The sequence below is a fragment of the Streptomyces sp. cmx-18-6 genome, assembly GCF_046548915.1.
In the GTDB taxonomy this organism is placed as follows: Bacteria; Actinomycetota; Actinomycetes; order Streptomycetales; family Streptomycetaceae; genus Streptomyces.
The window spans coordinates 112,928-168,023 of the sequence record NZ_JAEBEP010000003.1 but is presented as its reverse complement, the minus strand read 5'-3'; the positions used below and the strand labels follow the sequence as shown (position 1 = coordinate 168,023).

General features: G+C 72.5%; 53 protein-coding genes (2 of these 53 cut by a window edge). 29 read left to right on the top strand and 24 right to left on the bottom strand.

The features are described 5' to 3' along the window. Both ACLJPL_RS08910 and ACLJPL_RS08905 read right to left on the bottom strand, forming a co-directional pair. Positions 1-951 carry the 5' portion of a LacI family DNA-binding transcriptional regulator gene (locus ACLJPL_RS08910; RefSeq protein ID WP_411080190.1) on the bottom strand. 201 nt of this gene lie to the left of the window's left edge, so only the first 951 of its 1,152 coding nucleotides appear in the window; it begins with the start codon at positions 949-951; its stop codon lies off the left edge, out of view. A 129-nt stretch (positions 952-1,080) separates the two neighbouring features. Continuing rightward, the gene (locus tag ACLJPL_RS08905) at positions 1,081-1,833 is read right to left on the bottom strand and encodes an SDR family oxidoreductase (protein WP_411080189.1); all 753 of its coding nucleotides are present in this window, start codon (positions 1,831-1,833) and stop codon (positions 1,081-1,083) included. Between the two features lie 82 nt (positions 1,834-1,915). On the opposite strand from ACLJPL_RS08905, the gene ACLJPL_RS08900 reads away from it, so the two are divergent. Both ACLJPL_RS08900 and ACLJPL_RS08895 read left to right on the top strand, forming a co-directional pair. After that, positions 1,916-2,524, top strand: a complete 609-nt coding sequence (locus ACLJPL_RS08900) for a TetR/AcrR family transcriptional regulator (RefSeq protein ID WP_411080188.1) — start codon at positions 1,916-1,918, stop codon at positions 2,522-2,524. A 231-nt stretch (positions 2,525-2,755) separates the two neighbouring features. After that, positions 2,756-4,072: a transglycosylase family protein gene (locus ACLJPL_RS08895; RefSeq protein ID WP_411080187.1), complete on the top strand. Its 1,317-nt coding sequence runs from the start codon at positions 2,756-2,758 to the stop codon at positions 4,070-4,072. On the opposite strand, the gene ACLJPL_RS08890 is transcribed toward ACLJPL_RS08895, so the two are convergent. Continuing rightward, on the bottom strand, positions 4,042-5,151 hold the full coding sequence (locus ACLJPL_RS08890; RefSeq protein ID WP_411080186.1) for a DMT family transporter: 1,110 nt from the start codon (positions 5,149-5,151) through the stop codon (positions 4,042-4,044). The two genes, ACLJPL_RS08895 and ACLJPL_RS08890, sit on opposite strands and share 31 nt — an antisense overlap. A gap of 241 nt (positions 5,152-5,392) precedes the next feature. On the opposite strand from ACLJPL_RS08890, the gene ACLJPL_RS08885 reads away from it, so the two are divergent. After that, positions 5,393-6,097 carry a (2Fe-2S)-binding protein gene (locus ACLJPL_RS08885; protein WP_411080185.1) on the top strand — a complete coding sequence of 235 codons (705 nt, stop codon included), beginning with the start codon at positions 5,393-5,395 and terminating at the stop codon, positions 6,095-6,097. Positions 6,098-6,140: 43 nt separating this feature from the next. Here ACLJPL_RS08885 and ACLJPL_RS08880 read toward each other — a convergent pair whose 3' ends face one another. Continuing rightward, complete coding sequence (locus ACLJPL_RS08880; RefSeq protein WP_411080184.1) at positions 6,141-6,503, bottom strand: STAS domain-containing protein; 363 nt, start codon at positions 6,501-6,503, stop codon at positions 6,141-6,143. A 220-nt stretch (positions 6,504-6,723) separates the two neighbouring features. Beyond that, positions 6,724-7,239 (bottom strand): MarR family winged helix-turn-helix transcriptional regulator, encoded by a 516-nt coding sequence (locus ACLJPL_RS08875; protein WP_411080183.1) that lies wholly within the window; start codon positions 7,237-7,239, stop codon positions 6,724-6,726. An 86-nt stretch (positions 7,240-7,325) separates the two neighbouring features. Between ACLJPL_RS08875 and ACLJPL_RS08870 the strand changes: the two genes are divergently transcribed. Further along, positions 7,326-8,504: a PP2C family protein-serine/threonine phosphatase gene (locus ACLJPL_RS08870; RefSeq protein ID WP_411080182.1), complete on the top strand. Its 1,179-nt coding sequence runs from the start codon at positions 7,326-7,328 to the stop codon at positions 8,502-8,504. A gap of 60 nt (positions 8,505-8,564) precedes the next feature. On the opposite strand, the gene ACLJPL_RS08865 is transcribed toward ACLJPL_RS08870, so the two are convergent. From ACLJPL_RS08865 to ACLJPL_RS08845, 5 genes are all read right to left on the bottom strand, one after another. Beyond that, a complete protein-coding gene (locus ACLJPL_RS08865; RefSeq protein ID WP_411080181.1) occupies positions 8,565-9,020 on the bottom strand; it encodes an ATP-binding protein in 456 nt (151 codons plus the stop codon). A 96-nt stretch (positions 9,021-9,116) separates the two neighbouring features. Continuing rightward, positions 9,117-9,560, bottom strand: coding sequence for a response regulator (locus tag ACLJPL_RS08860; protein ID WP_411080180.1), 444 nt, complete (start codon positions 9,558-9,560; stop codon positions 9,117-9,119). Next, positions 9,557-11,188, bottom strand: coding sequence for a sensor histidine kinase (locus ACLJPL_RS08855; RefSeq protein WP_411080179.1), 1,632 nt, complete (start codon positions 11,186-11,188; stop codon positions 9,557-9,559). The genes ACLJPL_RS08860 and ACLJPL_RS08855 overlap by 4 nt, the downstream gene beginning before the upstream one ends. A gap of 31 nt (positions 11,189-11,219) precedes the next feature. After that, positions 11,220-12,452, bottom strand: coding sequence for a PP2C family protein-serine/threonine phosphatase (locus ACLJPL_RS08850; protein WP_411080528.1), 1,233 nt, complete (start codon positions 12,450-12,452; stop codon positions 11,220-11,222). Positions 12,453-12,676: 224 nt separating this feature from the next. Beyond that, positions 12,677-13,573 carry an RNA polymerase sigma factor SigF gene (locus ACLJPL_RS08845; RefSeq protein ID WP_411080178.1) on the bottom strand — a complete coding sequence of 299 codons (897 nt, stop codon included), beginning with the start codon at positions 13,571-13,573 and terminating at the stop codon, positions 12,677-12,679. Between the two features lie 310 nt (positions 13,574-13,883). Between ACLJPL_RS08845 and ACLJPL_RS08840 the strand changes: the two genes are divergently transcribed. Then, a complete protein-coding gene (locus ACLJPL_RS08840) occupies positions 13,884-15,368 on the top strand; it encodes an SDR family NAD(P)-dependent oxidoreductase (RefSeq protein ID WP_411080177.1) in 1,485 nt (494 codons plus the stop codon). 405 nt (positions 15,369-15,773) lie between these two features. After that, positions 15,774-15,950 carry a hypothetical protein gene (locus ACLJPL_RS08835; RefSeq protein WP_411080546.1) on the top strand — a complete coding sequence of 59 codons (177 nt, stop codon included), beginning with the start codon at positions 15,774-15,776 and terminating at the stop codon, positions 15,948-15,950. A gap of 99 nt (positions 15,951-16,049) precedes the next feature. Here ACLJPL_RS08835 and ACLJPL_RS08830 read toward each other — a convergent pair whose 3' ends face one another. Together ACLJPL_RS08830 and ACLJPL_RS08825 are read right to left on the bottom strand one after the other, a co-directional pair. Next, positions 16,050-17,501: a lipase maturation factor family protein gene (locus ACLJPL_RS08830; protein ID WP_411080176.1), complete on the bottom strand. Its 1,452-nt coding sequence runs from the start codon at positions 17,499-17,501 to the stop codon at positions 16,050-16,052. A 42-nt stretch (positions 17,502-17,543) separates the two neighbouring features. Next, on the bottom strand, positions 17,544-18,056 hold the full coding sequence (locus tag ACLJPL_RS08825) for a DUF1990 family protein (RefSeq protein WP_411080175.1): 513 nt from the start codon (positions 18,054-18,056) through the stop codon (positions 17,544-17,546). A gap of 381 nt (positions 18,057-18,437) precedes the next feature. Here ACLJPL_RS08825 and ACLJPL_RS08820 point away from each other — a divergent pair, with 381 nt between their 5' ends. The 4 genes from ACLJPL_RS08820 (at position 18,438) to ACLJPL_RS08805 (ending at position 24,304) form a co-directional block, all read left to right on the top strand. Next, positions 18,438-19,625 carry a DUF6777 domain-containing protein gene (locus ACLJPL_RS08820; protein WP_411080174.1) on the top strand — a complete coding sequence of 396 codons (1,188 nt, stop codon included), beginning with the start codon at positions 18,438-18,440 and terminating at the stop codon, positions 19,623-19,625. Positions 19,626-19,743: 118 nt separating this feature from the next. After that, on the top strand, positions 19,744-21,810 hold the full coding sequence (locus ACLJPL_RS08815) for a SpoIIE family protein phosphatase (protein WP_411080173.1): 2,067 nt from the start codon (positions 19,744-19,746) through the stop codon (positions 21,808-21,810). Between the two features lie 232 nt (positions 21,811-22,042). Then, positions 22,043-23,407, top strand: coding sequence for a wax ester/triacylglycerol synthase family O-acyltransferase (locus tag ACLJPL_RS08810; protein WP_411080172.1), 1,365 nt, complete (start codon positions 22,043-22,045; stop codon positions 23,405-23,407). Positions 23,408-23,443: 36 nt separating this feature from the next. After that, positions 23,444-24,304, top strand: coding sequence for an Fpg/Nei family DNA glycosylase (locus tag ACLJPL_RS08805; RefSeq protein ID WP_411080171.1), 861 nt, complete (start codon positions 23,444-23,446; stop codon positions 24,302-24,304). A gap of 13 nt (positions 24,305-24,317) precedes the next feature. On the opposite strand, the gene ACLJPL_RS08800 is transcribed toward ACLJPL_RS08805, so the two are convergent. Continuing rightward, positions 24,318-24,953, bottom strand: a complete 636-nt coding sequence (locus ACLJPL_RS08800; protein ID WP_411080170.1) for a zf-HC2 domain-containing protein — start codon at positions 24,951-24,953, stop codon at positions 24,318-24,320. A gap of 266 nt (positions 24,954-25,219) precedes the next feature. Here ACLJPL_RS08800 and ACLJPL_RS08795 point away from each other — a divergent pair, with 266 nt between their 5' ends. From ACLJPL_RS08795 to ACLJPL_RS08775, 5 genes are all read left to right on the top strand, one after another. Then, positions 25,220-25,972, top strand: coding sequence for a LytR/AlgR family response regulator transcription factor (locus ACLJPL_RS08795; protein WP_411080169.1), 753 nt, complete (start codon positions 25,220-25,222; stop codon positions 25,970-25,972). Positions 25,973-26,058: 86 nt separating this feature from the next. Continuing rightward, on the top strand, positions 26,059-26,421 hold the full coding sequence (locus tag ACLJPL_RS08790; protein ID WP_411080168.1) for a hypothetical protein: 363 nt from the start codon (positions 26,059-26,061) through the stop codon (positions 26,419-26,421). Further along, complete coding sequence (locus tag ACLJPL_RS08785; protein ID WP_411080167.1) at positions 26,418-27,920, top strand: cation acetate symporter; 1,503 nt, start codon at positions 26,418-26,420, stop codon at positions 27,918-27,920. Before ACLJPL_RS08790 ends, ACLJPL_RS08785 begins: the two co-directional genes overlap by 4 nt. Next, entirely contained in the window at positions 27,917-29,134 is a 1,218-nt protein-coding gene (locus tag ACLJPL_RS08780; protein ID WP_411080166.1) for a sensor histidine kinase, read from the top strand. The genes ACLJPL_RS08785 and ACLJPL_RS08780 overlap by 4 nt, the downstream gene beginning before the upstream one ends. Before the next feature lie 109 nt (positions 29,135-29,243). Continuing rightward, positions 29,244-29,705: a hypothetical protein gene (locus ACLJPL_RS08775; protein ID WP_411080165.1), complete on the top strand. Its 462-nt coding sequence runs from the start codon at positions 29,244-29,246 to the stop codon at positions 29,703-29,705. Between the two features lie 65 nt (positions 29,706-29,770). On the opposite strand, the gene ACLJPL_RS08770 is transcribed toward ACLJPL_RS08775, so the two are convergent. Next, positions 29,771-30,292, bottom strand: a complete 522-nt coding sequence (locus ACLJPL_RS08770) for a hypothetical protein (protein WP_411080164.1) — start codon at positions 30,290-30,292, stop codon at positions 29,771-29,773. Positions 30,293-30,401: 109 nt separating this feature from the next. Between ACLJPL_RS08770 and ACLJPL_RS08765 the strand changes: the two genes are divergently transcribed. Beyond that, positions 30,402-30,599, top strand: coding sequence for a zf-HC2 domain-containing protein (locus ACLJPL_RS08765; protein ID WP_411080163.1), 198 nt, complete (start codon positions 30,402-30,404; stop codon positions 30,597-30,599). Here the strand turns inward: ACLJPL_RS08765 and ACLJPL_RS08760 are convergent. Continuing rightward, positions 30,533-31,105, bottom strand: a complete 573-nt coding sequence (locus tag ACLJPL_RS08760; protein WP_411080162.1) for a sigma-70 family RNA polymerase sigma factor — start codon at positions 31,103-31,105, stop codon at positions 30,533-30,535. The genes ACLJPL_RS08765 and ACLJPL_RS08760 overlap by 67 nt on opposite strands. A gap of 270 nt (positions 31,106-31,375) precedes the next feature. Between ACLJPL_RS08760 and ACLJPL_RS08755 the strand changes: the two genes are divergently transcribed. Next, positions 31,376-32,578, top strand: coding sequence for a CapA family protein (locus ACLJPL_RS08755; RefSeq protein WP_411080161.1), 1,203 nt, complete (start codon positions 31,376-31,378; stop codon positions 32,576-32,578). Between the two features lie 36 nt (positions 32,579-32,614). Here the strand turns inward: ACLJPL_RS08755 and ACLJPL_RS08750 are convergent, their stop codons facing one another. Continuing rightward, complete coding sequence (locus ACLJPL_RS08750; protein ID WP_411080160.1) at positions 32,615-33,076, bottom strand: universal stress protein; 462 nt, start codon at positions 33,074-33,076, stop codon at positions 32,615-32,617. A 180-nt stretch (positions 33,077-33,256) separates the two neighbouring features. Between ACLJPL_RS08750 and ACLJPL_RS08745 the strand changes: the two genes are divergently transcribed. After that, the gene (locus tag ACLJPL_RS08745) at positions 33,257-34,108 is read left to right on the top strand and encodes a polysaccharide deacetylase family protein (RefSeq protein WP_411080159.1); all 852 of its coding nucleotides are present in this window, start codon (positions 33,257-33,259) and stop codon (positions 34,106-34,108) included. 152 nt (positions 34,109-34,260) lie between these two features. Then, entirely contained in the window at positions 34,261-35,619 is a 1,359-nt protein-coding gene (locus ACLJPL_RS08740; RefSeq protein ID WP_411080158.1) for a hypothetical protein, read from the top strand. Positions 35,620-35,637: 18 nt separating this feature from the next. Here ACLJPL_RS08740 and ACLJPL_RS08735 read toward each other — a convergent pair whose 3' ends face one another. Then, on the bottom strand, positions 35,638-36,300 hold the full coding sequence (locus ACLJPL_RS08735) for a class F sortase (protein ID WP_411080157.1): 663 nt from the start codon (positions 36,298-36,300) through the stop codon (positions 35,638-35,640). A gap of 325 nt (positions 36,301-36,625) precedes the next feature. Between ACLJPL_RS08735 and ACLJPL_RS08730 the strand changes: the two genes are divergently transcribed. Further along, complete coding sequence (locus tag ACLJPL_RS08730) at positions 36,626-37,108, top strand: hypothetical protein (RefSeq protein WP_411080156.1); 483 nt, start codon at positions 36,626-36,628, stop codon at positions 37,106-37,108. A gap of 89 nt (positions 37,109-37,197) precedes the next feature. On the opposite strand, the gene ACLJPL_RS08725 is transcribed toward ACLJPL_RS08730, so the two are convergent. The 3 genes from ACLJPL_RS08725 to ACLJPL_RS08715 all read right to left on the bottom strand — a co-directional run bounded on the left by ACLJPL_RS08725 (position 37,198) and on the right by ACLJPL_RS08715 (position 38,912). Then, entirely contained in the window at positions 37,198-37,776 is a 579-nt protein-coding gene (locus ACLJPL_RS08725) for a hypothetical protein (RefSeq protein ID WP_411080155.1), read from the bottom strand. A 208-nt stretch (positions 37,777-37,984) separates the two neighbouring features. Further along, positions 37,985-38,752, bottom strand: coding sequence for a DUF4239 domain-containing protein (locus ACLJPL_RS08720; protein ID WP_411080154.1), 768 nt, complete (start codon positions 38,750-38,752; stop codon positions 37,985-37,987). Positions 38,753-38,777: 25 nt separating this feature from the next. Continuing rightward, entirely contained in the window at positions 38,778-38,912 is a 135-nt protein-coding gene (locus tag ACLJPL_RS08715) for a hypothetical protein (protein ID WP_411080153.1), read from the bottom strand. A 715-nt stretch (positions 38,913-39,627) separates the two neighbouring features. On the opposite strand from ACLJPL_RS08715, the gene ACLJPL_RS08710 reads away from it, so the two are divergent. The 3 genes from ACLJPL_RS08710 (at position 39,628) to ACLJPL_RS08700 (ending at position 43,813) form a co-directional block, all read left to right on the top strand. Beyond that, on the top strand, positions 39,628-40,587 hold the full coding sequence (locus ACLJPL_RS08710) for an SCO0930 family lipoprotein (protein WP_411080152.1): 960 nt from the start codon (positions 39,628-39,630) through the stop codon (positions 40,585-40,587). A gap of 236 nt (positions 40,588-40,823) precedes the next feature. Then, positions 40,824-41,642: an SAM-dependent methyltransferase gene (locus tag ACLJPL_RS08705; RefSeq protein ID WP_411080151.1), complete on the top strand. Its 819-nt coding sequence runs from the start codon at positions 40,824-40,826 to the stop codon at positions 41,640-41,642. Next, on the top strand, positions 41,639-43,813 hold the full coding sequence (locus tag ACLJPL_RS08700) for a putative bifunctional diguanylate cyclase/phosphodiesterase (protein ID WP_411080150.1): 2,175 nt from the start codon (positions 41,639-41,641) through the stop codon (positions 43,811-43,813). Before ACLJPL_RS08705 ends, ACLJPL_RS08700 begins: the two co-directional genes overlap by 4 nt. Positions 43,814-43,831: 18 nt before the next feature. Here ACLJPL_RS08700 and ACLJPL_RS08695 read toward each other — a convergent pair whose 3' ends face one another. Continuing rightward, positions 43,832-44,728: a LysR family transcriptional regulator gene (locus ACLJPL_RS08695; RefSeq protein WP_411080149.1), complete on the bottom strand. Its 897-nt coding sequence runs from the start codon at positions 44,726-44,728 to the stop codon at positions 43,832-43,834. Positions 44,729-44,823: 95 nt separating this feature from the next. Between ACLJPL_RS08695 and ACLJPL_RS08690 the strand changes: the two genes are divergently transcribed. From ACLJPL_RS08690 to ACLJPL_RS08680, 3 genes are read left to right on the top strand one after another with little or no spacing between them, the layout of a single operon-like run. Beyond that, complete coding sequence (locus ACLJPL_RS08690) at positions 44,824-45,528, top strand: succinate dehydrogenase cytochrome b subunit (RefSeq protein ID WP_411080148.1); 705 nt, start codon at positions 44,824-44,826, stop codon at positions 45,526-45,528. Between the two features lies 1 nt (position 45,529). After that, positions 45,530-47,485, top strand: coding sequence for a fumarate reductase/succinate dehydrogenase flavoprotein subunit (locus ACLJPL_RS08685; protein ID WP_411080147.1), 1,956 nt, complete (start codon positions 45,530-45,532; stop codon positions 47,483-47,485). After that, the gene (locus ACLJPL_RS08680) at positions 47,482-48,228 is read left to right on the top strand and encodes a succinate dehydrogenase/fumarate reductase iron-sulfur subunit (RefSeq protein WP_411080146.1); all 747 of its coding nucleotides are present in this window, start codon (positions 47,482-47,484) and stop codon (positions 48,226-48,228) included. The genes ACLJPL_RS08685 and ACLJPL_RS08680 overlap by 4 nt, the downstream gene beginning before the upstream one ends. Positions 48,229-48,306: 78 nt before the next feature. Here the strand turns inward: ACLJPL_RS08680 and uvrA are convergent, their stop codons facing one another. Both uvrA and ACLJPL_RS08670 read right to left on the bottom strand, forming a co-directional pair. Next, positions 48,307-50,727 carry an excinuclease ABC subunit UvrA gene (gene uvrA, locus ACLJPL_RS08675; RefSeq protein ID WP_411080145.1) on the bottom strand — a complete coding sequence of 807 codons (2,421 nt, stop codon included), beginning with the start codon at positions 50,725-50,727 and terminating at the stop codon, positions 48,307-48,309. Between the two features lie 170 nt (positions 50,728-50,897). Further along, complete coding sequence (locus ACLJPL_RS08670) at positions 50,898-51,899, bottom strand: MsnO8 family LLM class oxidoreductase (protein ID WP_411080527.1); 1,002 nt, start codon at positions 51,897-51,899, stop codon at positions 50,898-50,900. 194 nt (positions 51,900-52,093) lie between these two features. Between ACLJPL_RS08670 and ACLJPL_RS08665 the strand changes: the two genes are divergently transcribed. Further along, positions 52,094-52,582, top strand: a complete 489-nt coding sequence (locus tag ACLJPL_RS08665) for a hypothetical protein (RefSeq protein WP_411080144.1) — start codon at positions 52,094-52,096, stop codon at positions 52,580-52,582. On the opposite strand, the gene ACLJPL_RS08660 is transcribed toward ACLJPL_RS08665, so the two are convergent. Beyond that, positions 52,583-52,798: a dodecin gene (locus ACLJPL_RS08660; RefSeq protein WP_411080143.1), complete on the bottom strand. Its 216-nt coding sequence runs from the start codon at positions 52,796-52,798 to the stop codon at positions 52,583-52,585. It abuts the gene before it with no gap. 205 nt (positions 52,799-53,003) lie between these two features. Here ACLJPL_RS08660 and ACLJPL_RS08655 point away from each other — a divergent pair, with 205 nt between their 5' ends. Both ACLJPL_RS08655 and ACLJPL_RS08650 read left to right on the top strand, forming a co-directional pair. Further along, positions 53,004-54,257 (top strand): extracellular solute-binding protein, encoded by a 1,254-nt coding sequence (locus tag ACLJPL_RS08655; protein WP_411080142.1) that lies wholly within the window; start codon positions 53,004-53,006, stop codon positions 54,255-54,257. A 218-nt stretch (positions 54,258-54,475) separates the two neighbouring features. Beyond that, positions 54,476-55,096 carry the 5' portion of a GNAT family N-acetyltransferase gene (locus ACLJPL_RS08650; RefSeq protein WP_411080141.1) on the top strand. 252 nt of this gene lie beyond the right edge of the window, so 621 of the gene's 873 nt are visible here — the first part of the coding sequence; the start codon lies at positions 54,476-54,478; the stop codon falls past the right edge of the window.

Below are 55,096 nucleotides of genomic sequence, written 5' to 3'. Positions count from 1 at the left end.
CACCCGCAGGCCGTGCTCCCGCAGCACATGGCAGGCCCCCATCGCCATCAGGTCGTTGGCGGCGAAGACCCCGTCCAGATCCGGGTGTTCCGCCAGCAGCCGCCCCATCGCCGCCTCGCCGCTCTCCTGGGTGAACCGCCCCTCCGCGATGGGGGTGTACGGGTGCCCGTGGCGCGCCATCGTGTCCCGGAAGCCGGCCAGCCGCGCCTGGCCCGCCGGCACGTCCAGGGGGCCGCTGACCGTCGCGATCCGGCGGCAGCCCCGGGCCAGCAGGTGCTCCGCCGCGAGCCGGGCCCCGTCCTGGTGGGCGAGGTCGACATAGCTGATGGGGACCGGCCGGGCGGGGCGCGCGTACAGCACCGCCGCCAGCCCCGCGTCCGTGACCAGACCGGGCAGCGGGTCCTCGGCGTGCGTCGAGACGATCAGGGCCCCGTCCGCGCTGCCCTGCCGCAGATACGCCACCACCTCGTCGCGGGCCTTCGAGGTCTCGGCGAACATCAGCACCGGATGGATGCCGCGCGGCCTCAGATAGTCGACCACCCCCGTGAGCACCCGGCCGAAGAACGGGTCGGCGAACACCCGCGCGGTGAACGAACCCTCGCGTCCGGCCGCCCGCTCGCCCGAACCCTCGCGTCCGGCGGCCCGCTCGCCCGAACCCTCGCGTCCGGCCGCCCGCTCGCCCGGGGCGTCGCGCCCGGCCTCCGGTTCGGCCCCCGCGCCCGACACCACCACGGCGACGGCACCGGTGCGCCGGGTGACCAGGGAGCGGGCCGCGCGGTTGGGGGCGTACCCCGTCACGGAGACCGCCTGCCGTACGACCTCCTGGATCGCCGGATCGACGTTGCGGACGCCGTTGACGACCCGGGAGACGGTGGCGCGCGAGACGCCGGCCGCGCGCGCCACGTCCTCCAGGGTGGGTGCTCCGGCCGCCGACCGCTGATCGTCCGTCATGAGCGCCTTTATAGCACTGACGGAGAGCGCTCTCCATCAATCCGCCCCCGTCGCGCGGTCGGTCCCCCGCCGCACACGGTCGGGGTCCCGCCCGTCCGTCCGCGCCGTGCAGGGCTGTGCAGGGCCGGGTCAGGTCAGCGAACCGCCGGTCGCGTCGATCCAGTGGCCCGTGACCCACCGGCCGTCGTCCGAGGCCAGGAACGCCACCACATCGGCGATGTCGGCCGGGGTGCCGACCTTCCCCAGCGCGGACAGGGCGGCCGCGCCCGCCCATGCCTGCTCGCTCGTGCGCAGCCAGTCCGCGTTGACGTCGGTGTCGACGATGCCCGGCGCCACCGCGTTGACCGTGATGCCCCTGCCGCCCACCACCTTGGACAGATAGGTGGTGAACAGATCCAGCGCACCCTTGGACATGGCGTAGGCGATCAGGTCCGGCATGGCCGCGCTGCGGGTGAGGCCCGTGGAGATGTTGATGACGCGCCCGCCGTCCCGCAGCCGGTCCAGCCCCAGTCGGGCGATGAAGAAGGGGGCCTTCGCGTTGACGGCGAACAGCCGGTCGTACTCCGCCTCTTCGATCTCCGCGAAGCTCTGTGACGTACCGCCCCCGGCGTTGTTGACGAGGATGTCGAGGCCGTCCGCGTGCTGGTCGAACGCGGACCACAGGGCGGCCGCGTCCCCCGGAGTCCCCAGCTCCACGCCGAGCGGGAAGGCCGTGCCGCCCGCCGCCTCGATGGCCGCGACCGTCTCCTTGGCCGCCGCCTCATTGCTGCCGTAGTGCACGCCGACGACCGCCCCGTCGCGCCCCAGTCGTTCGGCTATTCCCCGCCCGATGCCCCTGCTGCCGCCGGTGACCAGTGCCGTCCTGCCCGTGAGCGAGCCCATGGCTCCGCCCTCCCTCTTTGGTTAGCGATCACTACAGAAAGGACCGTAGCATGTTCCCTAGCGGTCGCTATAGAATTGACGCATGGCGACGAAACAGCGCGGCAGGCCCCGGTCCTTCGACCGGGAGGCAGCTCTCCGGCAGGCCACACTGACCTTCTGGGAGCACGGGTACGAGGCGACCTCGATCGCGGACCTGACACGGGTGATGGGGATCGCCGCACCGAGCCTGTACGCCGCGTTCGGCGACAAGCGGTCCCTCTTCGAGGAGGTCACCGCCGCGTACGGAATCACCTACGGCGCCTTCGCCGGCCGGGCGATGGAGGAGGAGCCGACCGCGCGGCGCGGCGTCACCCGGGTGTTGCGCGAGGCGGCGGCGGAGTACACCGCCCCCGGCCGTCCGCGCGGCTGCCTGGTCCTCAGCGCCGCCGAGAACTGCTCATCGACCCGGGTCGTCGAGGCGCTGCGGGAACAACGCGCCGCGAACGTAAGGGAGTTCCGGCGGCGGATCCAGGCGGACATCGACGCGGGGGTGCTGCCCGAACGGGCCGACGCGGACGCCCTCGCGCGCTATACCGCGGTCGTCGTCCAGGGGATGTCCCAGCAGGCGCGGGACGGTGCGAGCCGCGCGGAGCTGGCAGCGGTCGCGCAACTGGCCATGCGGAGCTGGCCCGAAGAGTCCGGGGCGCGCTGAACACGACGCAACGCACCGGCAGTTCGGGCTCCGATGTCACATCCGGCACACCCGGTCGCCAGTGGTCGTCAGCCGGTCCCCATCCGGTTCCCATCAGGTCGCGGGGGAGCGGGATCCGGCCACGGACCGGACAGAGGCGGCCGAGTATCACCATTCCCTTGTGATCAGGCGTTGCCCCGCCCTACGTTGGCCGCTTGCGAGGTGTCCCGAAGTCAGTGGGGGAGTCACGTCATGGCCGCGAACGGACGGCACCGCAGATACCAGCCCAGCCGGATCAACCGTGCTTCGCTCACGGTGACCGCGGGCGGCGCGGGATTGGCATTACCGCTCATCACCGCGGCCTCGGCGGGAGCCGCCTCGGGCGAGGTCTGGGAGAAGGTCGCCGCCTGTGAGTCCAGTGGCGACTGGGCCATCAACACGGGCAACGGCTATTACGGCGGGTTGCAGTTCAGCGGTTCGACCTGGGCGGCCTTCGGGGGCTCCCAGTACGCGCCGCGCGCCGATCTCGCCACGCGCGACCAGCAGATCGCCATCGCCGAGAAGGTGCTCGACGGCCAGGGCCCGGGAGCGTGGCCGACCTGCTCCGTGCGCGCCGGTCTCACCCGGGGCGGGGACGCGCCGGACATCACCCCGCAGAGCGCGGGCAGCCGGCCCGTCCAGGCCACGCCGCGCAGCGCGCCGCCCCGGCAGCCGCAGGCCCGCCCCGCCGAGGCGACGCCCACCCACGTACCGGGCAAGCGCGACGCGTACACGGTCGCGAGCGGCGATTCGCTCTCCGGCATCGCGGACGCGCAGCGGGTGCGCGGCGGCTGGCAGCGGCTGTACGAGGCCAATCGCACGGTCGTGGGCGAGGACCCCGACCTGATCTTCCCCGGCCAGCGGCTGGCCCTCACGCCGCGCGGCGGGGACGGGACGACCTCCCGGAAGCCCGCGCCGCAGCAGAAGAAGCAGACGCCGCCCCGCCCGCCCGCCCAGCAGGGCAAGGCCGGGGCCGGGGAAGCGAAGAAGACCGAGCCGCGCAAGATCCAGCAGCGGGCGGCCGCACCGAAGGCCGAGCCGAAGAAGGCCGAACAGAAGAGAGTCGAGCCGAGGAAGGCCGCCCCCAAGCAGCAGAAGCCGCCGGCCGTCGAGCGCGCGGTGAAGCACTCCGGCCTCAGCGCCCCCGTCGCCGCCTCCACCGGCACGGCGTACCGCCAGGCCGGCTCCTGGTCCAGCGGCTATCACACGGGCGTCGACTTCCCCGTGCCGACCGGGACCTCGGTGAAGGCCGTGGCCTCCGGCCGGGTCGTCTCCGCGGGCTGGGCCGGGGCGTACGGCTACGAGGTCGTCATCCGCCACGACGACGGCAGGTTCAGCCAGTACGCGCACCTCTCCGCGCTCCATGTGCGCGAGGGGCAGTCGGTCTCCGGCGGCCAGCGCATCGCCCGCTCCGGATCCACCGGCAACAGCACCGGCCCGCACCTCCACTTCGAGGTCCGCACCGGCCCCGGCTACGGATCGGACATCGACCCGCTGGCCTACCTCAGGGCGGGCGGCGTCAGGCTCTGAACCGGCCGCTCCGACCGCGGGGCGGCGCTCGACCCACCGCCCCGCCCCGGCCCCACCGCCAGGTGGGAACCGCCGAACCCCGCGCGCGGCACCGCACCGCCCGGTGACAGGGGCGCGGGCACGGCGGTCGACCCCGCCGGTCCCCTCGCGGCATCCGCGCCCTCGGATCTCCCCGCGACGGCCGCCCCCTCGCGCTCCCGCAGCACGGCCGCCCCCACCGGCTTCGGCCGCCGGGCCCGGGCCCGGGCGTGCTCCGCGCTCAGCCGCTCCCTGGTCAGCAGGACCAGACCGCCCGCCGCCAGCGCACCGGACGACAGCGCGAGCACCGTGCCCGCCGCGCCATGGCGGAAGTGCTCGCCGAACAGGGTGATCCCGATCGCGGCGGCCACCACGGGGTTGACCACCGTCACCGTCGCCAGCGGAGCGGCGAGCCCAGCGCCCCGGTAGGCGGCCTGGGACAGCAGCAGGCCCGCCGCGGCGAGCCCGGCGATCACCAGCAGCGTCGGCAGCCCGGAGCGCACCGCACCGGACGTCCACTCCATGGCCACGGTCTTCGTGAACACCGAGGCCATGCCGAACGCCACCCCGGCGGCCGTGGCCTGCACCGCGCTCCGCAGCACCGGCCGGTGCAGCCCCCGGGCCAGCAGGGCGAGCGCCGCGACCGCCCCGAAGGTCACCAGGGCCAGCGCCATCTGCTCGGGGCCACGCAGGGTGTGCGGCTCGGCATTCCCCGTGAGCGCCAGCAGCCCGACCAGCCCGGCCGTCGCCATCAGCGCCCCGCGCCAGGCCGTCGCCCCGGCCCGACGCCCCACGAAGAGGGCGGCCATCGGCAGGGCGAAGACGATCGTCAGCGCGCCGAGCGGCTGCACCAGGCTGAGCGGACCGTAGGCGAGAGCCACCACGTGCAGCACCGCGCCGACCCCGTTGAGCAGCACGGCGACCCACCAGACCGTGTTGCGCACCAGGGCGCGCGGGGAGTTGTCGCCGCGCGCCGCCACCCGCTCCTGGACGATCGCCCCGGCCGCGTAGGCGACCGCGGAGACCAGTGACAGCAGCACAGACAGCGCGAGGGAGCTCATGTTCACCACGATGTCCCGTCCGGGGCCCCGCGTCGTCGTCCTTGAGAGGTCAATTCCGCGTACTGCCCCAGTAGTACGGACGTCGGACCAAGGTCCTCCCCTCGACGGTAGTCCCGCTGCCCCCGGCCGTCAGAAGTTGCGCGCCGGCGGATACGGTGAGCTGCGGAGCCGGTACCCGCGGTCGCCGTACACCGGCCGCGCACCGGCGCGGAGCCGGTGACCGTACCGAGGAGGACAGGGCATGGACCTGGCGCAGGCGGCGTCGGTGGGCGGGTTCTTCGCGCTGCGGACCGCGCCCGTCCCCGGGGGAGCCCACCGGCCGCTGGCACGGCTGTACGTCGGTGGCACGGCGCCTCTGACGGCGCGGGTCGACAGGGTCGCGGCGCGGCTGGGCGCTCCCGAGCGCCGGGTCGCCGCCTCCATCGCCCATCTCGGCCTCGCCGCCCGGCTCTGGTCCATCGCGCTGGGCCCGGCCGCCCTGTCCGGGCGGTTCCCCGGCCTTCCGCCGGACGCCCTGCACTGGGACCCGGCCCACACCTCACCCGACGACCTGTGGATCGCGGACCCCGGGGAGCTGCCCGGGACGGCCGAGCGGATCCGCGAGCAGGTCCAGTACGGGCATCTCGTGCCGCTGGCCGAGGCGGTCCGGCGCGACGGGAGCATCTCCCCGCAGCTGCTGTGGGGCAACGCCGGGTCCGCGCTCGCCGGGGCCGTGCGTGAGCTGGTCGCCTGGTCGCGCGGGAACGACCGCCCGGATGTGGCGCGGCGGGCCCGCGCCCTGGCCGCCGAGCTGTTCGACCACCCCGACCTGCGCTCCACCGGCTCCCCGCACGGCCCGGCGTTCCGGCGGCGCAGCTGCTGCCTGTACTGGCGCTGTCCGGGCGGCGGCCTGTGCGGCGACTGCGTCTTCGACCGCGCGCCGGGCTCCGCCGGGGCGGCGCGGTAGCCGGGACGCCCGCCCGGGTCCGCCGGCTACCGCGCCGGGCCGGTCAGGAGGGCACGGCGGCGTCGATGGCCTCGTCGATGCCCGGCAGGACGGGCAGGGCGCTGTCGAGCCCGATCATCCCGATCAGCCGCTGCATGAAGGGCGAGGGGGAGGCGAGCCGGAGCCGGCTGCCCAGACTGCTCTGTCCCTGAAGCAGCACGTTGACCGTCGTGGAGTCGGCGAAGCCCACGCCGGAGAGGTCCACGACGACCGGACCCGCCCCGTCCGCGACCGCCGAGTCGAGTGCCCGGCCGAGGGGCGGAACGCTGTCTATATCGAGGTCACCCGACACGGTGAGGACCAGAGCACCCCGTTCCCGACGGGTGATGATTCTGACGGCTCTGTCTTCGTTGGGCGATGGAAGCACGGAAGGCACCTCGGGCGGTTCGGTAGGAGGACGGGAGCCGGTCTGCCGGACGGGCCGGCCTCGTTCCGTCCCAGCTCACGGCACGGTAGGGAACAACGATAGAAGGAACAGTTGCCATTTGACAACATTCTCCATTAGGTAACAATCTGATCCGCAACGGTTGGGTGACCAGCCGTCAGGGTGACGCATCGAGGGAAGCGGAAGCAGGGGCTGGATGAGGCTAGGCGCTGTCGGCGACATCATCGCGGAGCAGGGAGGCCGCCGTACCCGTTTCCGGCGAGAGACGCTCGGAGGCGGCCACGTGAAAGGCCGCGAGGCCCTCCGCCAGCGCGGCCACGGCGGCCGGTTCCATCCGCTCCAGCACGGCGCTCACCTCGCGAGCACGGATGGCCCGGTACTCTTCGAGGAGGGTCCGGCCACGCAGACTCAGCCGCAGCTCCACCTCGCGCCGACTCGTCGGGCTCGGCGACCGCTGGACGAGCCCCATCGCCTCCATCCGGTCGCACAGCCGGCTGACCGATGGCGGGCGCGAGCCCAGCGCCTCGCCCAACGAGCGCAGATTGGTGCCTTCCTGCTTCTCGATGACGAGCAGCGCCCGGAGCTGGGAAGGCGACACCGTTCCCGAAGCGGCTGCTTCCTGGCCGCGGCCCCAGAGCACTTCCAGCAGCTCCGAGGCCGCGGAGGCGTCGGAGGACACCTCTGCGCGTGTGCGCGGACGACGGGTGGGGCGGGGCATCCATCCACTCTGTCACCCGTCAGCCCCGCTTGTCAGCCCGCCCCCGGCCCCTACCACGTCGCAGGACGAAGAATGTGCGAGAGACCGTGAACAGAAGACCGGAGATCGAGACGGCCGTCAGGGCCGCCGCTCCGCACGCGCTGCTGCAAACGTTGCGCACCATGCTGGCCCGGGCCTACGGGGCGTCGGCGGTGGAGCTGCATCTCGCCGACTACGCGCTGCGGGTCCTCACACCGCTGGACCGGACGGACGGCGAGGAGGAGCCGCTGTCCCTGCACAACAGCGCCGAGGGCCGGGCCTTCGGCAGCCAGGAGCCCCGCGAGCAGCAGGTACGGCACGACGACGCGGTCGACCACTACCTCCCGGTGACCGTACGCGGTGAGCGCCTCGGCATCCTCACCGTCCGGCTGCCCGCCGCACAGTCCACCCCGGACATGGTGGCCGAGCTGATCCACGTGGCCGATCTCCTGGGCCACGAGATCCTGGTCGCCGAGCGGGACACCGACCTCTACCAGCGGGCCCGGCGCACCACCCGCCTCACCCTGGCCGCCGAGATGCAGTGGCAGCTGCTGCCCGCCCGCGCCTGCACCGCCGCCGAATTCGCCATCGGCGCCCAGCTGGAGCCGGCGTACTCCATCCACGGCGACAACTTCGACTGGGCGGCGGACGCCGACGAGCTGACCCTCGCCGTGACCAACGGCATGGGCGAGGGCATACAGGCGTCCCTGCTCACCAATCTCGCGGTGAACGCCCTGCGCAACGCCCGCCGGGCCGGCATCGGCATCGCGGACCAGGCGGCCCTCGCCGACCAGGCGCTGTACGACCAGCACCGCGGCGCCGCCCATGTCTCCACCCTGCTGCTGCGCTTCGAGCTGGCGACCGGCCGGGTCGGCGTCGTCGACGCCGGATCGCCCCAGCTGTGGATCCAGCGCGGCCGCACGGTCCGGCGCATGGACCTGGAGGCGCAGCTCCCGCTGGGCATGTTCGAGGAGTCGCACTACACGGTCCAGGAGTTCCACGTGGAGCCCGGCGACCGGCTGCTGCTGCTCAGCGACGGGGTGTACGAGGCGGTGTCACCGGCGGGGGAGGCGTACGAGGAACGGGCCCTGGCCCGGTCCATCCAGTCGACGCGGCTGCTTCCGGCGGCCACCGTCCCGCGCGCGATCCTCGGCGAACTGGCCGAGCACCGCGTCACGGAGACGCTCGACGACGCGCTGGTGGTGTGCCTGGACTGGTTCGGCCGCCAGGAGGTCGACGGCGGCTGAGACAGAAGGACGATGCCCCGGGGACGCGGCACGCGTCCCCGGGGCATCGTCGTGTCCGGGTCAGATGGAGAGCTGGAACTCCGCGCGGATCCGCTTGCCGACCGGCACCCGCTCCGCGGTGAGCCGGTCGCACAGGGCCACGACGATCTCCATGCCGTGCCCGCCCAGCCGTGCCGGATCGGGGGCGTACAGCACCGGCATCGCCGTACTGCTGTCGTACACCGTGACGCTGATGAGCTCCGCGTTGCCCTCCAGCTCCAGGAGGTAGGGGCCGTGGCTGTAGCGGTCGGCGTTGGTGACCAGCTCGCTCACGGCCAGCATCAGATCGCTGCGCGTGTGCTCGCCGATCGGGGCGAGGCACTCCACCGCGAGCCGGGTGAGGAAACGGTCCGCCAGGGCCCGGGCGAGGGCGATGCAGCCCGGCTCGCCGTCGAAGACCTCGGCGCTGAGCAGGGTCTCGGGGGACCGCAGGCTCCGGCCGGGGTCTTCCGGCGGTGAGGTGACCTCGTTGTTCATGTGCTCCAGCCAGGCGCCGCAGTGAGGTCGGAGACCCTTTTCCGCCATTCGTCTACCCGCGTCGAAGGATCCCACTCCAGGCGATCCTGACCGATACTACGCACGGCCGGGCAGCCGCACCACGGTCACGAAGAATTCATCGATCTGACGTACCGCCGCGATGAACTGGTCCAGATCCACCGGCTTGGTCACATACGCGTTGGCGTGCAGCTTGTAGCTGCGCAGGATGTCCTCCTCGGCCGAGGAGGTGGTGAGGACGACCACGGGGATCAGCGACAGCTCCGGGTCGCCCTTGATCTGCTCCAGGACCTGCCGCCCGTCGTACTTGGGCAGGTTCAGGTCCAGCAGCACCAGGTCGGGGCGGGGGGCGTCGCCGTACTCGCCGCGCCGGTAGAGGAAGTCCAGCGCCTCCTGCCCGTCGCGCACGACGTGCAGGGTGTTGCGGATCTTGTTGTCCTCGAACGCCTCACGGGTCATCAGCTCGTCGCCGGGGTCGTCCTCGACCAGGAGGACCTCGATGGGCTGTGCGGCGCTGTTCACGAAGGGTCTCCCGGCTGGCTGGTGAGCTGGGCGGGAGCGAGGGGCTCCGCCGTGGTGTGCGAGGGCGCCTCGGGCGCGGCAGGCAGAGTGAAGTGTATGCGGGCGCCTTCGCCCGGCTCGGCGTTCAGCCAGATCCGGCCGCCGTGGAACTCGATGATCTTCCGGCAGAGCGCGAGGCCGATGCCCGTTCCCTCGTACTCGTCGCGCGCGTGGAGCCGCTGGAAGATCACGAACACCTTGTCCGCGAACTCCGGCGCGATGCCGATCCCGTTGTCCGAGACCGTCACGTGCCAGTCGTCGCCCTCCCGTACGCACTCGACGGTGACCCGGCACTCCACGTCCTCGCGGCGGAACTTGATCGCGTTGCCGATCAGGTTCTGCCAGACCATGGTGAGCGCCGTGCCGTCGCCGAGCAGTCCGGGCAGTTCGTCCGGCCGCTCGACCGTGGCCCCGGACTCCTCGATCGCCAGGGTGAGGTTGCCGAGCGCGCGGTCCAGCAGCCGGCCCAGATCGACCGGCTTCAGGCCGTCGTGGACCCGGCCGACCCGCGAGAAGGTCAGCAGGTCGTTGATGAGCACCTGCATGCGCTTGGCGCCGTCCACCGCGAAGGCGATGTACTGCTTGCCCCGGTCGTCCACCTCTTCGCCGTACCGCTTCTCCAGCAGCTGGCAGAACGAGGCGACCTTGCGCAGCGGCTCCTGGAGGTCGTGCGAGGCGACGTACGCGAACTGCTCCAGCTCGGAGTTGGAGCGGCGCAGCTCCTCCGCCTGCTCCGAGAGCAGGGTCTCGCGGCTCTGCGCCTCGGCCAGTTCGTCGGCCAGCCGCCGCCGCATGTCCTCGACCGCCCCGGCCACGGCCTGGACGTCGGAGGGCCCCCTGATCTCGATCCGCTGACCGAAGGCCCCGGACCGTACGCGTTCGGAGGCGGTGCGCAGCCGGTTCAGCGGCACGCCCACCATCCGGTGGAGGAGCACGCTGAGCGCCACCACGGTCAGGACGAAGACGGCCACCAGCGCGAACAGCGCCTGGTCACGGGTGGTGCGCGCCTCGTTCATCTGGGACCGGACGCGGTCCCGGGCCTCGGAGAGGTGGTCCTGCTGCGCGCCGTAGGCCCGCCGCAGCGCGTCGAAGTCCGTCTTGCTGCTCTGCAACTGCGCCAAGGCGCCGGCCTCGTTGGGCCCCTGCTCGCGGACCAGCTTGATCAGCGGCTCGGCCTTGCCCTCCCGCCACTGCCGGGCGGCGGTCTCGATGGCGTCGAGATCGTCGGAGAACTGCTTCTGCCCGCCGACCAGCTCGCGGGCCCGGGCCAGCCGGTCCTGCTCGGCCGTCCTGCCCGCCTCATAGGGTTCGAGGAACGACTCGTCGCCCGTCAGGGCGAAACCCCGGACGCCGGTCTCCTGGTCCAGCAGCGCGTTCTGCAACTGGAAGGAGACCGAACGGGCGGGCTGTATTCGGTCCACCAGATCGGTCGTGTGATCGGACATCCGGGCCAGCACGATCCCGCCGGTCACCAGGCAGCCGCAGACCACCACGATGAACCCGCCGAGGATCAGGTGCACCCAGTTCTGCACCGAGAGCCGTGCGGCCGGGCCGCTGTGCGCCGGGGCCGCCGTCGTGTCCGTACTCATGAAAGTCCCGTGCTCGAGGAGATGTGCGTGCTCAAGAGAGGTCCGATCCCCAGCCCAGATGCAGGACGGCCACGTCGTCCGCCAGACCGCCGTAGGGAGCGGCCCCCTCGGCCGCGCCCGCCACCAGCGCGTCGACGAACCGGCGGGCCGGCAGATGCCCGTGGTCCCGGGCCATCGCCAGCAGCCCCTCCTCGCCCAGCCGGCTCTCCGGCCCGGTGCGCCCCTCGAAGAGTCCGTCGGTGAAGAGCACGAGACCGTCGCCGGGCGACAGCGGCAGGTCCACGGTCGGCCACCGGCCCACCCCGGGCAGCAGCCCCAGCGCCATGCCGCCCTCGGGCTCCACCCACTGGACGTCCTCGCCCCGACGCAGCAGTAGACCGGGGTGCCCCGCCCGGACGATCTGCGCGCTGCGCCCATCGGACGGGAAGGTCAGGGAGGTCACCGTGGCGAAGACGTGCGAGTCCGAGCGCTCGGCGACCAGGATCTCCTCCAAGAGCTCTATCTGCTCCGGATGCGAGGTCCCGCACAGCACCGCCGTACGCCAGGCCACCCGGAGGCAGACCCCCAGCGCGGCTTCGGCGGCTCCGTGCCCCGAGACGTCCCCGATCACCGCGTGGACCGTGCCGTCCAGGGTCTGCACGACATCGTAGAAATCACCGCTCAGCAGCCCGTGGACGCGCCCCGGCTCATACCGGGCGCGCGCCTGGAACCGGTCGTCCCGCAGCAGCGGCACGGGCAGCAGCCCGCGCTCCAGCCGGGCGTTCTCCTGGGCGATCAGCCGGTTGGAGCGCAACGCGGCCGCGGCCCGCTCCACCTCCTTGCGCTGGAGGGCGTAGCGGATCGCCCGCGAGAGCACCTCGGGACCCAGCCGGCCCTTGACCAGATAGTCCTGGGCTCCTCCGGCGACCGCGCGCAGTCCCGTGCCCGACTCGTCGAGACCCGTCAGGACGACGATCGCGGCGTCGCTGTCGGATTCCAGTATCTGGCGTACGGCGTCCAGCCCGTGGACGTCCGGGAGGTGCAGGTCCAGCAGGACGCAGACGGGGGTGGTGCAGGCGCTGAGGAACCGGCGGGCCTCGGCGAGCGTCTTGCACCAGGTGAGGGCGGAGTCGAGCTCGCTGTCGGTGAGCATCTCCTCGACCAGCAGCGCGTCACCCGCGTCGTCCTCCACCAGCAGGATGGAGGCGTCGAGATTCCACAGGAGAGTGCCGGGCGACGAGGTGTCGGTTCCCTCCTGCTGCGAGGGGATTCCGGCGGCGCCCACAGGTTTGAGTGACATGCCCACGGCCGACTCGGCCAACCCCTTCACCCCCTCGAACGAACGGCGTCAGCCCGTTCGGCCGATCGTCGGGAAGCATATGCGATCGCCGGCCGCGGCTGACGCCGAGAGCCGTCGTGCGCTCGGAAAGAGGCCGGGCGCCCAGGAAGGGGCGCCCGGCCGTACGGACGGAGGAAGCCGGGAGCGGCCCGGTCACCGTGTGCGCGGGCTCACGCCTCCACGCTCATCCCCTTGCGGAGCTGCTTGACGATGCGGGTGAGCAGCCGCGAGACGTGCATCTGGGACACGCCCAGCTCCGCACCGATCTGCGCCTGGGTCATCTCGGCCCCGAACCGCATCTGCACGATCCGGCGCTCCCGGTCGTCCAGCTGCTCCAGCAGCGGCGCCAGGGTGTGCAGGTTCTCGACGGTCTCCATGGCCGGATCGATCTCGCCGAGGACGTCGGCGTACGCCCGCTGCTCCTGCCCGGAGTCGCTGTCGGCCGAGGGGGTGTCGAGCGAGCCCGCGGAGTACCCGTTGGCGGCCACGAGCCCTTCTATGATCTCTTCCTCGGGCAGGTCCAGGTGGGCGGCGAGCTCCTTGACCGTGGGGTCGCGGTCCAGCTCGGCCGAGAGCTGCTCCTTGGCCTTGGCGAGGTCCACGCGCAGCTCCTGGAGCCGACGCGGCACGTGCACGGACCAGGTGGTGTCGCGGAAGAAGCGCTTGATCTCGCCCACGATGTAGGGGACGGCGAAGGTGGCGAACTCGACCTCGCGGGAGAGGTCGAACCGGTCGATCGCCTTGATCAGCCCGATCGTGCCGACCTGGATGATGTCCTCGGTGTCGTCGCCGCCGCGGTTGCGGAACCGGGACGCGGCGAAGCGCACCAGGGAGAGGTTCATCTCGATGAGGGTGTTGCGCGCGTACTGGTACTCGTGCGTGCCCTCCTCCAGGACCTGAAGGCGGTCGAAGAAGGTCTTCGACAGGGCTCGCGCGTCCTTGGGAGCGACCTTCCCGGCGTCCTCCACCCAGGGCAGCTCTCCGGCGCCGACGTCGGTCCGCGCACCGGCCAGGTCGTCGCTCAGCTGCGTCGTCGCCCCGGTGGCTCGCGCTGACATCGCCGTCATGGTGTCACCCTCCCTGCTGCCCAATGTGTCGGACGGTCGCTTGCCCGGTCATCGCGAAGTCATGCCACCTTTCTCGGAAACTTTCTGTGCGGATGTGCCGGACAGCGCGTTCCGGCCCTCGGTCCGGCGCTCCTTCCGGTCCTGGAGCGGGCCCTGATGGCCGGCCCGCCGCCCGAACGGAGCAGCCTCGTGCCCATGGCAAACTTGAGCGGGGTGTTTCGGCCTGCGGTGAACCACGACCCGCGGCGGTGAAGGCGAATGAACACGACCCGCGGCGGTGAAGGCGAATGAAGATGACAGAGGAACGGCGATGACGGTGACAGAGGACAGCCCGGAGCTCGCTCCCGGAATCGACGAGTTCGGCGCCGGCATCGACCCGGAGCGGCTGGCCGTCTGCCTGAGCGTGCTCGACGAGCTCGACTGCATCGAGGTCGACCACCCGGACGCCATCGCCGTCCGCCGGGCCACCGCCGGGATCTACCGCACCGTGAAGCAGCGCCGCCGCCAGGAGCGCCGGGCCGCCAAGACCGCCCACGACCGGGCCGTCACCGAGGCGACCGCGACCGGCTCGGCCGAGCGCATCGACGACGAGACGCAGGGCGTCCTGCCGTCCTCCTCCGCCCAGGCCGAGATCGCGGGGATACTCCAGCGCCCCCGGTCCTGCTACATCTGCAAGACCCGTTACGTCGAGGTGGACGCGTTCTACCACCAGCTCTGCCAGTCCTGCGCCAAGGAGAACCGCTCCCGCCGCGACGCCCGCACCGACCTCACCGGGCGCCGGGCGCTGCTCACCGGCGGCCGGGCGAAGATCGGCATGTACATCGCGCTGCGGCTGCTGCGCGACGGCGCGCACACCACCATCACCACCCGCTTCCCCAACGACGCGATCCGCCGCTTCAAGGCGATGGAGGACAGCGACGAGTGGATCCACCGGCTCAAGATCGTCGGCATCGACCTCCGCGACCCGGCCCAGGTCGTCGCGCTGGCCGACTCCGTCGCCGCCGAGGGCCCGCTCGACATCCTGATCAACAACGCGGCCCAGACGGTACGCCGCTCCCCGGGGGCCTACAGCGAGCTCGTCAACGCCGAGTCCGCCCCGCTGCCCGCAGGGGAGCTGCCCGCCGCCGAGGTCATCGGCACCTTCGGCAGCGGCACGGTCGACCGGGTGGCCGCTCTGCCCGCCGCCCGCAAGGAGGGGCTCAGCGCCCAGGAGGTCACCGGCCTCGCGCTGGTCACCGGCTCCGCCTCCCCGGCCCGGATCGCCGCCGGCACCGCGATCGACGCAGGCGGGCTCGTCCCGGACCTGCACGACACCAACAGCTGGGTCCAGACGGTCGAGGACGTCGAGCCGATCGAGCTCCTCGAAGTCCAGCTCTGTAACTCCACCGCCCCGTTCATCCTGATCAGCCGGCTGCGCCCGGCGATGGCCGCGGCCGCCGCCGAGCACACGTACGTCGTCAACGTCTCCGCGATGGAGGGCGTCTTCAGCCGGGGCTACAAGGGCGCGGGCCATCCGCACACCAACATGGCGAAGGCCGCGCTGAACATGCTCACGCGCACCAGCGCCCAGGAGATGTTCGAGAAGGACGGCATCCTGATGACGGCCGTGGACACCGGCTGGATCACGGACGAGCGCCCGCACCCGGACAAGATGCGACTGGCCGAGGAGGGCTTCCACGCCCCCCTGGACCTCGTCGACGGCGCGGCCAGGGTCTACGACCCGATCGTGCGCGGCGAGGCCGGAGAGGCGCTCCACGGCTGCTTCCTCAAGGACTACGCCCCCGCGAACTGGTAGCCCGGCGGGCCGGCGCCCGACCGGTGGACCGGCACCCGTCCGCGTAACCCGACCGGCTCAACCGGAATCACGCCCTCCGAGCGAAGGCGGCAGACCCGGCCCAGGATGGTTCCTGGGCCGGGTTTTCGCTGTGCGAAGTGGCTGAAAGTGACCCGCCGCACACCAACTATCGAGCGCGAAGCCGCTCATTTGGTTACTCTGAGGCGAACGGACGCCATCGAGGAGCCCACGAAGGTTCCCCGACCGTCCCGGGACAGGTCTGCAACCCGACCGCCGTCCCGCCCCGACACGGCGCCACCGCGACCGACATATTCCAGCCCCTGCCCCACTCCGGGGCGGTCGATCCCGGCGTCGCGGCCGGAGCGTCGGCTACGCCCCGGGTGACGCGACACAGAGGAGTGCGCGGTGACGACACCAGAACTGACGATGCGCGAGAAGCGACCCGCCGAACGGTACGGAGAGCGGACCCGCCGGCCGGAGAAGCTCCGGAACATCGAGGTGTGGGCCAGGTCCGCACCGATCCGGCTGGCCGGTTACGAGGACGACCTCGCCGAGCCGCACATCCTGCCCGGCATCGACTGACCCGCTTCGACCGATTCGTTCGAATCACTCGGTTCGACCGACCGGGCGACGACCGGCCCGGTTCGACCGGATCCCTTCGGCCGACCGCTTCGACGCGGCTCATGCTGCCGGCCCGTGTCCCGGCCCTTCCCGCTCCGGCGGGAGCGGCCGGGACGTGGGCCGCATGAATTCCCGCAGGTAGGAGCGGTCCCACCAGCGGCCCGTGGCGCGCAGTTCCCGCAGGTCGGTGAAGCGGTAGCGGAACACCCGGGCGCGCACGTGCGCCGGCGGGGCGTGGGGGAACGGGTTGTGCGCGAGCAGCCGCAGTGTGTCCTTGTCGCCGCTCAGCAGCCGCTGGGTGAACGGCCCGAACCAGGAGCGCGCGTACGCGGGGGAGAGCGCCGCGAACCACATCATCCAGTCGAGCCGCAGGTGGTACGGGGCGAAGAGGCGCGGCAGCCGCCGTACATCGCCCGGTTTGCCGTGGAAGCCGTACTCCCGCCACTCGGCCTTCTCGTCCGCGACCGGATCGGCCGTGCCCTCCACCACGACTTCCAGCCGCATTCTGCTGATGGAGCCGAACGCACCGTAGGTGTTGACGAGGTGCAAGGGGTCGAAGGAGCGGTTCATCACCTGACGGCGGGAGAGCAGATTGCGCGCGGGGCGGTAGCTGAGGACCAGGACCAGGGCCGTCACCGCGATGACGACCACCTCGTACCAGAGCGGCGGCGCGGTCAGGGCGGGCGGCTGCCCCGCGAGCGGGGTCCAGTCGATCACGGAGAGCGCCAGGGCGATGGTCAGCCAGTTCAGCCAGGCGAAGTTGCCCGACAGGACCAGCCAGAGCTGGGTGAGCGCCATCAGGGCGGCGGCCGCGCTCGCCACGGGCTGCGGGGTGAACAGCAGGAACGGCGCCAGCAGCTGGGTGACGTGGTTGGCGGCCGCCTCGACCCGGTGGACCGGCCGGGGCAGCCGGTGGAAGAACCAGCTGAGCGGCCCCGGCATCGGCTGGGTCTCGTGGTGGAAGTCCAGACAGGTCAGCCGCCGCCAGCACGCGTCCCCGCGGATCTTGATGAGCCCGGCCCCGAACTCCAGCCGGAACAGCAGCCACCGCAGCAGCCAGAGCACCAGCACCGGCGGCGCGGTATCCCCCGTACCGAGGAAGATCGCGAGGAACCCGGTCTCCAGGAGCAGCGACTCCCAGCCGAATCCGTACCAGACCTGCCCGACCTGGACGATCGACAGATACAGCACCCAGGGCAGCGCCCACAGCAGCATCCCGCCCCAGAGGGGGAGGAGGGCGTCCAGCCCCGCGATCAGGGCCACCGAGAGGGCGCAGCCGCTCCAGGCGACGGCGGCGAAGCAGCGGTCGGAGTAGTGCAGCCGGAACAGTCCCGGCGCGGCCTTCCAGGGCGTCCGCTCCAGCAGCTCCGGTACGGGCAGGATGCCGCGCTCGCCGATCAGCGCCCGGAACTGGAGCGCGGCGGAAAGGAAGGCGGCCAGGTAGACCACGGCCAGCGCCCGCTGGAAGACCAGCCTGCTCAGCCAGTAGCCGTCTGCGGTGAACCACTCCATCACCGCCAGTATCGGCCAGGGCGCGGTCGTGGGCCCGTGCTGTCAGTCCCCGGCGACGAGCCGGCGCAGCGTCCGGCCCAGCCGGCGCGCGTACCAGAGCTGTACGGGAGGCACGAGCGGCCCCGCGAGGCGGGCGTACCAGGCGGCGGGGCGTGAGAACGCCATGACGGTGAACCAGACCGTGCCGTCGTCCGCCAGGTCCACGACGAAGCACTCCTCGCCCATCTCCGGGTGCCCGGCCAGGGTGCCGTATCCGAACCCGGTGCGGCCCTCCTCCCCGTACGCCGTCCAGATGATCTCGCACTCCGCGGCCAGGCGTACGGGCCCGACGCCGAGCGCCATCCGGACGGTGCCGCCGGGCTCCGCCCGTGCCGCCGAGGCGGTCACCCGGGTGCCCGAGGCCCGGTGCATCCGCCACTCGGTCACCGCGGCCCCCGCCGCCGCGAAGTCGTCCGCGCCCCGGCCGACGCGGGTGCGGTGGTGCAGGTGGTGGTAGCCCTTGGGGAGCGGGCCGTGCCGGGTGGCGCCGACCTCGGGGTAGGTGAGCGTGCTCATGCGGTCCTGCCTTCCGGGTGGGACGGATGGGGCGGGTGGAACGGGTGGAACGGGTGAGTGGTGCGGATGCGCCGCCGGGCGAGCAGCGAGCAGAGGGCGAAGTCCCGTTCCCCCTGTCCGGTCAGTCGCAGTCCCGCCGGGGCCCACCACCGGCATGCCGACCATCACGAGGGTGCTGACCAGTGCGGTCACGGCCCGACCTCCCCCCTCCGTCTTTGAACGTGTTCAAGTCCTGGTTCGAGAGTAGAGGTTTTCTTGAACGTGTTCAAGATGGAGTGGAGGCGACCCGGCGTCCGCTTGCGGGGCGGTGTCCGGTGCGGCACAGATGGTGAGCAAACCCATCCGCTCGCCGTGGACAGGCAGGACAGGCAGGAGAGCTCCGTGCGCTCACCCAGACGTTTCCGGCGCACCGCGCTCGCCGTGCTGTCCGCCGGGGCGCTGCTCGCCGCGGCCGGCTGCGACAGCGCCGGTGACGGGACCACCAAGGGCACCACGGGCACGGCGGAGGCCAGGGACGTCCTTCTCCAGCCGCTCGCCGCGCCGGGCCCCGGGCCGTTCACGAAGTCGACCGTGAAGGCCGCGCCCTCGCCGTCGCCCACCCGCTCGCCGGAAGGGGACGGCGAGGGCGCCACCCGGACGGTCCATCGGATCTCGGGCGTCGTCCCGGGGCTCTACGGCGGCACCCGGTCCGAGCCCGCCTGCGACGTCGAGCAGCAGATCCGCCTCCTGACCGCAGATCGGGACAAGGGGCGCGCCTTCGCCGGGACGGCGGACATCGAGCCCGTACAGATTCCGGGCTATCTGCGCTCGCTGACCCCGGTGACCCTGCGCGCCGACGCCCAGGTCACCAACCACGGCTACAGCGCCGGGACTGCGACCGCCTTCCAGGCGGTGCTCCAGGCGGGCACCGCCGTCCTGGTCGACAGCCGGGGGCTGCCGCGGGTCCGCTGCGCCTGCGGCAACCCGCTGGCCCCGCCGGTGATCGCGAAGGGGCGGGTCGCCCACCGGGGCGAACGCTGGCCCGCTTACGACCCCGCGCGGATCCTGGCCATCGAACCGGGCGTGCGGCCGGTCACCGGCCTGGTCATCGTGGACGCCGAGGACGGGACCTGGATGGAGCGGACGGTCGGCGACGACGGGAAGCGCGACCGGACCCCGGACGACCCGCCGCCGTACGAGCCGAGCGTCGACCTGCTCTTCCCGTCCCCGGGCGACCCCTCCGAGCCCGTACCGCCGGACACCACCCCCTCCGCCCCCTCCCGGCCGCAGGAGCCGGAGTGCCCGGAGTCCTCGGGCGACCCCGCCGAACCGCCTCCCGGCTGCCCGCCGCCCACGGACCCCGACTTCGGGACCGAGCCGCCGGACGACTTCGACGGCCCGCCGTCCGACGAACCCTGGGAGCTGGAGGAAGAGGAGCTGGGCGAGGTGCCGGAGCCGACCCAGATCTTCCCCGACGACCTCGAAGACCTCGAAGACCTCGACGGCCGTGAACAACGCGAAGAAGTCGAAGAAGTCGAGGAGATCGACAGGCCGATGGACTCCGACGTCCCCGACCCGTTCGCCGGCTGACCCCTCCGGGCCCGGCCCTTGCGCCGGTTCCCGGCCGGAGCCGGACCCGTGCGGCAACCGCCCCGGTCGCCGCACAGATCGCTCGAAGAATCGGACGAATGATGGCAGAGTGGCCCACATGGATGATCGGGTAGCGGGTGCCCTGTCACTCCCGGACGACTGGCCCGCCCACCCGGACCTCAGCCTCGCCCTGAACCGTATGGGCAGCTTCGACTGGGATCTCGACACCGGCCTCATGCACATGGACCAGCCCGCCCTGGACGTGTTCGACCTGACGGCCGAGGAGTACGACGACCGGCCGGCCTCCCTGGCGCTGCGCGTCCCCACGGACGAGGCCGTACGCCTGGACGGGATGGTCTCGCAGGCCCTCAAGAGCGGCCGCAGCAACTACGGCGCGTACTTCCGCATCCAGCGGCGCGACGGCACCCTGCGCTGGACCCACACCCAGGGCTTCGTCCGCCGGGACGCGACCGGCCGGCCCCGTCGCATCATCGGGATCGTCCGCGACGCCACCGACGAGCTGGCCGACTCCACCGCCCGGCAGGAGCTGGACCAGGAGCGGCGCCGGCGCACCAGCCTGGTGGAGGGCACCACGGCGGCCCTGGCGCACGCCCGTACGGTCAAGGACGTCATCGCGGTCCTCAAGGACTCCCAGGGTCTCGCCCACCTGGGCGCCACCAGTCTCGTCATGGGGCTGCTGGAGTCCGGCCGCATCCACCTCGTGGCGGACGGGCCCGAAGGCGCGTACGTCCCCGGCACCCGGTACACCCGGGTGGACGAGCAGTACCCGATGAGCGAGGTCGTCCGCACGCTCACCCCGCGCTTCATCGAGTCCGCCGAGGACTTCGCCGCCTCCTATCCCATCCTGTGGCCCGACATCAGCCACCTCGGGATCACCTCCGCCGCCTACATGCCGCTCATCGCGCAGGCCCGCCCGATCGGCGGCCTCGGCCTGCTCTACCGCGACAAGGGCGGCTTCACCGCCGACGAACGCAATCTGCTCATGGCGCTCGGCACCTCGATCGCCCAGAGCCTCCAGCGGGCGATGCTCTACGAACAGGAGCACGACCTCGCCGAAGGGCTCCAGCAGGCGATGCTGCCGCGCCGGATCCCCGCCGTGCCCGGAGCGCACGTCGCCGTCCGCTACCGCTCGGCCCGGCTCGGCCGGGACATCGGCGGCGACTGGTACGACCTGATCCCGCTGCCCGGCGGCCGGGTCGGCGCGGTCATCGGGGACGTACAGGGGCACGACACGCACGCCGCCGCCGTCATGGGACAGCTGCGGATCGTGCTGCGGGCCTACGCCGCCGAGGGGCACAGCCCCGCCACCGTCATGGCCCGCGCCTCCGTCTTCCTCCACGAGCTGGACACCGACCGCTTCGCCACCTGCACCTACGCCGAGGTCGACCTCACCACCGGGGTCGTCCAGGTGGTCCGCGCCGGACACGTCGACCCGCTGGTACGGGACGTCGACGGGAGCTGCCGCAGACTGTCGGCCGAGGGCGGGCTGCCGCTTGGCCTCTCCGCCGAGTTCGGCCGCCTGGAATACCCGGTCGCCACGGCGGAGCTGGACCCCGGCCAGACGATGATCCTGTTCACGGACGGCCTGGTCGAGCTGCCCGGCTCCGACCTCGACGAGGGCATGCAACTGCTGACCTCGCTGGTCACCAACGGCCCCCAGAACCTCCAGAAGCTGGCGGACGGGCTCTGCGACGCCGTCGACGGGCGCGGCGGCCAGGACGACGTGGCGCTCCTGCTGCTGCGCCGCCGCTCCGCCGACGCCCCCCAGCCCGGCGGCCGGCTCCAGCAGCACGTCGCCCAGAACGACCCCGAGGCGCTGAGCTCGGCCCGGCACATGATCCGGGCGGCGGTCAGCGCCTGGGGGGCGAAGGAGCGGGCCGACGAGATCGAACTGGCCGCCGACGAGCTGACCACCAACGCGCTGATGCACACCGATGGCGGAGCCATCGTGACGATCCGGGTGCTCGCCGGGGCCGAGCGGCGGCTCCGCGTCGACGTCGAGGACCGCTCCAGCGCACTGCCCCGCCGCCGGGACGCGGGGGAGTCGGGGGTCTCGGGGCGCGGCCTGATGCTCGTCGACCGGCTGGCGGACGTGTGGGGCGTGGAGTCGCGGGGGAGCGGCAAGTGCGTGTGGTGCGAGTTCCTGATCCCGGAGCGGTCGTGAGGGGGCCGGTCCGGAGCGGTTCTGACGTGAGCGGCTTCTGAGGGGTCGTGACGTGAGCGGCTTCTGAGCGGTCGTGACGTGGGCGGCTTCTGAGCGGTCGTGAAGTGACCGGAAGCCTGCCCTGAACTCTTCTGTAACAGTACGTAACATGTCCGTACTTGACCGTAACCGACCGCAAGGGATTGACTGCGGGGGTACGGCCGTTCCGCCCTCGACGACATGAGGCCCCCCGTTGGGTACCGAGCTTCTGGCCCCGCTCGATCTGGCTTTCTGGCACCTCGAATCGGACGCCCACCCCATGCACCTGGGCGCGCTCGCCGTCTTCGACCCGGTGCCCGGCACCACCCCGCTCCACGTCCTGGACCTGCTCTCCACCCGAGCCGCCGCGATCCCCCGGCTGCGGATGTGCGTACGGGACGTCCTGCTGCCGGTCGGCGGCGCGGCCTGGACCGTGGACAAGGACTTCGACGTGCACCGGCACGTGCGGCGGGTCGTCGTGGACGACGGCGACTTCATGGCGGGAGCCCGCCGGCTGGCCGGAGAGCTGATGGAACAGCCGCTGGGCCGGGGGCTGCCGCCCTGGCAGATGTATCTCATCGGCGGCGCGGACGACGGGCCCTTCGCCGTGCTGGTCAAACTGCACCACGCCCTGGCCGACGGCATGCGGGCGGTCGCCATCGGAGCCGGGATCTTCGACGAGATCGCCGCCGTCACCACCGCCCGGTCCGCCGCCCGCCGCCGCCCCGCCGTCCCGCCCCGCTCCTGGCTGCCCGACCCCCGCGAGATGGCGGGCATGGCGCTCGGCCGGATCGGCGAGGTCGGCCGGGCGCTGGGCGTGGGCGCGTCCGTCGTCCGCGCGGGCCGCCTCGACCTGCGGACCACCACCGCCTTCACCGCCCCCTCCAGCGGCACCCGACGCCTGGCCACCGCCGACCTCGACGCGACCGCCCTCCAGGGGATCCGGCGGGCCGAGGGCGGCACGGCCAACGACATCCTGCTCGCCGTGGTCGCCGGGGCGCTGCGCCGCTGGATGGGGGAGCGCGGCGAGGCGCTGCCCGGAGCCGACCCGCGCGCCCTGGTCCCCGTCTCGCGGCGCAGGCCCGGCGGCGCGGCGACCGGAAACCGCCTCTCCGCCTATCTGCTCGACCTGCCGGTGGGTGCGGCCGACCCCCGGGAACGGCTCCGGGCGGTCCGGGCCGCGATGGACCGCAACAAGGCGGCCGGACCGCTGAAGGGCGCGGGAGCCGTCGCCGTACTCGCCGACCAACTGCACCCGCTGGCCCACCGGTTCGGCGCGCCCCTGGCGGCGAACGCCGCCCGTGTGCTCTTCGACCTCCTGGTCACCAGCGTGCCCCTGCCCCGCTCCGCGCTCTCGCTGGGCGGCTGCCCGCTGAGCGCCCTCTACCCGATGGCTCCGCTGGCCCGGGGCCAGTCGCTGGCCGTCGCCCTGTCGACGTACGGCGGCCGGGTGCACGTGGGCCTGGTCGCGGACGGCAAGGCGCTGCCGGACCTGGACCGGCTGGCCTCGGCGGTCAAGGAGGAGTTCGACGAGCTTCGCGCCCTGGTCACGGGGTGGGTGGCGGCCCCGGTGTCCTGACAGGCAGCGGCGCGCCGCCTGCGGCAGGCTGGTGCCATGCCCGAACTGCCCGAAGTCGAAGCCCTGCGGGTCTTCCTCGACGACCACCTGGTCGGCAAGGAGATCGCCCGCGTCCTCCCGCTGGCGATCAGCGTCCTGAAGACGTACGACCCGCCGCTGACCGCCCTCGAAGGCGCGACCGTCACCTCGGTGGACCGGCACGGCAAGTTCCTCGACATCGGGGCGGCCGGGCTGCACCTGTGCACCCACCTGGCGCGGGCCGGCTGGCTCCGCTGGAAGGACTCCTTCCCGGACGCCCCGCCCCGCCCCGGCAAGGGGCCGCTCGCCCTGCGCCTGGTGACCACGGACGGCGACGGCTTCGACCTCACCGAGATGGGCACCAAGAAGCGCCTCTCCGTCCACCTGGTCCGCGACCCCATGGACGTGCCCGGCATCGCCCGCCTCGGCCCCGACCCCCTCGCCGACGCCTTCGACCGGGACGCGTTCGCCGCGATCGTCACCGGGGAGCGCCGCCAGATCAAGGGCGCGCTCCGCGACCAGTCGCTCATCGCAGGCATCGGCAACGCCTACAGCGACGAGATCCTGCACGTCGCGAAGATGTCCCCGTTCAAACGGACCGCCGACCTGACCGAGGACGACCTCACCCGCCTGTACACCGCGCTGCGCACCACCCTGAAGGACGCGGTGGACCGGACCGGGGGAGTGGAGGCCGGGAAGCTCAAGTCCGAGAAGAAGAGCGGCATGCGCGTCCACGGCCGCACCGGAGAAGCCTGTCCGGTCTGCGAGGACACGATCCTGGAGGTCTCCTTCAGCGACTCCTCCCTCCAGTACTGCCCCACCTGCCAGACCGGCGGCAGACCACTGGCCGACAGACGGCTGTCCAAGTTCCTCAAGTGAGACCCGCGCCCCCTCATCGCCTCACCGTCACCAGCCGCCGCCCGTCCGCCGTCCGCACCTCGAAGTGGTCGATGCCCTCCGGCCGCAGCGCCGCGCCGCCCGACACCTCCACCGGCCCGTCCGCCGCGCCCCCGGCCGACCAGCTGCCCACCGTCTCCTCGCTGCCGTCGCGGCCCACCGCGATCAACGCGCACACCCCCGTGACCGGCACCCGTACCGCCTTCAGCGCCACCGCCGTGCCCCACTCCCGCCCCGCCGCCGTCACCACCACGGCCGCCCCCGAACCCCGGTCCGCCCCCGCCCACCGCTGCGCCCGCACCCCACCCCCCGTACCGCCCGAGAGGCCGGTCACCCACCACGGGCCGCCCACCGCCAGCACCAGCGTGGCCGCCACCAGCGCGAGCCGCCGCCGGGCCGCCCTGCGCCGCCCGGCCGCCACCGCCTCGACCAGCCGGTCCGCGAGTCCGGCCCCGGGCCGTGCCACCGGGCCGGCCGCCGACAGCCGGCCCGCCACCCCGGCCAGCTCACGCGCCCGCATCCGGCACAGCGGACACTCCTCGAGATGCTCCTCGAACCGGAAGGCGTCGGCCCTCCCCAGCACCCCCAGGGCATAGGCCCCCACCCGGATGTGGGGCTCGGTCGTCTGCATGTACTGCGGTACGGGAACAAGCCGGGATTCACTCAAGCCATCAGCCCCGGGAGCACCTAAGACCCACCGGCAATTGGGGGGCTTCGCGGGGCTGGGCACGCGCTCCCCCAAGCTCTCGGCTCCGGTCGAGCAGGGAGGGGCCCCTCCGGCGTTGTCGTCCATCACCATGGCTCCGCCACGCCTCAATCCTCCGCCTTGCAGCTGCACGCACCCAGCCCCGCTCCTTCTCCACCCCCCCATTGCCGGTGGGTCTAAACTCCGGGCTCATGCTGCGCGTACTCGCCGTCGACGACGAACCACCCGCCCTGGAGGAACTGCTCTACCTCCTGCGCGCCGACCCCCGTGTCCGCAGCGCCGAAGGGGCCACCGGCGCGACCGAGGCGCTGCGCCGCATCGGCGGCGCCGTGGACGCGGGACCCGACGACCCGTCCGCGATCGACGTCGTCTTCCTCGACATCCACATGGCGGGCCTCACCGGCCTCGACGTCGCCCAGCTCCTCGCCGGGTTCGCCGCGCCCCCGCTCATCGTCTTCGTCACCGCGCACGAGGGGTTCGCCGTACACGCCTTCGACCTCAAGGCGGTCGACTACGTCCTCAAACCGGTCCGCCGCGAACGCCTCGCCGAGGCCGTGCGCCGGGTCGCCGAACAGGTGGGGGAGCGGGCCGCCCCGGTCAACGACACCGCCGCCGACCAGATCCCGGTCGAGCTGGGCGGCGTCATCCGTTTCGTCCCGGTGGACGACATCGCGTACGCCGAGGCGCAGGGCGACTACGCCCGGCTGCACACCGCCACCGGCAGCCACCTCGTCCGCATCCCGCTCACCACCCTGGAGGAGCGCTGGCGCTCGCGCGGCTTCGTCCGCATCCACCGCCGCCACCTCGTGGCCATCGACCGGATCGACGAGCTGCGCCTCGACGCGGGGAGCATGAGCGTGCGCGTCGGGGAGGCGGAACTCGCCGTCAGCCGCCGCCACACCCGCGCCCTGCGCGACCTGCTGATGCGCCAGGGCGGCCGCTGAACGCTGTGCCGCGAGCCGCGCTGACCTGGGGCGACCTTCGGCGAGACCTTCCCAGCACACCACCGGGCCGCCTACACTCCCAGCCCATGTCACAGGAGCCCGCACCCCGGCGCGAAGTGGTCACGGGAGAGCCCCGCCGGGTGCGTCCGCTGCCCCGCTACCGCACCCAGTCGGAGATCGAGGAGCAGACCGCCCTCGGCGGCGCGTACGTCCGCTCGCTGATGCGCGGCCAGCTCCGCGCCGGGCTCACCGTCTTCCTGCTGCTCGCCCTCGTCGCGGGCACCCTGCCGCTCCTGTTCGCCGCCCTGGACAGCGCCGCCCTGGTCTGGGCGGTGCTCGGCTTCGCCACCTACCCGCCGCTCACCCTCGCCGCCTGGTGGTACGTCCGCCGGGCGGAGCGCAACGAGCGCGACTTCGCCCGGCTGGTGGAGGGCCGCCCCGCGCCGTGAGCACCCCCGACCACACGGCGTCCTGGGTGGCGGTCGCCCTCGTCGTCCTCGCCACCGTCCTCGTCGGCGGCTTCGGCCTGCGCATCTCCCGTACGACCTCCGACTTCTACGTCGCCTCCCGCACCGTGCGGCCCCGGCTCAACGCCGCCGCGATCAGCGGCGAGTACCTCTCCGCCGCCTCCTTCCTCGGCGTCGCCGGCCTGGTCCTGCTGCACGGCCCCGACATGCTCTGGTACCCGGTCGGCTACACCGCCGGCTACCTGGTGCTCCTGGTCTTCGTCGCCGCCCCGCTGCGCCGCTCGGGGGCGTACACCCTGCCGGACTTCGCCGAGGGGCGGCTCGAATCGCTCCATGTCCGCCGCCTGGTCAGCGTCCTCGTGGTCGGCGCGGGCTGGCTCTACCTCGTCCCGCAGCTCCAGGGGGCCGGGCTGACGCTGAAGATCCTGACCGGCGCGCCCGGCTGGCTCGGCGACGTACTCGTGGCGACCGTGGTGACGGTCGCGGTCGCGGCGGGCGGGATGCGGTCCATCACCTTCGTCCAGGTCTTCCAGTACTGGCTGAAACTGACCGCGCTCCTGGTCCCCGCCCTCTTCCTCGTCCTGGCCTGGCAGGGCGACGGCCGCCCCCGCGTCAGCTTCGACGACCAGCTCGCCGTCTTCCGCGCCGACCACCCGCTGTACGCCACGTACGGGCTGATCGTGGCGACCTTCCTCGGCACCATGGGCCTGCCGCACGTCGTCGTCCGCTTCTACACCAGCCCCAACGGCCGCGACGCCCGCCGCACCACCGTCGTCGTCCTCGCCCTGGTCGGCCTCTTCTACCTGCTGCCGCCCGTCTACGGAGCGCTGGGCCGGCTGTACGCCCCCGAGCTGCGGTACGGGGGCGACGCCGACGCGGCCGTCCTGCTGCTGCCCGCCCGGGTCATCGGCGGACTCGGCGGCGATCTGCTCGGCGCGCTCGTCGCGGGCGGGGCGTTCGCCGCGTTCCTGTCCACCGCATCCGGGCTCACCATGGCCGTCGCCGGGGTCATCACCCAGGACGTGCTGCCCTCGCGCGGGGTGCGCCACTTCCGGCTCGCCACCGTCCTCGCCATCGCGGTGCCGCTCGCCGGTTCGCTGCTGGTCAGCCGGGTGCCGGTGGCGGACGCCGTGGGCATGGCGTTCGCCGTCTCCGCGTCCTCCTTCTGCCCGCTGCTCGTCCTCGGCATCTGGTGGCGAAGGCTCACCCCGCCGGGCGCGATCGCCGGACTCCTGCTCGGCGGCGGCTCCGCGCTGATCGCCGTGGCGATCACGGTGAGCGGCGCGGTACGCCCGCCCGGCTGGCCGCACGCCCTGCTCGCCTGGCCCGCCGTCTGGTCCGTCCCCGTGGGGTTCCTCGCGATGATCCTCGTCTCGCTCGCCACGCCGGGGCGGATACCGCCGGGCACCAACGCGGCCATGACCCGCTTCCACCTCCCCGAGGCGCTGACCTCGGCCCGCGCCGCCGGGAGGGAGCGATGACCGGGGCCTCGGTCGCCGTCCTCGTGGTCGTGGCGGCCCTGCTGCTCGGCGCGGGGTTCCTGCTGGGCCGCCGCACCGCCCGTCCGCTGCGCCCGAGCGACGTCGGCACCCCCGTCGAGCACGCCACCTTCGAGACCCTGCACACCGCGTCCCTCGCCGCACCCCCGCTGCGCGCGGGCCTCACCGAGGAGAGCGCCCGGCGCGCGGCCCGCCGGCTGCGCTCCCTGCTCGGCACCGACGCCCTCTGCCTCACCGACCGGGAACGCGTGCTGGTCTGGGACGGCGCAGGACACCACCACGGCAAGGACGTGATGGGCCACATCGAAGCGCTGCTGGAGGGCGGGCGCGGCACCGCCTTCGACAGCGGCTGCGCCGATCTCGACTGCCCGCTGCGCTGGGCGGTCGCCGTCCCGCTCACCGTCGAGAACCGGGTGCTGGGCGCGCTCGTCGCCTACGCCCCGCGCGAGTCGGCGGTGCTGGCCCGGGCGGCGGGGGAGGTCGCCCGCTGGGTCTGCGTGCAACTGGAACTGGCCGAGCTGGACCGCTCCCGCACCCAGCTCATCGAGGCGGAGATCAAGGCGTTGCGGGCGCAGATCTCCCCGCACTTCATCTTCAACTCCCTCGCCGCCATCGCCTCGTTCGTCCGCACCGACCCCGAGCAGGCCCGCGAACTGCTCCTGGAGTTCGCCGACTTCACCCGCTACTCCTTCCGGCGGCACGGCGAGTTCACCACCCTGGCCGACGAACTGCACTCCATCGACCAGTACCTGGCACTGGTCCGGGCCCGTTTCGGCAAGCGCCTCTCCGTCACCCTCCAGGTCGCCCCGGAGGTGCTGCCGGTCGCCCTGCCGTTCCTGTGTCTGCAACCGCTGGTGGAGAACGCCGTCAAGCACGGCCTGGAGGGGGCCGCGACCCCGCCCCGCGAGCGCGCGGCGGACGCGCCGTTCCGGATCACCATCAGCGCGCTCGACGCCGGTTCGGAGGCCGAGGTGGTCATCGAGGACGACGGGGCCGGGATGGACCCCGAACGGCTGCGGCGGATTCTGCGGGGCGAGGTCACCGCCTCCACCGGGATCGGCCTGCTCAACGTGGACGAGAGGCTGCGCCAGGTGTACGGGGACGGGTACGGGCTCGTCGTCGAGACCGGGATCGGCGCGGGCATGAGGATCACGCTGCGGCTGCCCAAGTACCGCGCGGGAGTGCACGGTTCGTGAGCCCCGCCGGACCCCCGCGACCTGGTGCGCGGGGGCGGGGAGGCCCCTGACAGACTGGGGGCGGATGCGCAGTGATCTTCCTTTTCCCGGTCGGAGGAGCAGCCGATCCATGCCCGCCGTCCCGTCCTCCGTCGCCCCGGCCACCGCTTCCGCCCGGCCCGCCGCCTGTGCCCCGGGCGTCCGGATCGGGAAGGCGCTCGTGGTGACCGTCGTCGCGGTGGCGCTGTCCCATCTGATCCTGTCCGACGGGCTCTTCCTGTCCCTGGTGGGACAGGCGGCGGCCAACATGGGCGGCGGCCCCGGCTACTCCACCTCCGAGTCGTTCACCTCGGCGGTCGTCAACACCACCTTGACCATGGCGCTGGTGCTGTGGGCGGGCATGCGCCTGATGCGGGAGCGCCGGGTGTACGTGATGGTGCTGGTGGGGGCCGTGGGGTGGTTCTTCACGGTCATGTGGAACGTCGGAACCTTGCTGGAGAGGGCCTACGGACTGCTCCCCCTGGCCTCCATGGCCCTCTTCGTGGTCGTCACCGCGCTCGCCTCCGCCGTCCTGCGTCCCGCACCGCGGTGACGGTGGGCGGCCCGCGTCCGGTGACGCGCACCGCCCCGCACCCGGGCGGCGGCGCCCGCACCGGCTCAGCAGAGGTGCACCGCCAGATGCCCCAGCGGCAGCCCCAACTGCCACGCGGGCGTCCACACCTGGACCTCCCCCTCCTCGTCGTGCGGACCCCCGGCCACCGGCTCCCACGGCGCGGGCCCGATCGCGTCGAGGTCGGCAGCCAGCAGCTCGGTCTCCTCCAGCCACCGCCAGGCCGCCCGCGCCAGCGCCACATCGGGGTCGCCGGGCACGGCCCGCACCTCCGACTCCGCGAGCCGCTCGCAGACCCAGCTCCGCCAGGCCGCGCCGTAGGCGGTGAGCAGCCGCAGTTCGTCCACCCGCGCCTCGGGCAGCGCCCGGGACACCGGGGCGGCCGGGAGGCGGCCGGAGAGGAAGAGGGTGAGCGCGAGCGCGTCGCGCCCGGCCCGGAACTCCAGCGTGTCCGGTTCCATCAGATCGCCGGTGCGCAGCAGCTCGTCGGCGACGTACTCCGTGCACAGCCAGGCCATCGGCACCGGCAGCCCGCCCCCACCGGTCCCATCCGTATCCTCGGGACGCATCCCGTCTCGCCTCTTTCCTCGCTCGGTACCGGGCTTCACGCAGCATTGAACCGGGGGCGGACGCCCCGCGTGGGCAGAAGCGGAGGATCGCCCAGGAGATGAGGGTGTGATGAACGCCGACCCCGGCGACGGCCGGCATGTGCGCCTGCTGCTCGGCGCGTACGTCCTGGACGCGCTGGACGCGGAGGAGACCTGCCGTGTCGCGCGCCACCTTCAGCTCTGCGACGGCTGCTCCCGGGCCTACGTCGAGGTGGCGGAGGCGGCGGCCCTGCTCGCGCTGCTGCGGACGGAGGACTTCGGGGAGTAGCCGGGCAGATTGCGCGAGAGCAGCCGCAGGGCGTAGTACGAGCGGGACTTGACGGTCCCGGCGGGGATGCCCAGGGTCTCGGCGGTCTCGGTGACGCTCAGCCCGTGGAAGTAGATCTGCACCAGCACCGCACGGTGTTCGGGGCTGAGCGTGCGCACCGCCTCGCGGACGTCCAGCGCGTGGACGGCCGAGTCCGCGGTGTCCTGGACGGCGGGAGCGCTCTCCAGCAGCAGGTCGCCGACCTCGGCGGGGCGCGCCTGGCGGGAGCGCCGGGCGTCGATGGCGAGGCGGCGGCCCACGGTGAACAGCCAGGGCCGCATCGAGTCGTAGGGCGCGTCGAATGCCTCCGGGTGCTGCCAGGCGCGTACCAGCGTCTCCTGCACCAGGTCCTCGGCCCGCTGCCGGTCCCCGAAGGTCAGACCGAGCAGGAAGTGGAAGAGGGCGGGGCCGTGTTCCCGCTGCAACTCCGCGATGGCCCGCTCATCGGTCGTCGTCGTGGTCTTCATGAACGTCCTTTCCCGCGCGGGAGGCCCCTGACGGCCTCGCTGCCGCCTGGCGTATACGAACGCATTCGGCGGCGCGGGAACAGGCGGTGCGCCGAGGCGTGCGACGAGCGGTCGCTCAGTGCGGCGAGTGGTGCGGCGAACGGTCGAGGGGCCGTCGGGGTCGGACGGTACGACCAGTTCAGCTAGGTATGCGGCAATGCTCCTTGATTCGTCAGTATGAAGATATGTGTAGTCGGATGGTCGTAATCATCCGAACATGGAGTCGAGCAGATGACACAGCGCATCCGATCGGGCCCCGTGGCCGCCCTCGCCCTCCTCCTCGCCGCGGCCACCGGCTGCACGGGCCAGGGGCAGCCCGGGACGCCCGCCGCGAGCGCTTCCCCCTCCGTCGCCCGGGGTGCGAGCGGCCAGGACGCCGACGTCCCGCGCCCGTTCACCCTCCTCGCCTCGGGCGACGTCCTGCCGCACTCCTCCGTCATCGATCAGGCGGCGGCCGACGCGGGCGGGCAGGGCTACGACTTCGTCCCGATGCTCAAGGGCGTCGCACCGGTCGTCTCCCGCGCCGATCTGGCCATCTGCCATATGGAGACCGTGTACGGGAAGGACGGCGGCCCCTACACCGGCTACCCGAGCTTCAAGTCCCCGCCCGAGATCGCCACCGCCCTGCGCGCCACCGGGTACGACTCCTGCTCCACCGCCTCCAACCACACCCTGGACGACGGAGCCGAAGGCGTCAGCCGCACCCTCGGAGCCCTGGACGCGGCGGGCATCCGCCACGCCGGATCCGCCCGTTCCGCCGCCGAGGCCGCCCGCCCCACGATCCTGCCGACCGGACCGGGGAAGCGGGCGGCGAAGGTGGCCCACCTCGCGTACACCTACGGCACCAACGACGTCCCGCTGCCCGCCGGGAAGCCGTGGACGGTCAACGTGATCGACGAGCGGAAGATCGTGGCGGAGGCGAGGAAGGCCCGGCGTGCGGGCGCGGACGTCGTCGTGCTCTCCGTGCACTGGGGCACCGAATGGCAGGACGAACCGGACGCCGGGCAACTGGAGCTGGCCGAGCGGCTCACCGCGTCCCAGGACGCCGGACGCCCCGACCTCGACCTGATCATCGGCACCCACGCCCATGTGCCGCAGGCGTACGAGAAGGTCAACGGCACGTACGTCGTCTACGGCATGGGCGACCAGATCGCGGGCGCGATGATCAACTACCAGGGCGTCCAGGACCCGCGCGGCAACCAGAGCTCGATGGGTCGCTTCACCTTCGCGCCGCCCGCGAAACCGGGAGGGCGCTGGACGGTGGGCAAGGCCGAGTTCGTACCCCAGTGGTACGACACGAAGACCGGGCGGGTCGTCAACCTCAACGCCTCCATCAAGGCGGGCGCCGACCACCACCGCCCGGTCCGCGACCGCATCCGCGACGTGGTCCTCGGCCGGGGCGCGGCGGGCGACGGGCTGGTGATGGGGGAGTAGCGGCGAACACCGGTGAGGGTAAGCACCGTTGCAGTACTAGGGGACCACGGTGACCGGCCAGCGTCCCGCCTTCACCAGCCGCACGGCCACCGAGCCGATGAACCGGTGCCCCGCCGACTCCGACGCCCCCACCACCACGGCGTCGGCGGTGAGTTCGTCGGCCGCCGTCACCAGCCCGTTGTAGGGGTCGCCCCGGAAGGTGTGGAACTCCCAGCGCACGTCCCAGGTGTCCTTCAGCCGCTCCGCCGACTCCCGGATCTCGTCGACCAGTTCCTGGGCGATCTCCCCCGTGGTGTCGGCGACGGGGACGCCCAGCGCGGCACCACCCGTGATCACGGGCTGGACGTAGACGAGGGCGAGCGTGGCGTTCTGCCGCCGGGCGAGTCCGGCGGCGTAGGCGGCGGCGCGCATGGAGGAGTCCGACCCGTCGACCCCCGCGACGATCACCTTGGGCCCGTCCGTGCCTCGTTCGAACTGATGGGGCTGCTGCTCTGTCACGGCTCCGAGGCTATCGGCTCGCCCGGACGGGGGAGCCGGGGGACCCCGGAGCGGAAGGCCGGGGCGGGGCGTCCCGGCTCGCGTCGGCCGCCCGCCGTCCGCTGCGTCAAATGGGTATAAAACGGTCATCATGTGGTGTCGTCGGCCGAGGCGGGGGCACCGCCGTGCGAGCAGTTGGCCATGAAGAGCGATCACATCCGGCCCGACCGCCGCACCCTCCTCAAGGTCGCCCTCGGCCTCACGACCGCCACCGCCGTCCATCTCGTCGCCGCCGATCCGGCGTCCACGCCGACCCGCCCCGCACGGGCCGCGGGCACCCCGCCCGCCGCGGCCGCGGGCCCGCCCGCCGGCCTGCCGGCCAGGCCCCCCGCGTACCGCCTGGAGCCCATGACGGCCGCCGCCCCGCCCCGCTTCCGGCCGGCCAGGCCGCCGGTGCGCACCCGGCCCTTCGAGGAGCTCCCCGACCTCGGACACTCCATGGTGCTCAGCTTCGACGACGGGCCCGACCCGCTCTACACCCCGGACATCCTGGCCACCCTGCGCAAGCACCGGGTCCGCGCGATGTTCTTCGTCTGCGGCGAGATGGCCGCCGCCAACCGGGACCTGCTGCGCGAGATGGCGGACGACGGCCATGTCGTGGGCAACCACTCCTGGTCCCACCCGCTGATCCCGGGTCTCTCCCGCGCCGCGATCCGCGACGAGCTCGGACGGACCAGCGAGGTCGTCGACAGGACGCTCAACGCCGCGCCGCTCTGGTACCGCGCCCCGTACGGCGCGTGGAACCGCAACTCGTTCGAGATCGGCGCGGACCTGGGCATGGAACCGATGGCGTGGACCGTCGACACCCTCGACTGGACCACCCCGGGGACGGGCGTCATCGTCCGCCGGGTGCTGGACGGGGCGGCCCCCGGCGTCGTCGTCCTCTCGCACGACGCGGGCGGCAACCGGTCCCAGAGCGTCGCGGCCCTGCGCCGCTATCTTCCCCGGCTGCTGGAGGAGGGCTACCGCATCACGGTGCCGCAGCGGGTCTGAAGCGCGCCTGACGGGTCCGCGGCGGGCCCGGCAGGACGGCCGCCGCGCCCGGGTAAGGTGCCCCGGGTATGCGCCGGGGGCACCGCCCCGGGCGCGGGGGCGGAACAACCTGCGGGGGAATCAGGACCGTGCGGTACGCAGCGCATTCCCTGGTGAGCAATCCGGCCGCGCCGGCCGGGGTGCTGCTGCGGCTGCTGGCCCTGAACGACCAGGACGTCGCCTTCCGGCTCTCGCTGCGCGCCGAGCTGCCCGCCGAGGTCGCCGAGGCCGTGCTCGCCCATCCCGACAGCCGGGTGCGGACCACGCTCGCCCGGAGCTGGACCGCCGATCCCGAACTCCGCGCCCGGCTCCTGGACGGGCCGGCGTCCGACGCGTTCGCGGTGGCGGCGGGGCCCCACCCGTACCGCATCGAGGCGCCCCCGCTGCCGGACCGGGCGTATGAGCGCCTTCTGAACCACGAGCGCGGCATGGTCCGGTACGAGACGGTCGAGGCCCCGTCCACCCCGGACCACGTGCTGGTCCCGCTGGCCGGCCACGCGGACCCCTCGTTCCGGCTGGCGGCCTGCCGGCGGGTGTGGCGCCTGCTCACCGACGACGTGCGGGCGGCACTCCTCTCCGACGCCGACCCCGCCGTACGCAACGCGGCCTCGCTGCACGTCATGCACGAGGACGAGGAGCGCACCGAGGAGCTCGTCGGGACGTTCGCGGCCGACTGGCGGTTGCAGGACGTGGTGGAGCGGGGCCGGCTCGGACGGGCCCTCGCCGAGCGCCTGGTGGCCGAGGAGGTCCGGCTCGCACGGCTCGCGCTCAACCCGACCCTCCCCGAGGACCTCGCGGCGGGGCTCGCCGGCCACGCGGACCCGGCGGTGCGGCTGGCCGTCTCCGCCCGCCCCGGCCTCTCGGAGGACGAGCGGGCCGCGATCGACTGGCGGATCGACCCCGAGGACCGGCTCGCCACCCTGCGCTGGGTGTGGGACGCGCGCGACGACCCGGAAACCCTGCGTCGGTGCGCGGCGTCCGCGCACACCTGGCTGCGGCGCAGCGCCGCCGTGTGCTGGGAGCTGCCGGAGGACTGCGTCGAACTCCTGGCGGGCGACGCCGACTTCGCCGTACGGCTGCTGCTCGCCGAGCGCCACCCGCAGGCCCCGGCGGAACTGCTGCTGGATCTGTATCTGCACGGCGCGCACCGGGCCGTGGCCGGGCTGGTCTCCCGGCCGGGATTCCCGGCGGCCGGTCTCGCCCGGCGTTTCGCGGACGCGGCGGACCCGAGGGCCCGCGCCCTGGCCGTACGCGATCCGGATGCGGCGTCCGGGCTCGTCGAACGGCTGAGCCGGGACCCGGACGCCGTGGTGCGAAAGGCGGCGGCCCTCGACGGACGTCTTCCGGCGGCCAGGATCGTGGAGCTGCTGGCGGACCCGGATCCGGGCGTGGTCGCGGCCGCGGCGGTCAACCCCGCGCTGCCGCCGAAGGAGATGGCGGCGCTCCTGGACCGGGCGGGCGTCCCCCGCTGAGCCCGCCCCGGGGTCGGGTCAGCGGGTGTCGACGAGCCGGGCGAAGGCCACCACGTTCCCGTCGTAGCCGCCCGCCTTCGAGTACGCCCCGCCGCAGGTGATGACCCGCAGCTCGGCGTGGCCCGTGTCGCCGTAGACCCGGGCGCCGGGGAAGTCGTCCTTGGAGAACACCTCCACCCCGTACACCTCGAAGACCCCGACGCGCCCGTCGTAGCGCTTCACCTCGACGTGGTGGCCCTTCTGGAGCGAGCCGAGGCCGTAGAAGACCGCGGGCCCGGAGTTGTTGTCGACATGGCCGACGACGACGGCGGTCCCGCGCTGGCCGGGCGCGATGCCGTTCTGGTACCAGCCGGCGAGGTTGGGGTCCTCGGCGGGCGGGGCGTCGATCCAGCCGTTCGCGTCCAGGTTGACGTCGATGACCGGGGCGTCCACGTTGATGGACGAGATCTTCACCCGGGAGGCGGGGGCGTAGGGCAGCGGCTGCACCGGCTCGCCCTCCACCGGCGGCCCCGCGGCGTCCGAGCCCAGGTCCAGCGACGCCGCAGCGGCGGGCTGCGGCGGGCCCTCCTCGCCGAACTCGGCGCCGTTGCGCATCAGTGCGAGGCCCGTGAGCATGACCAGGGCGACGGCGCCCCACGGCACGCGCCTGGTCCGTTCGGCGCCAGCGTACTCCCGGCCCATGGTGCTCCCTTCGTCGCGACGAAGGGAACGTTAGGGGCGGCGCGGCCGGACGGCGATCAGGGAGGGGCGAACGGGTGGCGGCCCTCATCCGTCCACCCAGGGTGACTGCCCTTCGGAGTAATGAGCGGATAAAACTTCTGATGGCCTGTGACCTGCGGAACCGTCAGGTTCGGGGGTTTTCGTACGGCGTGTCGCGTCACCGGGGTGGAGCAGTGCCGAAGTGCGATCGTCGTACCGGCTGGTGAGTGTTCGTCATGGGAGGCGTTCACGTCGATCCATCCCGGAGGGCAGGACTCCGGGGCGTTTCCCGCTGGAGGTCCACACGATGCGTGCTTCACGCGCTCTCGCGGTCACCGCGACCGCCTTCGCGGCCATCGGGCTCACCGCCCCCATGGCCGCCGCCACCAACGGTCCGGTCAGCGTCAGCGTCAACCCTCAGTCGGTCCACCAGGGCGCGACCCTGAAGGTCACCGCGCGGGGCTGCGGCCACGGCGGCAAGGTCTGGTCGAACGCCTTCCCGACGACGGAGCTGTCGGGGGGCGACGGCACGAACTACGCCACCGCGCACATCCGCCACAACACCACGCCGGGTCACTACCACCTCTCCGTGAAGTGCAGTGACAACGACCGGATCGCGACCCACAAGTTCACCGTGCTCGCCGGCAACGGCGCGCAGGGCGGCCTGGGCGGTTCCCTGGGGCCGAACTCCACGGAGATGCAGATCGGCGGCGGACTGGTGGCCGCGGCCGCGGTCGGCGGCGCCGTCTTCCTCGTCCGGCGTCGACGGACGAGCCATGCGGCGTTCTAGGACGTCCGACCTCCCGCCCGGCCCGATACGCCCGTCGCCCCGAGTCCTCGATCAGGACCCGGGGCGACTGTCGTGCGCACGTCGTGCCGTCAGTGCCGGCGGCCGGCGCCGCGGCGGCGTGCGAAGTAGAGGGCGCCGGCGGCGGACGCGGCCACCAGGGCCCCGCCCGCGGCGAGCTGGACGGTGTCCATGGCGCCGGTGCTGCCGCCGAGACCGCCGCGCACACCGCTCGGGGCGATCGGCGCGATCGCCGTGGAACTGACGGTGGGCGAGGTGGTGGGGGCGGTCGTGGACGTGGGGACCGGGGCGCTGGTGGCTCCGGCGGTGATGGTCAGGTTGACGTTGCGGGTGGTGCCGGTGGAACCGCAGGAGAACGTCACCGCGTAGACCGCGCCCCGCCGGGCGTCCGTGTCGACGGTGGCGGTGGCGGTGGTGCTGCCGCTCGGGATGGCGGTCGTGTCGAAGACGCCCGAGGTGACGGTCGTCTCGCCGGTGCACCCGCCGCCGCCGAGCGTGACCCGGCCGCCCGGCGCGACGACCGAGGGGGTGATCGTCGGGTTGAACGTGTTGATGGCCCCGTCCGGTGCGGCGTGGGCGGCGGACGGAGCCAGCAGGGTGAGGGCGGTGACGCCCAGGAGAGCGAGGGGTGCGACACGTATCGCGCGCATGGTGGATCCTCCGGGTTCCCCGAGGGGCAGCCGTGGAACGAATTTCCACATAGCAGGAAAAATGCACCTCGATGCCCGACACGCTAAGAGCCGTGCGCACGGTCCGCTATCGGGGTACGGCGAACGGGTCAGTCCCGCCCCCCGGCCGGCGCACCGGCCGGGCCGCGGGCCGACCGGTGCGCCCGTGCGCCGGCCGGGGAGCAGGGGGTCATCGGCCGGTCGCCTCCGGGAAGAGGTCGAGGAAGGGCGCGGCCGTGGCCGAGATGCCCCGGCCGAACGGCGCGTCGAAGTCCCAGATCAGGAAGAGCAGGAACGCGATGAGCGCGCTGAAGAGACCCGCCAGCAGCAGTTCCCGGAAGGTTCTGCGGATCTGGAGGGTGAAGATCAGCCCGACCGTCACCAGCGCCCCGATGATCAGGCCGAACCACACCACCCCGGGCATCGTCGCCCCCGCGTTCTGCGCGCGCGAGCTGCGGGCGTCGTCGGCCGCCGCCACCTGGTCCACCAGCGGCTGGTACGCCTGCCCCTCGTGGTCGGTCGTCGGCTCGTAGTCGGTGACGTCGGCCCGCACCCGGTCCAGCAGCTCGGTGCCGCGCTCGGTCAGGCCGCCCCGCTCGGCCATCACCCGCCACTCGTCGTCGATGACATGGGCGACGTACGCGTCGACGTCCGCGCGGATGCGGTCGCGGACCTCGGCCGGGTAGACGGAGGCGCGCGCCTGCACCTCGTGCAGCGCCTGCGCCTCCAGCCGTACGGACTCCTGGGCGGCGCTGCGGCCCTCCCAGACCCCGGCGATGGCCAGGCCCAGGACGATCGCGTAGACCACGCCGATCATCATCGTCATGTACTCGATGACGTCGGGCGTCTGGGACGGATCGTCATCGTCGGCGATCCGGCGGTTGTTGAGGACCGCGATGGTGAGCACGACCGCGCAGGCCGACGCCATGGCAATGCTCAGGACGAGCCATTCGGACATGGATATCTCCTCGTCAGCGGGACGATCAGCGGGACGACCGGGGTCGCAGCACGGCGACGGCGAACACCGCCGGGGCGGTGATCAGCAGGGTCAGCGACACCAGGGAGGGCCCGCTCCGCGGCTCCTTGCGGGTCGGTTTGCGGTACGTCGGAAGCGCCACGGGCCGCAGCTCCGGGGGTTTCGGGCGTACGGAGGGGGCCGGCGACGGCTTCGGCGCGGGCCGGGGCTTCGGCGGTGGGGGTGGCGGAGGTGGCGGCGGCTCCTGCGGTGCGGGCGGGGGTGGCGGCGGAGGCGGTGGCTCCGGTGCGGGGGGTGCCGGCGGCGGGGGAGGCGGTGGCGGAGGGGGCGGCTCCGGAGGCGGGGGTGGCGGAGGCGGCGGCGGTGGGGGAGGTGGCGGCGGGGGTTTCGGCGGTGGCGATGGCGAGGGCGGCGGCGGCTCCGGTGTGGTCACCGCCACGCAGCTCCCGTTGCCCGCCACCGCGACCGCGGTACTGCCGTCGCCCTGCCCGATGGTGGCCACCGCGCAGCTGTCGGCGGTCGCGGGCAGCGGTACGGCTATCAGCCAGACGAGTGCGGCGGCTGTCGAGAGCCGCCCGATGCGTGATCCGTACACGACCGGGAGCATGATCCGCGTCGTCGGGCGACACGCGGTACTCGGCGCTGATTCGCCTGATGGTGGGACAATGCGCCGTTCATGTTTGCGGCCGGTTGACGCCCCGGAGGACGTCCGGCCGCCGCCGCGGCCCGAAGGCCGCCGCATTCTTCTCGGCCCCGCATTGAACGCGACCCCGTCGACGCCCCGTACCTAGGGCCATGAACGGCGCGGATCCGCGCCGTCGACGGCAGCGGAACCACGAAGCACTTCGGGAGTCGACATGAACACCTGGCGCAACGCCTCGCTCGCGGTCACCGCCGCGGCCCTGTTGACGCTGACGACGGCGTGCGGTCAGGAGCAGGGCACGGCATCGCCCAACGGCCAGTCGGTGGGCAACGCGGCCCCGGCCCAGCAGCCCGCCGAGGGCGGATACGGCAACGGCGGCGACGGTTACGGCTCCGGCACGGACGCCGCCGCCCCGAAGGCGGCGGGCCAACTCGGCGTGCAGGACAGCAAGAAGCTCGGAAAGGTGCTCACCGACAGCGAGGGGTTCACGCTCTACCGGTTCGACAAGGACACCGCCAGTCCGCCGAAGTCGAACTGCGACGGCGAGTGCGCCCAGGCTTGGCCCATCGTGCCCGCGGGCGACGCCACGGCCGCCGCCGGAACCGCCGCGGACCTGCTCGGGGAGGTCGCCCGGTCCGATGGATCCAAGCAACTCACCCTGGACGGCTGGCCGTTGTACCGGTACGCCAAGGACACCGCACCGGGACAGACCAACGGCCAGGGCGTCGGCGGCACGTGGTTCGCCGCCGCCCCGGACGGGAAGAAGGCGACGGCGAACGCCGACAGCGCGGGCGCGGCCGAACCGGCCGACGCGGCGGGGCTTTCGGTCCGCAGGGATCCGGAACTCGGTGACATCGTGGTGGACAAGCGCGGTATGACGGTTTACCGCTTCACGAAGGACTCGGCATGGCCGATGAAGACGGCCTGCACCGGCGACTGCCTCAAGAAGTGGCCGGTAGTCGCCCCCGTGTCCAAAAACTCGGTGGAAGGCATCACCAAGAAGGGGTTCGTCACTTTCGACCGTCCTGACGGCGTCAAGCAGCAGACCATCGACTGCTGGCCCCTCTATACGTTCGCCGGGGACCGGAAGCCGGGTGACGTCAACGGCCAGGGAGTCGGCGGAACATGGTTCGCCGTCTCACCCGACTCCAAGCTCGTCGGCGCGCCGAAGTAACCGCCCAGTAGCTCCCAAGTAGCCCCGAACCACCGGGAATCGGTGGACGAAGTGCCGGTCCGTCGCCGCCTGCGCACACGCTGCGACGGACCGGCCGTCGACACCACCGGAGTGTGACCAATAACGGACCGCTAATTTCCGTTTCCACTCGCTCTCCTGGCGGTCGATCAGTAGCCTCTGGTCAACACTGACCATGAACATGGCCGGACCGCCGTGGCGACTTGTTGGAGACATCGATGGAGCGTCCCGCCTGGGCACCGCAGGGCATAGATATTTCCGTGCCGAGCGTGTCCCGCATGTACGACTTCTATTTGGGCGGATCGCACAATTTCGAGGTGGACCGGGAAGCCGCGCGCAAGGCCATGGAGTTCCTGCCGGGCCTTCCCAAGATCATGCAGGCCAATCGGGCCTTTATGCGCCGGGCCGTGCGCTACGCCGTCGACGCGGGGATCGACCAGTTCCTGGACATCGGCTCCGGCATCCCGACGTTCGGCAACGTGCATGAAGTCGCCCAGGCCGCCGATCCGCGGGCCAAGGTGGCGTACGTCGACCACGACCCGGTCGCCGTCGCGCACAGCCAGGCGGTGCTGGAGGGCGATGACCGCGCCGTCATCGCCTCCGCCGACCTGCGCCGGCCCAAGGAGATCCTCGCGAACCCGGAGATCACCCGACTGCTGGACCTGAACCGACCGGTGGCCCTGCTGCTGGTCGCCGTGCTGCACTTCATCGAGGACGCCGACGACCCGCGCGGAGCGGTCGCCGAGCTGCGCGAGGCACTGGCCCCCGGCAGTCTGATCGTCCTGACCCACGCCTCGTACGAGGGCATCCCGCTCTCCGAGGAGGAGGCGGGCGGCGCGGTCGGCGTCTATCGCACGACCCGCAGCCCGCTCATCATGCGCTCGCGCGAGGAGATCGGCGCGTTCTTCGAGGGCTACGAGATGGTCGAGCCCGGTCTCGTGTCGATGCCCGAGTGGCGGCCGGACACCCCGCTCGTGCCCGAGCAGGAAGACCCGTACGCCTTCTCGGGCTTCGCAGGGGTCGGGCGCAAGGCGTGAGCACTCCCGCCCAGGCGTCCGGTGAGCAGGACGCCGAACCGGACGGGCCGGAAGACCGGCTCCGGAGGTTCGCCACGATCTGGAGCCGGGCCATCTTCCCCCTGACGGCCACCTCCCTGACCCGCCCGGAGTTCGAGCGGCACCTCCTGCCGCTGGCGCGCGAGCTCAACGGCGTCCTCCACGCCCGCCCGTTCGACGCATCGCCCGCCGCACGCGTCGGCGCGGCGCTCATCGACGCGCACTGCACCGACCCGGACGCCCTCAGCTCCACGCTCGGGGTCGTCGACTCCTACCTCGTGCTGTACTGCGGCGGCAACGGCCCCGGCGAGCTGTCCACCGAGGACGCCCGCGCCCGCTGCGCCCGCATCCAGCACACCCTGGCCGCGGGCTTCTCCCAGGCCCTGCGCGAGCGCACCCTCGCCGAGCAGGAGGCCATCGCCCGCTCGGCGCTCACCGCCCGCTCCCAGGCCGAACAGGCCCTGCACGCCACGGAGGCCCGCTTCCGCGCGGTCTTCAAGGACGCCGCCATCGGCATCGGCATCGCGGACCTGGACGGCAACATCCTGGAGATCAACGACACCCTCACCAAGATGTTCGGCGGGCTGGAGCACCACGTCCGCAGCCACAAGGTGAACGAGTGGGTCCACCCCGAGGACTCGCCCCAGGTCTGGAAGTTCTACAACGAGCTGGTACGGGGGGAGCGCGACCACTACCGGGTGGAGAAGGCGTACTACCGCAACGACGGCACCGTCCTGTGGACCAACCTCACCGTCTCCCTGCTGCGCGACCCCGAGGGCCGTCCCCAGTACCAGCTGGCGCTGATGGAGGACACCACCGAGCGCCGGCTCCTGAACCTGCGGCTGCGCTACGAGGCCACCCACGACGCGCTCACCGGACTGCCCAACCGGACCCTGTTCTTCGAGCGCCTGGAGAAGGTCCTCGCCGCCGGGGAAGGGGCTCGCTTCGGCCTCTGCTATCTCGACCTCGACGGCTTCAAGGCCATCAACGACAGCCTCGGCCACGCGGCCGGCGACCGGCTGCTGGTCGAGGTCGCCGACCGGTTGCAGAGCTGCGCGACCGCGCCCGGCGAGATGGTCGCCCGGCTCGGCGGCGACGAGTTCGTGGCCCTGACCACCGGCCCGGAGACCGCCGACGCGGTGGAGGAGCTCGCCTGCCGCATCCTCAACGTGCTCTCCACCCCGATCCGGCTCGACGGCCGCGAGCTCACCGTCCGCGGCTCGATCGGCATCGTCGAGGGCCCCTCCGGCGTGCGCGGGGCCGCCGAGGTGCTGCGCAGCGCCGACATCACGATGTACCGGGCCAAGGCGGCGGGCGGCAACCGCTTCGAACTGGCCGACGCCGAGGCCGACGCCCGCGCGATCACCCGCCACGGGCTGACCACCGCCCTGCCCACCGCCCTGGACCGGGGCGAGTTCTTCATCGAGTACCAGCCGCTCGTCCACCTGGGCGACGGCTCCGTGCACGGCGCGGAGGCGCTCGTACGGTGGTGCCATCCGCAGCACGGGGTGCTCGGCCCCGACCGGTTCATCCCGCTCGCGGAGCACACCGGGCTGATCGTGCCGCTCGGGCGCTGGGTGCTGGAGGAGTCCGTCCGGCAGGCGAACTTCTGGCAGGAGCGGCACAGCGACGGCGGCCCGCTGCGGATCAACGTCAACCTCTCCCCGACCCAGCTCCACCACCCCCGGCTGGTCGCGGAGACGGTCGACGTCCTGGAGCGTTCCGGCCTCGAGCCGGGCGCGCTCTGCCTGGAGGTCACCGAGTCGGCGCTCATCGGGGCCGACGACGATCTCCTCAAGCCGCTGCGGCAGCTCGCGGAGATGGGCGTCGACATCGCGCTCGACGACTTCGGCACCGGGTACTCGAACCTGGCGAACCTGCGGCGGCTGCCGGTGAGCGTCCTCAAGCTGGACCGGTCCTTCACCCGGGGCATGCAGCAGCACCCGGCGGACCCGGTCGACCTGAAGATCGTCGAGGGGATCGTGTCGCTGGCCCACAGCCTGGAGCTGGCCGTCACCGTGGAGGGCGTGGAGACGGGGGCCCAGGCCGAGCAACTGCGCGCCCTGGGCTGCGACACGGCCCAGGGCTGGTACTACGCCCGCCCCGGCGCCCCGGACCGCATCCACGCGCTGCTGCTGGCCGACGCGGTCTGAGCCGACGCCGAGCCCCGGTCACGCCCCGTCCGGCCCGTGCTCCAGCAGCATCCGCTGGAGCTCCCGGGCCGCGCGGGGCGGGGCCACGTCGCTGCGGTGCGCCAGCGCGATGGTGCGCCGCAGCCCCGGCCCGGCCAGCGGGGTCCTGCGCAGGTCGTCGCCCGCCCGGTGCGCGGCCATGCTCGGCACCACCGCGATCCCGAGCCCCGCCCGTACGAAACCGAGCACCGCGTCCATCTCGCCGCCCTCCACCGTGAACGCGGGCTCGAACCCCTCCGCCCGGCAGGCGGCGAGCGTCAGCTCCCGCAGGTTGTACCCGTGCCGGAACATCACCAGCGGCGCCCCCTCGAGATCGGCGATCCGCACCCGGCCGCCCCGCCCGGGGGCCGGTTCCGCGGCGGACGACACCACCACCAGGTCCTCGTGCAGCAGCTCCACCGTGGTCAGCGCGGGGGAGGCGGCCGGCAGCGGCAGCACCACCAGGGCCAGGTCGAGAGCGCCCCGCGCCAGCTGACGTACGAGGTCGTGCGAGCCGCCCTCCTCCAGCAGCAGCCGCACCCCCGGATGCCGGTCGTGGAAGGCGCGCAGCACATCGGGCAGCAGCCCCGTACACAGGCTCGGCGTCGCCCCGAGCCGCACCCGGCCGCTCCGCAACTGCACCAGCTCCTGCACCTCGTGGCGCGCGGTCTCCGCGTCCGCGAGGATCCGCCGGGCCAGCGGCAGCAGCGCCTCACCCGCGTCGGTGAGGGCGATGTTGCCCCGGGCCCGGCTGAACAGCTCCGCGCCGAGCTCCGTCTCCAGGGCCCTGATCTGCTGGGAGAGCGAGGGCTGCGACACATGCACGGCCTCGGCCGCCCGGGTGAAGTGCAGGGTCTCGGCCACGGCCACGAAATAAGTGAGCTGCTGGAAGTGCATGGACCGAGGCTACTGCGCCCCGATAGGCAAAGCCTATGAAGATCAGCCGTGTCATGTGTTGGACCGATGGGCCTTTCGCCCCTACCGTCGTGTTCATGGCATTGGCAACGCGGACGGACCGACGGCCGTCGATGACGCGTACGCTCTGGGACTCGACCGTCGGCAAGAAGACCATCATGGCCGTGAGCGGCCTGATCATGCTCGGGTACCTCGTCGCCCACATGGCCGGCAACCTGAAGATCTTCTTCGGACCCGGTGAGTTCGACGGGTACGCCCACTGGCTGCGCACCATGGGCGAACCGATCCTGCACTACGAGTGGGCGCTCTGGATCGTCCGCGTGGGCCTGGTGGCCGCCGTCGTGCTGCACGGCGTCTGCGCGTACCAGCTCAGCCGCCGCGACATCCGGGCGCGCCCGGCGAAGTACGTCCACAAGAGGCCCCGCGCCAGTTACGCCACCCGGACCATGCGCTGGGGCGGGATCATCCTCGCGCTCTTCATCGTCTGGCACATCCTCGACCTGACGACCGGCACCGTCCACACGAGCTTCGAGGCCGGGCACCCGTACCAGAACGTCATCGACACCTTCTCCACCTGGTACGGCAACGCCATCTACATCGTCGCCGTGCTCGCCATGGGCCTCCACGTCCAGCACGGATTCTGGAGCGCCGCGCAGACCCTCGGCGTCGGCAACGCGACCCGCGACCGCGTCCTGAAGACCCTCGCAGGCGTCCTCGCGGCGGTGCTGACGCTGGGCTTCGTCTCCGTACCCGTCGCCGTCATGACCGGAGTGGTGAGCTGACATGCCCGACAACGACTACACGCGATACGCCACCGGCGAGCCCGTCGTCGACGCCAAGGCCCCCGAGGGCCCCGTCGCCGAGCGCTGGGACACCCGCCGCTTCCAAGCCAAGCTCGTGAACCCGGCCAACCGGCGCAAACACACGGTCATCGTCGTCGGCACCGGGCTGGCCGGCGGATCGGCCGGGGCCACCCTCGCCGAACAGGGCTACCACGTCGTCCAGTTCTGCTTCCAGGACTCGCCCCGGCGCGCCCACTCGGTCGCCGCCCAGGGCGGCATCAACGCGGCGAAGAACTACCGCAACGACGGCGACTCCATCCACCGGCTGTTCTACGACACGGTCAAGGGCGGCGACTTCCGCGCCCGGGAGTCCAACGTCCACCGCCTGGCGCAGATCTCGGTCGAGATCATCGACCAGTGCGTCGCCCAGGGCGTCCCCTTCGCCCGCGAGTACGGCGGCCTCCTCGACAACCGCTCCTTCGGCGGCGTCCAGGTCTCCCGCACGTTCTACGCGCGCGGCCAGACCGGGCAGCAGCTCCTCCTCGGCGCGTACCAGGCGCTGTCCCGGCAGATCGCCACGGGCGGCGTCGAACTCCACGCCCGCACCGAGATGCTGGACCTCATCGTGGTCGACGGAAAGGCGCGCGGCATCGTCGCCCGCGACCTCGTCACCGGGAAGATCGACACCTACTTCGCCGACGCGGTCGTCCTGGCCACCGGCGGCTACGGCAACGTCTTCTACCTGTCGACCAACGCCATGAACTCCAACGCCACCGCGATCTGGCGGGCCCACCGGCGCGGCGCGTACTTCGCCAACCCCTGCTTCACCCAGATCCACCCCACCTGCATCCCGCGCACCGGCGAGCACCAGTCCAAGCTGACGCTGATGAGCGAGTCGCTGCGCAACGACGGCCGTATCTGGGTCCCCAAGGCCAAGGGCGACGACCGGCCCGCCGATCAGATCCCCGAGGCCGAGCGCGACTACTACCTGGAGCGCATCTACCCGGCCTTCGGCAACCTGGTGCCCCGCGACATCGCCTCCCGCGCCGCCAAGAACGTCTGCGACGAGGGCCGGGGCGTCGGACCCGGCGGGCAGGGCGTCTACCTGGACTTCGCGGAGGCCATCGGGCGGATGGGCCGCAAGGCGGTCGAGGCGAAGTACGGCAACCTCTTCGACATGTACCAGCGGATCACCGACGAGGACCCCTACACGGTCCCGATGCGGATCTACCCCGCCGTGCACTACACGATGGGCGGCCTCTGGGTCGACTACGACCTCCAGACCACCATCCCCGGCCTCTTCGCGATCGGCGAGGCGAACTTCTCCGACCACGGGGCCAACCGGCTCGGGGCCTCCGCGCTGATGCAGGGCCTCGCGGACGGCTACTTCGTCCTGCCGTCCACGATCAACGACTACCTCGCCCGCAACCCGCACACCGAGAAGGTCGACGCCGAACACCCCGCCGTCGCCGAGGCGGTGGCGGAGACCGAGGACCGCGTCAACCTGCTGCTCTCCGTCGACGGCGACCGCACCCCCGACTCCTTCCACCGCGAGATCGGTGAACTCATGTGGGAGTACTGCGGGATGGCCCGCACGGAGGACGGACTGCGCAAGGCCCTCGCCAGGATCCCCGAGATCCGCGAGGAGTTCTGGCGGCGCGTCAAGGTCCCCGGAACCGGCGAACAGTTCAACCAGTCGCTGGAGAAGGCGAATCGCATCGTCGACTACCTGGAGCTCGCCGAGCTCATGTGCCTGGACGCCCTGCACCGCGAGGAGTCCTGCGGCGGCCACTTCCGGTCCGAGTCGCAGACCCCCGAGGGCGAGGCCGAGCGACGCGACGAGGAGTTCTCGTACGCCGCCGCCTGGGAGTTCACCACCACCGGCGACGCCCCCGTCCTGCACAAGGAAGACCTCGTCTTCGAGTACGTCCACCCCACTCAGCGGAGCTACGCATGAAGCTCACCCTGCGCGTCTGGCGCCAGCGGAACACCGAAGCGCCCGGCGCCATGGCCACCTACGAAGTCGACGGCATCTCGGAGGACATGTCGTTCCTGGAGATGCTCGACACCCTCAACGAGGAGCTCATCCTCGCCGGGGACGAGCCCGTCGCCTTCGACCACGACTGCCGGGAGGGCATCTGCGGCGCGTGCAGCCTCGTCATCAACGGCGACGCCCACGGCCCGGAGCGCACCACCACCTGCCAGCTCCACATGCGGTCCTTCGCGGACGGCGACACGATCGACATCGAACCCTGGCGGGCCTCCGCCTTCCCGGTCGTCAAGGACCTGGTCGTGGACCGCTCCTCCTTCGACCGGATCATCCAGTCCGGCGGCTACATCTCCGCCCCCACCGGCACCGCCCCCGACGCCCACGCCACCCCGGTGCCCAAGCCGGACGCAGAACTGGCCTTCGAGAACGCCGAGTGCATCGGCTGCGGCGCCTGCGTCGCGGCCTGCCCCAACGGCTCCGCGATGCTGTTCACCGCCGCCAAGGTCAACCACCTGAACGTCCTGCCCCAGGGCGCCCCGGAGCGCGAGACCCGGGTCCTGGACATGGTGGCCCAGATGGACGAGGAGGGCTTCGGCGGCTGCACCCTGGCCGGCGAGTGCGCGACCGCCTGCCCGAAGGGCATTCCGCTGCCCTCGATCGCGGCGATGAACAAGGAGTGGCTGCGCGCGACGCGCAAGGTCCGGCGCTGACAGGCGAGTTGATCCCGTACGGCTCCGGTGTGCTTCGGGGCCGTACGGAATCAGAACGGAATCAGGACGGTGCGGGATTCAGGGCAGCCGCAGCGCCTTCGCCAGATACGGCGCGGTCCGGCTCCCCGCCGCCCGCGCCACCTCCTGCGGCGTGCCGGTCGCCACGATCCGCCCGCCCTCGTCCCCGCCCCCGGGCCCCAGGTCGATGACATGGTCCGCGCCCGCCACCACGGCCATGTCGTGCTCCACGACCACCACCGTGTTCCGCGCGTCCACCAGACCGTGCAACTGCCGCATCAGCACCTCGACATCGGCCGGATGCAGCCCCGTCGTCGGCTCGTCCAGCAGATACAGGGTGTGCCCGCGCCGGGTGCGCTGGAGCTCGGAGGCCAGCTTGATCCGCTGCGCCTCGCCGCCGGACAGCTCCGTGGCGGGCTGCCCCAGGCGCAGATAGCCGAGCCCCACGTCCAGCAGGGTGGTCAGCGCGCGTTCGGCGGCGGGGATGTCGGCGAAGAAGGAAGCCGCCGACTCCACGGTCAGGTCCAGGACCTGAGCGATCGTCAGCCCGCGCAGCGTGACCTCAAGCGTCTCGGGGTTGTAGCGCGCACCGTGGCAGTCCGGACAGGGCGCGTACGTGCTGGGCAGGAACAGCAGCTCCACCGAGACGAACCCCTCGCCCTGGCACGTCTCGCACCGCCCGCCGCTCACGTTGAACGAGAACCGCCCCGCCGTGTAGCCCCGCTCCCGCGCCGCCTCGGTCCGCGCGAACAGTTTCCGTACGGTGTCGAAGAGCCCGGTGTACGTGGCCAGGTTGGACCGGGGCGTCCGCCCGATCGGCTTCTGGTCCACCTGGACGAGCCGGTCCACCGCATCGAGCCCGGCGGCCGACGCACACGACGACAGCTCGCCCGCCCCCGCCTCCTCGCCCGCCTCCCGGTCCGCCGGCGCCCCGGCGAGCACCTGGCCCACCAGGGTCGACTTGCCCGAGCCGGACACGCCGGTCACCGCCGTGAACACCCCCAGCGGGAACGCCGCGTCGACGCCGCGCACATTGTGCCGGTGCACCCCGGAGAGCCGGATCCACCCGGCCGGGGTGCGCGGCTCCCGTACCGGCGCGGGCCCCTCATCGAACAGGAACCGCCGCGTCGCGGACTCCGGCACCTTCGCCAGCCCGCCGGGCGGCCCGCTGTGCAGCACCCGCCCACCGTGCTCCCCGGCCAGCGGGCCCACGTCCACCAGCCAGTCCGCCCGCCGCACCACGTCCATCTGGTGCTCCACCACGAAGACCGAGTTCCCGGCCTCCTTGAGCCGGCCGAGCACCCCGAGCAGCGACTCCGTATCGGCGGGGTGCAGCCCGGCCGAGGGCTCGTCCAGTACGTAGACGACGCCGAACAGCCCCGAACGCAACTGGGTCGCCAGCCGCAGCCGCTGCAACTCGCCAGAGGAGAGCGTCGGGGCCGTCCGGTCCAGGCTCAGATAGCCGAGCCCGAGCTCGGTGACCGTCCCGATCCGGGCCAGCAGATCGCCCGTCAGCACCCGGGCCGTCTCGTCGCCGCCCGCCCCGGCGTCCGCGAGCACCTCCGCCAGCGCGGACAGGGGCAGAGCGGCCAGCTCCGCGATGGTCCGCCCGGCGAAGGCGACCGCCATCGCCTCCGGCCGCAGTCTGCTCCCCCCGCACACCGGGCACGGCGCACTGGTGAGAAACCGCTCCGCCCTCGCCCGCAGCGTGCGGCTCTTGGTGTCGGCGAAAGTGTGCAGCACATAGCGCCGGGCGCTCATGTACGTGCCCTGGTACGGGCGTTGGATCCGCCCCGCGTCCCGCACCGGATGCACGGTCACCACCGGCTGCTCCTCGGTGAACAGGATCCACTCCCGGTCCTTCGCGTCCAGCTCGCGCCACGGCCGGTCGACGTCGTATCCCAGCGCGTCCAGCACATCGCGCAGGTTCTTCCCCTGCCAGGCGCCCGGCCACGCGGCGATCGCACCGTCCCGGATCGACAGCGAGGGATCCGGGACGAGCAGCGCCTCGTCCGTCCGGTGGATCCGCCCCAGGCCGTGGCACTCGGGGCAGGCCCCGGCCGCCGTGTTGGGGGAGAAGGCGTCGGAGTCGAGCCGCTCAGCCCCCGCCGGATAGTCCCCGGCCCGCGAGAACAGCATCCGCAGCGAGTTGGAGAGCGTGGTCACCGTCCCCACGGACGACCGGGCCCCGGGCGCGGAGCGCCGCTGCTCCAAGGAGACGGCGGGCGGCAGCCCGGTGATCTCCCCCACGGCGGGCGCGCCCACCTGGTGGATGAGCCGGCGCGCGTAGGGGGCGACCGACTCGAAGTAGCGGCGCTGGGCCTCGGCGTAGACGGTCCCGAACGCCAGCGAGGACTTGCCGGACCCGGAGACCCCGGTGAAGACCGTGAGCGTGTCGCGCGGAATGTCGACGTTCACGTCCTGGAGGTTGTGCTCGCGGGCGCCGCGCACCCGGACGTACGGATCGTGGGGGGAGTGCATGGGGCTCGGCTCCGTACAGGGGGAGGGGGACTGACGCCTGGAGGGACAAACAGTTCGATTCTAGGCGTCGGCGCCCGTGCGGGCCGGTCGGGGCGGCCGTCCCTTCGACGGCAGGCAGGGCCTGTCCGACCAGGAGCGCGTCCCCTCGACGGCCGCTGACCGTCGCCCGCTCAGCGACCCCGACGGACGATCCCGGCGAGCCGCCGCAGCGAATCCACCAGCGCCTCACGGTCGTATGTGTTGGTGGTGACGAGCACCTCGTCCGCCCCGGTCTCCTTGATCGCCGTCTCCAGCTGCTCGGCCACCCGGTCCTCGGCGCCGTGGATGTGGCCCTCGAGCCCACGCTCGTACAGCGCACGCTCCTTGGCCGTCATGGTGCGGCTCCCGATGTCCTCGGCGGACGCCAGCGGGGGGAAGCTGCCGTGGGTGCGGGCGTACGCCATGGCCCAGGCTTCCGGGACGAGCAGACGGCGGGCGGCCTCCTCGGTGCCGGCGACGGCCACCGTGCCGGAGACGATCACCTCGGGGCGCTCGGCGCGGGCCGAGGGGCGGAAGTCCCTGCGGTACACCTCGATGGCGCGCAGCACCTTCTCCCGGCCGCGCAGGTCGCCGATGACCAGGGGCAGGCCGGCGGCCGCCGCGACCGCGGCGCCCTCGCCGATGGCCAGGACGTACGCGGGGATGTGCAGGCCCTCCGCCGGGCGGGCGTGCACCTGGGGGTGGGCCCGCTGGGTGCCGTCGATCCAGCCGAGCAGTTCGGCGAGGCGGCCGGGGAAGTCCTCCGCGTCCTCCTTGCCGTGGCCGAGCGCCCGGCGGACGCCGTCGGTGAAGCCCACGGAACGGCCGAGGCCCATGTCGATCCGGCCGGGGAAGAGCGAGGCGAGCACCCCGAACTGCTCGGCGACGACCAGCGGCTGGTGGTTGGGGAGCATCACCCCGCCGGTGCCGACCCGGATGGTGGAGGTCGCTGCGGCGACGGCGGCGGCCAGCACGGTCGGGGCCGAACCCGCGACCCCCGGCACGCTGTGGTGTTCGGAGACCCAGAAGCGGTGATACCCGAGGGCCTCCGCCTCCCGCGCCAGTGTCACGGTGTCGCGCAGGGCCTGGGGGCCGTCGTGCCCCTCACGGGTGCGGGAACGGTCCAGGAAGGAAAACCGGGTCGAGGCGATCACAGAGCTCACACCCTGTCCAACGTCCCGGCCCGGTGAGGATTCCCGCATCCGGGCCCCTGGATGTGGCCGATGCCCGGGCCCCGGGACGGGCCGACCGCCGGGCCCCGGGATGTGGCCGATGCCCGGACCCCGGGACGGGCCGACCGCCGGGCCCCCGGGATGTGGCCGATGCCGGGGCTTCCTAAGCTGGCCGGGTGACCAACGACGCCCGGCCGCTGGCCGTCTTCGACCTGGACGGCACGCTCGCCGACACCGCCCACCGGCAGCACTTCCTGGAGGGGCCGAAGCGCGACTGGACCGCCTTCTTCGCGGCCGCCCCGGACGATCCGCCGCTGACCGAGGGCGTACGGCTCGTGCTCGACAGCGCCGAGGAGTGCGAGGTCGTCTATCTGACCGGGCGGCCCGAGCGCTGCCGCCGTGACACCGTGGACTGGCTGAGCCGTCAGAGGCTGCCGGAGGGGCGGCTGTTCATGCGGCGCGACGGCGACCGGCGTCCGGCCCGCCGGACGAAGCTGGACATCCTTCAGCGGCTGGGCCGGTCGCACGAGGTGCGCATGCTCGTCGACGACGACGAGCTGGTCTGCGATGCGGCCGACGTGGCCGGATTCACCGTGGTGCGGGCCCGGTGGGCCGACCCGTCGCCGGCGCTGAAGGATGCGCAGGAGCGTGAAGGGCGTACCTGATCAGGTGTTTTCGTCGAGCCGGAAGCCCACCTTCAGCCCGACTTGATAGTGAGCGATTCGGCCATCCTCGATATGGCCGCGAACTTGATTAATCTCGAACCAGTCGAGATTGTGCAACGTTTCCGCTGCTCTTGCGACGCCGTTCCGGATCGCCGCGTCGATGCCCTCCTCGGAGGTTCCTACGATTTCGGTGACCCGATAGGTGTGGTTCGACATCTTATGTCTCCTCTCTGGTGACCACGTTGCCTCAATCCGGGATGTCCCGCGAGGGGGCGAGTCGGATCAATCGGGACGAGTACGCGCCTTGACCTACCGATTGGTCCATACCAAAATTCAGCCAAACCAGCCCGTGCGAGCGCCGCCCGCAATCCCCCCACACCGGGTCCTGATTTCGTCGTGTCGTTTCGCAGAAGGTGACCACGTGAAGAACCGCATACTGGCCGGAGCCGTCGCGCTCGTTTCGTCCGTCACACTCAGCGGATGTGGCTTTCTTCCCGGCTCGGGTGGCGGTGACCGCACGGTGACGGTCTGGCTGATGAAGGACAGCGTCTCGCCGGGCTTCCTGGAGAAGTTCACCAGCGCCTACGAGAAGGACAATCCGTCGATCGAGCTGGACTTCCGGATCCAGGAGTGGAGCGGCATCGGCCCCAAGGTCCTGGAGGCCCTGGAGAGCGATGACGCCCCGGATGTGATCGAGGTCGGGAACACGCAGGTGGCGCAGTACGCGGAGAGCGGCGGCCTGCGCGACCTCACCCTCGAGTCGATGCGCGACCTGGGCAGTGAGGACTGGCTGCCGGGCCTCGCCCAGCCCGGCCAGATCAGCGGGGTGCAGTACGGCATTCCCTGGTACGCGGCCAACCGGGTGGTGATCTACAACAAGGAGATCTTCCAGAAGGCCGGCATCGACTCCGTCCCCAAGACGCGGGCCCAGTGGATGGCGGACACCGAGAAGCTCAACACCCAAGGAAATCAGGGCATGTATCTCGCCGGTCAGAACTGGTACGTGCTGGCCGGATTCATCTGGGACGAGGGCGGCGAACTCGCCGAGGGCAGCGGCGGCGACTGGCGGGGCACCCTGAACTCCCCCGAAGCGCTCGCGGGCATGAACTTCTACAAGGAACTCCAGGCGCTGGGCGAAGGCCCCATGGACGCCGACGAGGAGAAGCCGCCGCAGACCGACGTATTCGCCCGGGGAGACGTCGCCCAGATCATCTCGGTGCCCGGAAGCGCCGCGCTCATCGAGCAGAAGAATCCCGAACTCAAGGGAAAGCTCGGCTACTTCCCCATTCCCGGCAAGACCGAGAAGGCCCCCGGCTCCGTCTTCACCGGCGGCTCCGACCTCATCGTGCCGAAGAACGCCGACCAGCGCAGCGCCGGAATCGCCGTCGTCAAGGCGCTGGCGAGCGAGAAGTGGCAGACCGAGCTGGCCCGCACCATGAGCTACGTTCCCAACAAGCCCAGCCTCGCCCATGTCGTCGAGGGCGAGGAGGGCACCGCCGCGATGGCCGAAGGCGCCAGGCGGGGACGCGCGACCCCCAACTCGTCCCAGTGGGCCCGGGTCGAGGCGGAGAACCCGATCAAGCCGTACATGACGGCGGTGCTCCAGGGCAACGACCCGGCCGCTGAGGCGAAGAAGGCGTCGGAGCGCATCACGGCCATGCTCGCGGGCAGCTGATCGGGCAGCCGGTCCGCCGGCTGTCGCGGTAGCTGTTCGCCGGGGCGGGGGTTCGGGAGCGGCGGCGTCCCTGGGGATTCAGCCGTCGCACATCCCCCCGCTCCACAGCGGTCACGTCGAATCCAGCCGGTGACGGAAGAAGTAAGGGGCCGGGCCATCGCATCCCGCGAGGGCCCGGCAGCCGTCCTCGCTGATCCGTCCCCGCCCCGGAGGCTGCCATGACCGTGCTGCCCACCGCCCCGCCCGTTTCAGCCCCTGTCCCGTCCGCCCCGCCGGTTCCCGCTCCTGTCCCCGCCCAGTCCGTCGCGTCCGCCCCGGCCGTGTCCCGTGCGGTCCCCTCCACACCCGCGTCCGCACCCGCCTACCGGGTCTCCCTCGCCACCGGCCAGGAGGACGTACGCGCCGCGCAGCGCCTGCGCCACCAGGTGTTCGCCGGTGAGCTCGGGGCCAGGCTGGAAGGCCCCGAACCCGGCATCGACAGCGACGCGTTCGACGCGTACTGCGACCACCTGCTGGTCCGCGAGACCGCCACGAACGAAGTCGTCGCCACCTACCGCCTGCTGCCGCCCGACCGGGCCCGGATCGCCGGACGGCTCTACGCGGAGAGCGAGTTCGACCTCACCCGCCTCGCGCCCATCCGCGACGACCTCGTCGAGGTCGGCCGCTCCTGCGTCCACCCCGCACACCGCGACGGCGCCGTCATCGCCCTCGTCTGGGCCGGGCTCGCCCGCTACATGGAGCGCTCCGGCCACACCTGGCTCGCGGGCTGCTGCTCCCTCCCGCTGGCCGACGGCGGCGCCCTCGCCGCCCGCAGCTGGAACACCGTACGCACCGGGCAC

What these genes read in the sequence shown, in the direction of transcription:
- ACLJPL_RS08905 (WP_411080189.1), bottom strand. Translation starts at nt 1,833, where the DNA reads ATGGGCTCGCTCACGGGCAGGACGGCACTGGTCACCGGCGGCAGCAGG.
- ACLJPL_RS08900 (WP_411080188.1), top strand. Translation starts at nt 1,916, where the DNA reads ATGGCGACGAAACAGCGCGGCAGGCCCCGGTCCTTCGACCGGGAGGCA.
- ACLJPL_RS08895 (WP_411080187.1), top strand. Translation starts at nt 2,756, where the DNA reads ATGGCCGCGAACGGACGGCACCGCAGATACCAGCCCAGCCGGATCAAC.
- ACLJPL_RS08890 (WP_411080186.1), bottom strand. Translation starts at nt 5,151, where the DNA reads ATGAGCTCCCTCGCGCTGTCTGTGCTGCTGTCACTGGTCTCCGCGGTC.
- ACLJPL_RS08885 (WP_411080185.1), top strand. Translation starts at nt 5,393, where the DNA reads ATGGACCTGGCGCAGGCGGCGTCGGTGGGCGGGTTCTTCGCGCTGCGG.
- ACLJPL_RS08875 (WP_411080183.1), bottom strand. Translation starts at nt 7,239, where the DNA reads ATGCCCCGCCCCACCCGTCGTCCGCGCACACGCGCAGAGGTGTCCTCC.
- ACLJPL_RS08865 (WP_411080181.1), bottom strand. Translation starts at nt 9,020, where the DNA reads ATGAACAACGAGGTCACCTCACCGCCGGAAGACCCCGGCCGGAGCCTG.
- ACLJPL_RS08855 (WP_411080179.1), bottom strand. Translation starts at nt 11,188, where the DNA reads ATGAGTACGGACACGACGGCGGCCCCGGCGCACAGCGGCCCGGCCGCA.
- ACLJPL_RS08845 (WP_411080178.1), bottom strand. Translation starts at nt 13,573, where the DNA reads ATGACGGCGATGTCAGCGCGAGCCACCGGGGCGACGACGCAGCTGAGC.
- ACLJPL_RS08840 (WP_411080177.1), top strand. Translation starts at nt 13,884, where the DNA reads ATGACGGTGACAGAGGACAGCCCGGAGCTCGCTCCCGGAATCGACGAG.
- ACLJPL_RS08830 (WP_411080176.1), bottom strand. Translation starts at nt 17,501, where the DNA reads ATGGAGTGGTTCACCGCAGACGGCTACTGGCTGAGCAGGCTGGTCTTC.
- ACLJPL_RS08825 (WP_411080175.1), bottom strand. Translation starts at nt 18,056, where the DNA reads ATGAGCACGCTCACCTACCCCGAGGTCGGCGCCACCCGGCACGGCCCG.
- ACLJPL_RS08815 (WP_411080173.1), top strand. Translation starts at nt 19,744, where the DNA reads ATGGATGATCGGGTAGCGGGTGCCCTGTCACTCCCGGACGACTGGCCC.
- ACLJPL_RS08805 (WP_411080171.1), top strand. Translation starts at nt 23,444, where the DNA reads ATGCCCGAACTGCCCGAAGTCGAAGCCCTGCGGGTCTTCCTCGACGAC.
- ACLJPL_RS08800 (WP_411080170.1), bottom strand. Translation starts at nt 24,953, where the DNA reads ATGCAGACGACCGAGCCCCACATCCGGGTGGGGGCCTATGCCCTGGGG.
- ACLJPL_RS08795 (WP_411080169.1), top strand. Translation starts at nt 25,220, where the DNA reads ATGCTGCGCGTACTCGCCGTCGACGACGAACCACCCGCCCTGGAGGAA.
- ACLJPL_RS08790 (WP_411080168.1), top strand. Translation starts at nt 26,059, where the DNA reads ATGTCACAGGAGCCCGCACCCCGGCGCGAAGTGGTCACGGGAGAGCCC.
- ACLJPL_RS08780 (WP_411080166.1), top strand. Translation starts at nt 27,917, where the DNA reads ATGACCGGGGCCTCGGTCGCCGTCCTCGTGGTCGTGGCGGCCCTGCTG.
- ACLJPL_RS08775 (WP_411080165.1), top strand. Translation starts at nt 29,244, where the DNA reads ATGCCCGCCGTCCCGTCCTCCGTCGCCCCGGCCACCGCTTCCGCCCGG.
- ACLJPL_RS08770 (WP_411080164.1), bottom strand. Translation starts at nt 30,292, where the DNA reads ATGCGTCCCGAGGATACGGATGGGACCGGTGGGGGCGGGCTGCCGGTG.
- ACLJPL_RS08765 (WP_411080163.1), top strand. Translation starts at nt 30,402, where the DNA reads ATGAACGCCGACCCCGGCGACGGCCGGCATGTGCGCCTGCTGCTCGGC.
- ACLJPL_RS08760 (WP_411080162.1), bottom strand. Translation starts at nt 31,105, where the DNA reads ATGAAGACCACGACGACGACCGATGAGCGGGCCATCGCGGAGTTGCAG.
- ACLJPL_RS08755 (WP_411080161.1), top strand. Translation starts at nt 31,376, where the DNA reads ATGACACAGCGCATCCGATCGGGCCCCGTGGCCGCCCTCGCCCTCCTC.
- ACLJPL_RS08745 (WP_411080159.1), top strand. Translation starts at nt 33,257, where the DNA reads ATGAAGAGCGATCACATCCGGCCCGACCGCCGCACCCTCCTCAAGGTC.
- ACLJPL_RS08735 (WP_411080157.1), bottom strand. Translation starts at nt 36,300, where the DNA reads ATGGGCCGGGAGTACGCTGGCGCCGAACGGACCAGGCGCGTGCCGTGG.
- ACLJPL_RS08730 (WP_411080156.1), top strand. Translation starts at nt 36,626, where the DNA reads ATGCGTGCTTCACGCGCTCTCGCGGTCACCGCGACCGCCTTCGCGGCC.
- ACLJPL_RS08725 (WP_411080155.1), bottom strand. Translation starts at nt 37,776, where the DNA reads ATGCGCGCGATACGTGTCGCACCCCTCGCTCTCCTGGGCGTCACCGCC.
- ACLJPL_RS08720 (WP_411080154.1), bottom strand. Translation starts at nt 38,752, where the DNA reads ATGTCCGAATGGCTCGTCCTGAGCATTGCCATGGCGTCGGCCTGCGCG.
- ACLJPL_RS08710 (WP_411080152.1), top strand. Translation starts at nt 39,628, where the DNA reads ATGAACACCTGGCGCAACGCCTCGCTCGCGGTCACCGCCGCGGCCCTG.
- ACLJPL_RS08705 (WP_411080151.1), top strand. Translation starts at nt 40,824, where the DNA reads ATGGAGCGTCCCGCCTGGGCACCGCAGGGCATAGATATTTCCGTGCCG.
- ACLJPL_RS08695 (WP_411080149.1), bottom strand. Translation starts at nt 44,728, where the DNA reads ATGCACTTCCAGCAGCTCACTTATTTCGTGGCCGTGGCCGAGACCCTG.
- ACLJPL_RS08690 (WP_411080148.1), top strand. Translation starts at nt 44,824, where the DNA reads ATGGCATTGGCAACGCGGACGGACCGACGGCCGTCGATGACGCGTACG.
- ACLJPL_RS08685 (WP_411080147.1), top strand. Translation starts at nt 45,530, where the DNA reads ATGCCCGACAACGACTACACGCGATACGCCACCGGCGAGCCCGTCGTC.
- ACLJPL_RS08680 (WP_411080146.1), top strand. Translation starts at nt 47,482, where the DNA reads ATGAAGCTCACCCTGCGCGTCTGGCGCCAGCGGAACACCGAAGCGCCC.
- uvrA (WP_411080145.1), bottom strand. Translation starts at nt 50,727, where the DNA reads ATGCACTCCCCCCACGATCCGTACGTCCGGGTGCGCGGCGCCCGCGAG.
- ACLJPL_RS08660 (WP_411080143.1), bottom strand. Translation starts at nt 52,798, where the DNA reads ATGTCGAACCACACCTATCGGGTCACCGAAATCGTAGGAACCTCCGAG.